This window comes from Pseudomonas brassicacearum (assembly GCF_003732265.1).
GTDB classification, from domain to species: Bacteria; Pseudomonadota; Gammaproteobacteria; order Pseudomonadales; family Pseudomonadaceae; genus Aquipseudomonas; species Aquipseudomonas brassicacearum_D.
The window spans coordinates 1-57,671 of the sequence record NZ_MOBK01000017.1 but is presented as its reverse complement, the minus strand read 5'-3'; the positions used below and the strand labels follow the sequence as shown (position 1 = coordinate 57,671).

General features: G+C 60.3%; 46 protein-coding genes. 20 read left to right on the top strand and 26 right to left on the bottom strand.

From position 1 onward, the window contains the following. Positions 1 to 32: 32 nt before the first annotated feature. The 10 genes from BK660_RS28865 to BK660_RS28820 form a co-directional block, all read right to left on the bottom strand. Entirely contained in the window at positions 33 to 2,114 is a 2,082-nt protein-coding gene (locus BK660_RS28865) for a putative bifunctional diguanylate cyclase/phosphodiesterase (protein ID WP_123436228.1), read from the bottom strand. A 323-nt stretch (positions 2,115 to 2,437) separates the two neighbouring features. Continuing rightward, positions 2,438 to 3,919: an efflux transporter outer membrane subunit gene (locus BK660_RS28860; RefSeq protein WP_123436227.1), complete on the bottom strand. Its 1,482-nt coding sequence runs from the start codon at positions 3,917 to 3,919 to the stop codon at positions 2,438 to 2,440. Then, entirely contained in the window at positions 3,916 to 7,023 is a 3,108-nt protein-coding gene (locus BK660_RS28855) for an efflux RND transporter permease subunit (protein WP_123436226.1), read from the bottom strand. Before BK660_RS28855 ends, BK660_RS28860 begins: the two co-directional genes overlap by 4 nt. After that, complete coding sequence (locus BK660_RS28850; RefSeq protein WP_123436225.1) at positions 7,020 to 10,124, bottom strand: MdtB/MuxB family multidrug efflux RND transporter permease subunit; 3,105 nt, start codon at positions 10,122 to 10,124, stop codon at positions 7,020 to 7,022. The genes BK660_RS28855 and BK660_RS28850 overlap by 4 nt, the downstream gene beginning before the upstream one ends. Further along, complete coding sequence (locus BK660_RS28845; RefSeq protein ID WP_123436224.1) at positions 10,121 to 11,437, bottom strand: MdtA/MuxA family multidrug efflux RND transporter periplasmic adaptor subunit; 1,317 nt, start codon at positions 11,435 to 11,437, stop codon at positions 10,121 to 10,123. Before BK660_RS28845 ends, BK660_RS28850 begins: the two co-directional genes overlap by 4 nt. Before the next feature lie 179 nt (positions 11,438 to 11,616). Continuing rightward, entirely contained in the window at positions 11,617 to 12,117 is a 501-nt protein-coding gene (tpx, locus tag BK660_RS28840; protein WP_008030203.1) for a thiol peroxidase, read from the bottom strand. A 152-nt stretch (positions 12,118 to 12,269) separates the two neighbouring features. Next, on the bottom strand, positions 12,270 to 12,713 hold the full coding sequence (locus tag BK660_RS28835; protein ID WP_123436223.1) for an SRPBCC family protein: 444 nt from the start codon (positions 12,711 to 12,713) through the stop codon (positions 12,270 to 12,272). Between the two features lie 66 nt (positions 12,714 to 12,779). Further along, positions 12,780 to 14,324 carry a bacteriocin immunity protein gene (locus tag BK660_RS28830; RefSeq protein ID WP_123436222.1) on the bottom strand — a complete coding sequence of 515 codons (1,545 nt, stop codon included), beginning with the start codon at positions 14,322 to 14,324 and terminating at the stop codon, positions 12,780 to 12,782. A gap of 98 nt (positions 14,325 to 14,422) precedes the next feature. Then, positions 14,423 to 14,698 carry a bacteriocin immunity protein gene (locus tag BK660_RS28825; protein WP_123436221.1) on the bottom strand — a complete coding sequence of 92 codons (276 nt, stop codon included), beginning with the start codon at positions 14,696 to 14,698 and terminating at the stop codon, positions 14,423 to 14,425. Continuing rightward, positions 14,688 to 17,294, bottom strand: a complete 2,607-nt coding sequence (locus BK660_RS28820; RefSeq protein WP_123436220.1) for an S-type pyocin domain-containing protein — start codon at positions 17,292 to 17,294, stop codon at positions 14,688 to 14,690. Before BK660_RS28820 ends, BK660_RS28825 begins: the two co-directional genes overlap by 11 nt. A 224-nt stretch (positions 17,295 to 17,518) precedes the next feature. Here BK660_RS28820 and BK660_RS28815 point away from each other — a divergent pair, with 224 nt between their 5' ends. Then, positions 17,519 to 17,944 (top strand): YciI family protein, encoded by a 426-nt coding sequence (locus BK660_RS28815; RefSeq protein ID WP_123436219.1) that lies wholly within the window; start codon positions 17,519 to 17,521, stop codon positions 17,942 to 17,944. Positions 17,945 to 18,125: 181 nt separating this feature from the next. Next, entirely contained in the window at positions 18,126 to 19,148 is a 1,023-nt protein-coding gene (locus BK660_RS28810; protein WP_123436218.1) for an HAD family hydrolase, read from the top strand. A gap of 135 nt (positions 19,149 to 19,283) precedes the next feature. On the opposite strand, the gene BK660_RS28805 is transcribed toward BK660_RS28810, so the two are convergent. Next, on the bottom strand, positions 19,284 to 19,955 hold the full coding sequence (locus BK660_RS28805) for a DUF3313 domain-containing protein (protein WP_123436217.1): 672 nt from the start codon (positions 19,953 to 19,955) through the stop codon (positions 19,284 to 19,286). Between the two features lie 215 nt (positions 19,956 to 20,170). Here BK660_RS28805 and BK660_RS28800 point away from each other — a divergent pair, with 215 nt between their 5' ends. Continuing rightward, the gene (locus tag BK660_RS28800) at positions 20,171 to 22,525 is read left to right on the top strand and encodes a tetratricopeptide repeat protein (protein WP_123436216.1); all 2,355 of its coding nucleotides are present in this window, start codon (positions 20,171 to 20,173) and stop codon (positions 22,523 to 22,525) included. 176 nt (positions 22,526 to 22,701) lie between these two features. Here the strand turns inward: BK660_RS28800 and BK660_RS28795 are convergent, their stop codons facing one another. The 3 genes from BK660_RS28795 to BK660_RS28785 all read right to left on the bottom strand — a co-directional run bounded on the left by BK660_RS28795 (position 22,702) and on the right by BK660_RS28785 (position 25,909). Beyond that, positions 22,702 to 23,670 carry a hypothetical protein gene (locus BK660_RS28795; protein WP_123436215.1) on the bottom strand — a complete coding sequence of 323 codons (969 nt, stop codon included), beginning with the start codon at positions 23,668 to 23,670 and terminating at the stop codon, positions 22,702 to 22,704. Between the two features lie 89 nt (positions 23,671 to 23,759). Then, positions 23,760 to 24,239: a DUF934 domain-containing protein gene (locus BK660_RS28790; RefSeq protein WP_123436214.1), complete on the bottom strand. Its 480-nt coding sequence runs from the start codon at positions 24,237 to 24,239 to the stop codon at positions 23,760 to 23,762. Continuing rightward, positions 24,236 to 25,909 carry a nitrite/sulfite reductase gene (locus tag BK660_RS28785; RefSeq protein ID WP_123436213.1) on the bottom strand — a complete coding sequence of 558 codons (1,674 nt, stop codon included), beginning with the start codon at positions 25,907 to 25,909 and terminating at the stop codon, positions 24,236 to 24,238. The genes BK660_RS28790 and BK660_RS28785 overlap by 4 nt, the downstream gene beginning before the upstream one ends. 240 nt (positions 25,910 to 26,149) lie before the next feature. Here BK660_RS28785 and ccoN point away from each other — a divergent pair, with 240 nt between their 5' ends. Both ccoN and BK660_RS28770 read left to right on the top strand, forming a co-directional pair. Beyond that, positions 26,150 to 27,577, top strand: a complete 1,428-nt coding sequence (ccoN, locus tag BK660_RS28775; RefSeq protein WP_123436212.1) for a cytochrome-c oxidase, cbb3-type subunit I — start codon at positions 26,150 to 26,152, stop codon at positions 27,575 to 27,577. Positions 27,578 to 27,592: 15 nt separating this feature from the next. Then, on the top strand, positions 27,593 to 27,814 hold the full coding sequence (locus BK660_RS28770; protein ID WP_123436211.1) for a cbb3-type cytochrome c oxidase subunit 3: 222 nt from the start codon (positions 27,593 to 27,595) through the stop codon (positions 27,812 to 27,814). Between the two features lie 119 nt (positions 27,815 to 27,933). Here the strand turns inward: BK660_RS28770 and BK660_RS28765 are convergent, their stop codons facing one another. After that, positions 27,934 to 28,443 carry a hypothetical protein gene (locus BK660_RS28765; RefSeq protein WP_123436210.1) on the bottom strand — a complete coding sequence of 170 codons (510 nt, stop codon included), beginning with the start codon at positions 28,441 to 28,443 and terminating at the stop codon, positions 27,934 to 27,936. A gap of 69 nt (positions 28,444 to 28,512) precedes the next feature. Continuing rightward, positions 28,513 to 29,283, bottom strand: coding sequence for a helix-turn-helix domain-containing protein (locus BK660_RS28760; protein ID WP_123436209.1), 771 nt, complete (start codon positions 29,281 to 29,283; stop codon positions 28,513 to 28,515). Between the two features lie 76 nt (positions 29,284 to 29,359). Here BK660_RS28760 and BK660_RS28755 point away from each other — a divergent pair, with 76 nt between their 5' ends. Further along, positions 29,360 to 30,052: an aspartate/glutamate racemase family protein gene (locus BK660_RS28755; protein ID WP_123436208.1), complete on the top strand. Its 693-nt coding sequence runs from the start codon at positions 29,360 to 29,362 to the stop codon at positions 30,050 to 30,052. 1 nt (position 30,053) lies between these two features. Here the strand turns inward: BK660_RS28755 and BK660_RS28750 are convergent, their stop codons facing one another. The 3 genes from BK660_RS28750 to BK660_RS28735 all read right to left on the bottom strand — a co-directional run bounded on the left by BK660_RS28750 (position 30,054) and on the right by BK660_RS28735 (position 32,212). Beyond that, positions 30,054 to 30,575: a GNAT family N-acetyltransferase gene (locus BK660_RS28750; RefSeq protein ID WP_123436207.1), complete on the bottom strand. Its 522-nt coding sequence runs from the start codon at positions 30,573 to 30,575 to the stop codon at positions 30,054 to 30,056. 189 nt (positions 30,576 to 30,764) lie between these two features. Beyond that, positions 30,765 to 31,685, bottom strand: coding sequence for a LysR family transcriptional regulator (locus BK660_RS28740; RefSeq protein ID WP_123436206.1), 921 nt, complete (start codon positions 31,683 to 31,685; stop codon positions 30,765 to 30,767). 86 nt (positions 31,686 to 31,771) lie between these two features. Then, the gene (locus tag BK660_RS28735; RefSeq protein WP_027923433.1) at positions 31,772 to 32,212 is read right to left on the bottom strand and encodes a carboxymuconolactone decarboxylase family protein; all 441 of its coding nucleotides are present in this window, start codon (positions 32,210 to 32,212) and stop codon (positions 31,772 to 31,774) included. Between the two features lie 206 nt (positions 32,213 to 32,418). Here BK660_RS28735 and pdxR point away from each other — a divergent pair, with 206 nt between their 5' ends. From pdxR to BK660_RS28715, 4 genes are all read left to right on the top strand, one after another. Continuing rightward, complete coding sequence (gene pdxR, locus BK660_RS28730) at positions 32,419 to 33,852, top strand: MocR-like pyridoxine biosynthesis transcription factor PdxR (protein ID WP_123436205.1); 1,434 nt, start codon at positions 32,419 to 32,421, stop codon at positions 33,850 to 33,852. 123 nt (positions 33,853 to 33,975) lie between these two features. After that, the gene (locus BK660_RS28725; protein ID WP_123436204.1) at positions 33,976 to 34,269 is read left to right on the top strand and encodes an antibiotic biosynthesis monooxygenase family protein; all 294 of its coding nucleotides are present in this window, start codon (positions 33,976 to 33,978) and stop codon (positions 34,267 to 34,269) included. Between the two features lie 266 nt (positions 34,270 to 34,535). Beyond that, complete coding sequence (locus tag BK660_RS28720; protein WP_123436203.1) at positions 34,536 to 34,949, top strand: cupin domain-containing protein; 414 nt, start codon at positions 34,536 to 34,538, stop codon at positions 34,947 to 34,949. A 229-nt stretch (positions 34,950 to 35,178) separates the two neighbouring features. After that, entirely contained in the window at positions 35,179 to 35,889 is a 711-nt protein-coding gene (locus tag BK660_RS28715; protein ID WP_123436202.1) for an ATPase, read from the top strand. A 161-nt stretch (positions 35,890 to 36,050) separates the two neighbouring features. On the opposite strand, the gene BK660_RS28710 is transcribed toward BK660_RS28715, so the two are convergent. Then, positions 36,051 to 40,952, bottom strand: coding sequence for an NAD-glutamate dehydrogenase (locus tag BK660_RS28710; protein ID WP_123436201.1), 4,902 nt, complete (start codon positions 40,950 to 40,952; stop codon positions 36,051 to 36,053). A 502-nt stretch (positions 40,953 to 41,454) separates the two neighbouring features. Here BK660_RS28710 and BK660_RS28705 point away from each other — a divergent pair. The 10 genes from BK660_RS28705 to BK660_RS28655 all read left to right on the top strand — a co-directional run bounded on the left by BK660_RS28705 (position 41,455) and on the right by BK660_RS28655 (position 54,729). Next, complete coding sequence (locus BK660_RS28705) at positions 41,455 to 41,808, top strand: hypothetical protein (RefSeq protein WP_123436200.1); 354 nt, start codon at positions 41,455 to 41,457, stop codon at positions 41,806 to 41,808. 301 nt (positions 41,809 to 42,109) lie between these two features. Next, the gene (locus tag BK660_RS28700) at positions 42,110 to 43,069 is read left to right on the top strand and encodes an AAA family ATPase (RefSeq protein WP_027923426.1); all 960 of its coding nucleotides are present in this window, start codon (positions 42,110 to 42,112) and stop codon (positions 43,067 to 43,069) included. 5 nt (positions 43,070 to 43,074) lie between these two features. Next, the gene (locus BK660_RS28695; protein WP_123436199.1) at positions 43,075 to 44,019 is read left to right on the top strand and encodes a DUF58 domain-containing protein; all 945 of its coding nucleotides are present in this window, start codon (positions 43,075 to 43,077) and stop codon (positions 44,017 to 44,019) included. Next, complete coding sequence (locus BK660_RS28690) at positions 44,016 to 44,510, top strand: DUF4381 domain-containing protein (protein ID WP_123436198.1); 495 nt, start codon at positions 44,016 to 44,018, stop codon at positions 44,508 to 44,510. Before BK660_RS28695 ends, BK660_RS28690 begins: the two co-directional genes overlap by 4 nt. Beyond that, the gene (locus BK660_RS28685) at positions 44,503 to 45,582 is read left to right on the top strand and encodes a vWA domain-containing protein (RefSeq protein ID WP_123436197.1); all 1,080 of its coding nucleotides are present in this window, start codon (positions 44,503 to 44,505) and stop codon (positions 45,580 to 45,582) included. The genes BK660_RS28690 and BK660_RS28685 overlap by 8 nt, the downstream gene beginning before the upstream one ends. Then, positions 45,579 to 47,318, top strand: a complete 1,740-nt coding sequence (locus BK660_RS28680) for a VWA domain-containing protein (protein WP_123436196.1) — start codon at positions 45,579 to 45,581, stop codon at positions 47,316 to 47,318. Before BK660_RS28685 ends, BK660_RS28680 begins: the two co-directional genes overlap by 4 nt. Then, a complete protein-coding gene (locus tag BK660_RS28675) occupies positions 47,315 to 48,955 on the top strand; it encodes a BatD family protein (RefSeq protein ID WP_123436195.1) in 1,641 nt (546 codons plus the stop codon). The genes BK660_RS28680 and BK660_RS28675 overlap by 4 nt, the downstream gene beginning before the upstream one ends. 298 nt (positions 48,956 to 49,253) lie before the next feature. Then, positions 49,254 to 50,498 carry an exonuclease SbcCD subunit D C-terminal domain-containing protein gene (locus tag BK660_RS28665; protein WP_123436193.1) on the top strand — a complete coding sequence of 415 codons (1,245 nt, stop codon included), beginning with the start codon at positions 49,254 to 49,256 and terminating at the stop codon, positions 50,496 to 50,498. Then, positions 50,495 to 54,136, top strand: coding sequence for an AAA family ATPase (locus BK660_RS28660; protein WP_123436192.1), 3,642 nt, complete (start codon positions 50,495 to 50,497; stop codon positions 54,134 to 54,136). Before BK660_RS28665 ends, BK660_RS28660 begins: the two co-directional genes overlap by 4 nt. Next, positions 54,133 to 54,729, top strand: coding sequence for a glutathione S-transferase (locus BK660_RS28655; RefSeq protein WP_123436191.1), 597 nt, complete (start codon positions 54,133 to 54,135; stop codon positions 54,727 to 54,729). Before BK660_RS28660 ends, BK660_RS28655 begins: the two co-directional genes overlap by 4 nt. A gap of 20 nt (positions 54,730 to 54,749) precedes the next feature. Here BK660_RS28655 and BK660_RS28650 read toward each other — a convergent pair whose 3' ends face one another. The 6 genes from BK660_RS28650 to BK660_RS28630 all read right to left on the bottom strand — a co-directional run bounded on the left by BK660_RS28650 (position 54,750) and on the right by BK660_RS28630 (position 57,462). Beyond that, positions 54,750 to 55,007 (bottom strand): hypothetical protein, encoded by a 258-nt coding sequence (locus BK660_RS28650; protein ID WP_123436190.1) that lies wholly within the window; start codon positions 55,005 to 55,007, stop codon positions 54,750 to 54,752. After that, positions 55,004 to 55,216, bottom strand: coding sequence for a hypothetical protein (locus BK660_RS28645; RefSeq protein ID WP_123436189.1), 213 nt, complete (start codon positions 55,214 to 55,216; stop codon positions 55,004 to 55,006). The genes BK660_RS28650 and BK660_RS28645 overlap by 4 nt, the downstream gene beginning before the upstream one ends. Before the next feature lie 115 nt (positions 55,217 to 55,331). Then, entirely contained in the window at positions 55,332 to 55,457 is a 126-nt protein-coding gene (locus BK660_RS33200) for a hypothetical protein (RefSeq protein ID WP_259698543.1), read from the bottom strand. Between the two features lie 210 nt (positions 55,458 to 55,667). Continuing rightward, on the bottom strand, positions 55,668 to 55,847 hold the full coding sequence (locus BK660_RS28640; RefSeq protein WP_059180948.1) for a hypothetical protein: 180 nt from the start codon (positions 55,845 to 55,847) through the stop codon (positions 55,668 to 55,670). A 156-nt stretch (positions 55,848 to 56,003) separates the two neighbouring features. After that, positions 56,004 to 57,179, bottom strand: a complete 1,176-nt coding sequence (locus BK660_RS28635; protein ID WP_123436188.1) for a lactonase family protein — start codon at positions 57,177 to 57,179, stop codon at positions 56,004 to 56,006. Continuing rightward, positions 57,166 to 57,462 carry a DUF5629 family protein gene (locus BK660_RS28630; protein ID WP_123436187.1) on the bottom strand — a complete coding sequence of 99 codons (297 nt, stop codon included), beginning with the start codon at positions 57,460 to 57,462 and terminating at the stop codon, positions 57,166 to 57,168. Before BK660_RS28630 ends, BK660_RS28635 begins: the two co-directional genes overlap by 14 nt. Between the last annotated feature and the right edge of the window lie 209 nt (positions 57,463 to 57,671).

The window sequence follows — 57,671 nt, the reverse complement described above, 5'->3', positions numbered from 1 at the left end:
ATACGACTACCGATTCCACACCCGTGAACATTTCAAGCCGTGATCAATTGCTCTGCGCGCAGGATGTCGACCATGAAGCGGTCCGCCGGCAACGGGTGTCCCAGCAGATAACCCTGCAACGAATCACACCCCAGCTTGGTCAGGAAGTCTTGCTGCACGCCGGTTTCGACCCCTTCAGCAACGATTCGCAAGCCCAGCGCCTGACCGAGTGCGACGATCGCCGAGACAATGGCGGCGTCGTCGCTGTCGTGTTCCAGGTCGCGGACGAAACCGCGGTCGATCTTCAACTCGTTGGCCGGAAGGCGCTTGAGGTACATCAGGCTCGAATAGCCCGTCCCGAAGTCATCGATGGACAGGTCGACGCCCATGGCCGAGAGTTCCTGCAACACCGTCATGCTCGCATCGGCATCGCTCATGGCGGTGGTTTCGGTGATTTCCAGGGTCAGGCTATTGGCCGGCAGCTGATGGGCGCTCAGGGCCTTGGCCACGCTTTGAACCAGCCCGGCATGGCAGAACTGCAACGCCGAGAGGTTCACCGCGATCCGCCAGTCGGTATAGCCCTGCACATACCATTCGCGCATCTGGCGGCAGGCTTCGTTGAGCACCCATTCGCCGATCGGAATGATCAGCCCGGTTTTTTCCGCCAGGTCGATAAACGTGTCCGGCAGAATCATGCCACGCGTCGGATGCTCCCACCGCAGCAGCGCTTCGGCGCCCACCGGCCGGCCATTGATCGCGTCGAACTTGGGCTGGTAATAGAGGCTGAACTGTTTCTGTTCAAGCGCAGTGCGCAGGTCCTGGAGCAGTTGCAACTGCTTGCGCGCGTTGCTGTTCATCGAGGCGTCGAAGAAGCTGTAGCCGTTTTTGCCGGCACCCTTGGCGTGATACATCGCGGCGTCAGCGTTCATCAGGAGGTCTTGGGCGGTCTGTCCATTGCCTGGGTACAGCGCGATGCCGACGCTGGCGGAAATCTGCAAGTCATGCTCAGCCACCCGGAACGAGCGAGCAATCAAACCGACCTGGCGCGCCGCCAGGCTCAACGCATCATCCGGCTCGGCAAGCCGCACCAGCAGCACAAATTCATCACCACCGATACGCGCCAATGTGTCCTGACTGCGCAAATCTTCACGTAGCCGCAGGCCGACTTCGCGCAACAACTGATCGCCCATGTGGTGGCCAAAGGCGTCATTGACCGGTTTGAAACCGTCCAGATCGATGAACATCAGCGCAAAACAGCCGCCCTGCTCCTTGACCTTGGACATCGCCTGTTCGATGCGATCGGCCAGCAATACGCGATTGGGCAAACCGGTCAGGGGGTCGTGCAAGGCCAGTTGCGTCAGTTCGCGGTTGGCCTCGGTCAGTGAGCGAGCGAGGTCCGCAGTCCGCGCTTCCAGACGTGCATCCAGCACCGATGTCAGCAAGGCGATGCTCAGCACCGCCAGCGTGGTGATCAGCACCAGATTATCCAGGCCCTTGCCATTCAAGCCGCTGACGGCCGCCCCACAGAAACTGCCGTCCGGGAAACGCGCTGCCGCCATGCCGGTGTAGTGCATGCCGACAATGGCGATGCCCATGATCACCGCCGCACCACCGCGAATCAGCCCGACATACGGCGTGTGCTGGCGCAGACGGAAGGCGATCCAGAGGGCTGCGCCCGAAGCACCAACGGCGATCAGCAGCGAGGTGCCAAACAGCGTCGGATCGTAATCGATGCCCGGTTGCATGCGCATGGCGGCCATGCCGGTGTAGTGCATCGCACTGATCCCGGCGCCCATCACCAGCGCGCCAAACGCCAGTTGCCAGGCCGGCAACTTCGGCTGACTGACAAGCCACAGGGCAAAGCCGCAAGAGAGGATGGCGGTCAGCAGCGACAGGAAGGTGATCGTGAGGTCGTAGCCCAGGTCAATCGGCAAATTGAACGCGAGCATGCCGATGAAGTGCATCGACCACACGCCAATGCCCATGGCAAAGGCACCGCCCGCCGTCCAGAAATGCACGGCCCGGCCTTTGGCCGTGGCGATCCGTCCGGTCAGGTCGAGCGCGGTATAGGACGCGAGAATCGCCACACAGAGCGAAATGATAACCAGGGTGGGTGAATAGCTACCGATCAGCATGGGACTTCTCGCGAGCGCCCGCCGTAGAGCGTTCTTACTCGGGGGGCAAATGCGGGCGATTGTACTGATTGCGGCAAAGAACGCACTGACAAAATAAGCAATTGGCCATCAACCCGATGAAACGCTTGTTTGATGTCAGGAAAGAAGCCTGTGCAACCTCCCCAAACGACAAACAACTGTGGCGAGGGGGCTTGCCCCCGTTCGGGCGCGAAGCACTCGTAAATACTGCCGGCTCGATTGAATTGAAGAATCTTGGGGGCCGCTTCGCAGCCCAACGGGGCGGTGCGGCGTTCCGACAGGCCCCCTCGCCACAAAGGATGGTGTTATTTGTTTTCGCTGACCTGCAACGCGCCGTCCCAACCGCCGCCCAGCGCGGCGATCAATTGCACACTGGCAATCAACCGGCTCTGCAACAGATCCAGCACGCTGCGTTCGTTGTTCAACGCCGTGGCCTGAACCACCACCACATCCAGATAAGCAATCAAACCGGCCTTGTACTGATTCTGGGTCAGGCGCAACGAGATACGCGCGGCCTCCAGTGCCTCCTGGCGCACGCCGGCTTCCTGCTCCAGCACCTTGAGCTGCACCAGGTAGTTTTCCACTTCGCGGAAACCGTCGAGCACGGTCTGGCGGTACTTGGCCACGGTCTCGTCATACGCCGCTTCACTGCGATCGACTTCTGCCGAGCGCTGGCCACCGTCAAACAAGGTCATCGCCAGTTGCGGCCCGACCGACCAGAAACGGTTGGGCACGCTGATCCAGTTGGAATAGGTGCTGCTGCTATAACCGCCGTTCAGGCTCAAGGTGAAATCCGGGTAATACGCGGCCTTGGCCACGCCGATATTGGCGTTGGCGGCCATCACCGAGCGCTCGGCAGAAGCAATGTCCGGACGGCGTTCCAGCAATTGCGAAGGCAGACCCACCGGCACCTCTGGCAAGGTCGGGATGGTGGTGGTTTCCGCCAGGCTGAACTCGGCGGGAGGCAGCCCGATCAACACGGCAATGGCGTTCTCGAACTGGGCACGCTGCCAGATCAGGTCAACCATGTCGGCCTGGGTGCTTTTGAGTTGGGTCTGCGCCTGCGCCACCGCGTCCCGGCCGGAAACGCCGGCGCGGTATTGGTTTTCAGTCATGGTCAGCGAACGCTGATAGGCCTCCACCGTGGCTTCCAGCAAGCGCTTCTGTTCGTCGATCACCCGCAATTGCAGGTAGTTTTGCACCAGCTCGGACTGCTGACTCAGGCGCATCGCGGCCAGATCGGCAAAGCTTGCCTGGGCATTGGCGGTATCGGCTTCCAGGCCTCGGCGCAGTTTGCCCCACACGTCCGCTTCCCAACTGACTCCGGCCTGGGCCGTGTAGGTGTCACGAATACCGCTGGAGGAACTGGTCAGGCTCGAATTACTGCTGCCTGTGCCCTGGCTGGAGCGGTTTTTGCCGACGGTCAAATCCACTGTCGGAAAAAACGCCCCGCGCGCACTGCGCACCAAGGCCTGGGCCTGACGGTATTGGGCCTCGGACTGGGCCACCGTCTGGTTGGAGCGGTTGAGTTGCTCGATCAGACCGTTGAGTTGCTGATCGCCATACAACTCCCACCAGGCACCGCGGGCCAGGGAGTCGCTCGGACTGGCCTGACGCCAGCCTGCCGCTTCCTTGTATTGCACCGGCGCAGCCGCCTGCGGGCGCTGATAGTCCGGGCCGACAGCACAAGCGCTGAGCATCGCCACGCACAACGCCAGGCTCAGCAGACGCGAGCCTCGGGCAGCGGCCAGCGGGACGGCCAGATTGATAAGCGAACGGTCAGTCATAGCGGAGTTTCCAGAGCAGCATCGGTACGCACCCCACGCCATTTATTGAAGCGATGGCGCAGTTTGTCGAGATAGAGGTAAACCACCGGGGTGGTGTAAAGGGTCAACACCTGGCTGAAGATCAGTCCGCCGATGATGGTCAGGCCCAGTGGCTGGCGCATTTCCGCACCTTCGGCCCGGCTCAGCAGCAGCGGCACGGCACCGAGGATCGCCGCCAGCGTGGTCATCAGGATCGGACGCAAACGTTGCAGACAGGCACTGCGAATCGACTCCAACGGCGCCAGGCCTTGATGGCGTTCGAGTTGCAGCGCGAGGTCGATCATCAGAATCGCGTTTTTCTTCACCACCCCGATCAGCAAAAACAGCCCCAGCAACGAGATCAGGCTGAACTCGCCGCCCAACGCATAGATCGAGAGCAACGCGCCGACCCCGGCCGACGGCAAGGTCGACAGAATGGTCAGCGGATGGATGTAGCTTTCATACAGCACACCCAACACCAGATAAACCGCCACCAACGCGCCGAGAATCATCCACGGCTGGCTCTTTTGGGTGGCGGCGAACGCATCGGCGGTGCCGGCCATTTTCGCGATCACGTCTTCAGGCAAACCGACCTTGGCAATCGCCCGCTCGATGGCAGCGGTGCCCTGCTCCACCGTCACGCCTTCGGCCATGTCAAATGACAGGCTTTCGGAGGCAAACTGGCCTTCATGGCTGACCCGATCGTCTTCCAGGCTGTTTTCGTAGTGGGCGATGGTCGACAACGGAATCCGCGCGCCATCGGCGGTGATCACCTGCACTTGCTTGAGCGTCACCGGGTCCTGGGCGTATTTCGGGTCGACTTCCATCACCACCTGATACTGGTTGAGACTGTCGTAAATCGTCGAAATCTGCCGCTGGCTGTAGGCGTTGTTCAGTACGGCCGTGACCATGCTCATGTCGACACCCAGGCGCTTGGCCTGATCGCGATCGACAATCAGCGTGACCTGCCGCGCACCGCGACCTTCGCGAGCGTCGATCGCCGTCAACTCCGGCAACGCCTTGAGTGCGGCGACGACTTTCGGGTACCACTCGCGCAATGCCCCCAGATCACCGCTTTGCAGGATGTAGGAGTACTGCGACGAGGTCTGTTCGCGGCCACCGCCAAATTGCAAGTCCTGGTCCGCCATCAACATCAGCTGTGCGCCGGGAACCTTGGGCATTTCCTTGCGCAGGCGTTCGATAACTTTCTGCGCCGAAATGCTGCGTTCCTTGATCGGTTTGAGTCGCACGATCATGACGGCATTGTTGGTGCCGTTCGTGCCGCCGATGAAGCCCGCGACGCTTTCCACCGCGTCGTCCTTGAGCACGGCACGGCGGAAGGTTTCCATCTTCGGTTGCATCACATTGAACGACAGGCCGTCGTCGCCGCGCACGAAACCAATCAGTTGACCGGTATCCTGTTGCGGCAGAAATGTTTTGGGAACAACCACATACAGCGCAACGTTCACGCCAATCGTCACGAACAGGCTGAGCAAGGTCAGTCGACGGTGACGCAGTACCCAATCAAGGCTGGTCGCGTATTTACCGACCATCCATTCGTTGGCGCGCTGGCTCCAGCGCTGCAAACGGTTTTCCTGACCCGGCGTGTGCGGCTTCAGCCAACGGGCACAGAGCATCGGGGTCAGGGTCAGCGAGACCACCAGCGACACCACGATCGACGCGGCCAGGGTGATGGAGAACTCGCGGAACAGACTTTCGATGATCCCGCCCATGAACAGGATCGACAGGAACACCGCCACCAGCGAGACGTTCATCGACAGCAAGGTAAACCCGACTTCCTGAGCACCGAGGTACGCAGCCTTCATCGGCGGCACGCCTTCGTCGATGTGCCGGGAGATGTTCTCCAGCACCACGATGGCATCGTCGACCACCAGCCCGGTGGCGAGGATCAGCGCCATCAGCGACAGGTTGTTCAGCGAGAATCCGTAGAGGTACATCACCGCGAAGGTGCCGACCAGCGACACCGGCACCGCCAGCGTCGGGATCAGCGACGCACGAAAATTACCGAGGAACAGGAACACCACCAGAATCACCAGCGTCACGGCGATCAACAGGGTCATTTCGGCTTCGTGCAGGGTCGCCTTGATCACCGGGGAGCGGTCCATCGCCAGGTTCAGCTTGACGCTGGCCGGCAGCACCGCCTGCAATGCCGGCAGCTGCGCCTTGATTTCTTTGACCGTCTCGATGATGTTGGCACCGGCCTGGCGGTTAATCACCAGCAGTACCGCCGCATCGTCGTTGAAGAAGCCGCTGTTGTAGCGGTCCTCGACGCCGTCGCTGACCTTCGCCACGTCCTTGAGGCGCAGGGCTGCGCCGCCGTTGTAGTGGATGATCAGCGACTCGTAATCCTTGGCTTTTTCCAGTTGATCGTTGGCCTGGACCTGCCACAACCGCTCGCCGTCTTCGACCGAGCCCTTGGGCCGGCGCACGTTGGCGTTGGCGATGGTGTTGCGCACATCGTCCAGGGCCACGCCGTACTGGTTGAGGGCTTGTGGCTCAAGCTCGATACGCACCGCCGGCAACGAACTGCCGCCGATCTGCACTTCGCCCACGCCCTGCACCTGCGACAGACTCTGGGACAGAATGGTCGAGGCCAAATCGTAGAGTTGGCCCTTTTCCAGCACATCCGACGTCAGCGACAGCACCATGATCGGCGCCTGGGACGGGTTGACCTTCTTGTAGGTCGGCATGCTGCGCATCCCGCTCGGTAGCAGGTTGCGCGAGGCGTTGATCGCCGCTTGCACTTCCCGCGCCGCGCCATTGATGTCGCGGTCGAGGTCAAACTGCAGGATCACCCGGGTCGAGCCCTGACTGGAACGGCTGCTCATGGTGTTGACCCCGGCGATGGTGCCGAAGGATCGCTCCAGCGGCGTGGCCACGGTCGAGGCCATGACCTCGGGGCTCGCGCCGGGCAGGCTGGCCTGCACCACGATCACCGGGAAATCCATCTGCGGCAACGGCGATACCGGCAACAGGCCGAAGCTCACGCCGCCCAGCAGCATGATCGCCAGGCTCAGCAACATGGTCGCGACCGGGCGCTTGATGAACGGTCCGGAGAGGTTCATGGCTGCTCTACCGCTTCCACGGCGTCAGACTTGTGGCCCCAGCGGCGGCCGAGACGGTCGAAATACAAGTAGATGACAGGCGTGGTGAACAAGGTCAGCACCTGGCTCACCAGCAACCCACCGACCATCACCAGACCCAGCGGCTGACGCAATTCCGCACCGGAACCGGTGGCCAGCATCAGCGGCACCGCACCAAACAACGCTGCCAGCGTGGTCATCAGAATCGGCCGGAAGCGCAGCAACGCGGCTTGATAGATCGCGGTTTCCGGGTCCATGCCCTGATTGCGCTCTGCGTCGAGGGCGAAGTCGATCATCATGATCGCGTTCTTTTTCACGATACCGATCAGCAAAATGATGCCGATGATCGCGATCATCCCCAGGTCATTGCCGCTCAGGATCAACGCCAGCAAGGCGCCAACCGCCGCAGACGGCAAGGTCGAAAGAATGGTAATCGGGTGGATGTAGCTCTCGTACAGCACGCCAAGCACGATGTACATGGTCACCACTGCCGCCAGAATCAGCAGCAAGGTGCTCGATAACGACGCCTGGAATGCCTCGGCCGCGCCCTGGAACTGGGTCTGCACGCCAATCGGCATGCCGATGTCTTTCTGCACCTGATCGATGATCTCGACCGCATGCCCCAGCGCCACACCCGGCGCCAGGTTGAACGACATCATCACCGCCGGGAACTGGCCGATGTGGGTGATAGCCAGTTGCGCCTGGCGCTCTTCGATGTGCGCCAGGCTCGACAGGCGAACCTGCCCGCCGTCCGTGGTTTTCACGTGAATCTGGTTCAGCGCATCCGGGCCGATCTTCTCCCCGGATTGCGATTGCAGGACCACGCGGTACTGGCTGGCCTGGGTGTAGATGGTCGAAATCTGTCGCTGACCGAAGGCATCGTAGAGTGCATCGGTAATGTTTGACACCGAGACCCCGACCCGTGAAGCGGCATCGCGGTCGATCACCAGATAAACCTGCAAACCCTTGTCCTGCAAATCGCTGGCAACGTCGGTCAGTTCCGGCCGATGGGACAATGCATCGACCAGACGGCCGCTCCACAGGGTGAGCAATTCCGAGTCCGGTGATGACATGCTGAATTGGTATTGCGTGCGACTGACACGGTCTTCGATGGTCAGGTCCTGCACCGGCTGCATGAACAGGCGGATGCCGACCAGCTTGTCCAGTTCCGGTTGCAGGCGGGCAATCACCTGGGTTGCGCTGAGGTCACGGTCGCCGTGGGACTTGAGGTTGATCAGCAGACGACCACTGTTGAGTGTCGAGTTGTCACCGTCGACGCCGATGTAGGACGACAGGCTTTCCACCGCCGGGTCGGCGAGGATCACCTTGGCCAGCTCCTGTTGGCGTTCGCTCATCGCCGCGAAGGAAATCGACTGCGGCGCCTCGGAAATGCCCTGGATCACCCCGGTGTCCTGCACCGGGAAGAAGCCTTTGGGCACGACCATGTAGAGGAACACGGTCAACGCCAGCGTGCCAATGGCTACCAGCAATGTCAGTGGCTGGTGCTTGAGCACCCACTGCAATTTGCGCCCGTAGGCCGCGATCATCCAGTCGATTGTCGCGCCGCTGGCCCGGTAGAAACGCCCCTGCTCTTCTTCCTTGGGTTCACGCTTGAGCAACCGCGCGCACATCATCGGCGTCAGGGTCAGGGACACCACCAGCGAAATCAGGATCGCCACCGCCAGCGTGATCGCAAACTCACGGAACAGGCGCCCTACCACATCGGCCATGAACAGCAGCGGGATCAACACCGCGATCAACGACAGGGTCAGGGAAATCAGGGTGAAGCCGATCTGCTTCGCGCCCTTGAGCGCGGCATTCAGGGGGCTGTCCCCTTCTTCGATAAACCTGGAAATGTTCTCCAGCATCACGATCGCATCGTCCACCACAAAACCGGTGGCGATGGTCAGGGCCATCAGGGTCAGGTTATTCACCGAGAACCCGGCGAGGTACATCACGCCGAACGTACCGATCAACGACAACGGCACGGCAATCGATGGAATGATCGTCGCACTGGCACGGCGCAGAAACAGGAAAGTGACCATCACCACCAAGGCAATGGCGATCAGCAACTCGTGTTGCACGTCTTTGACCGAGGCTCGAATGGTCTGGGTGCGGTCGGTCAGTACCGTAACGTCGAGGCCGGCCGGCAGGTTGTCGGTGATGCTCGGGAGCAACGCCTTGATCCGGTCGACCACCTCGATCACGTTGGCACCGGGCTGGCGCTGAATGTTCAGCAGCACGGCCTGGTTTTCATTGGCCCATGCCGCCAGGCGTTCGTTTTCCGCGCCGTCGACGATTTCCGCCACATCCTTGAGCCGCAACGGCGCGCCGTTGGCATAAGCCAGAATCAGGTTGGCGTAGTCCTTGGGTGACGTCAGTTGATCGTTGGCATCGAGCATCGACACCCGGGTCGGGCCGTCGAAGTTGCCCTTGGGCTGGTTGACGTTGGAAGCGCCGATCAGCGTGCGCACGTCCGACAGGTTCAAACCGTTGGCCGCGAGGGCCTCGGGATTGACCTTGATCCGCACCGCCTGACGCTGACCGCCGGCAATGCTGACCATGCCGACCCCGCTGATCTGGGCGATTTTCTGCGCCATGCGCGTGTCGACCAGGTCATTGAGCTTGGGCAACAACATGGTTTTGGAGGTAATGGCCAAGGTCAGCACCGGAGTGTCCGCCGGGTTGACCTTGTTGTACACCGGCGGTGCCGGCAGGTCCTTGGGCAGCAAATTGGTCGCGGCGTTGATCGCGGCTTGTACCTGTTGTTCGGCGACGTCCATGTTGATGTCGAGACTGAACCGCAAGGTCAGCACCGAGGCGCCGCCCGAACTGGTCGACGCCATCTGGGTCAGGCCGGGCATTTGCCCGAACTGACGCTCCAGTGGCGCAGTGACCGCACTGGTCATGACGTCCGGGCTGGCGCCGGGATAAAGCGTCATCACGCGGATCGTCGGGTAATCGACCTGGGGCAGCGCCGACACCGGCAGTAACCGATAGGCGATCAAACCGGCCAACACAATGGCCAGCATACTCAGGGTCGTGGCGACCGGACGAAGGATGAACAGCCGCGAGATGTTCATGCGCCGCCCTTTTTCGCCTTGTCGGCAGCGGCCGGCTCAGACACATCCGCCGCCGACTTGCCTTGCAGGTGCCCGGTCGGGGTCGTCGGCACGTCGTCGGGGTTATTGACCACTTCGACTTCGCTGCCTTCCTTCAAGCGGTCGGTGCCTTCCAGTACCACACGATCCCCGGGGGCCAGGCCTTCAGTGATCACCGTGTTCGTGCCATCGCTGGCGCCGACTTTCAACTGACGGATCGTGACCTTCTTGTCGCCGTCCAGCGCATAGGCGAAGGTGCCGTTGGTGCCGAACTGAATCGCCGCCGACGGTGCGAGCACTACTCCCTTGAGGGTGTCGGCGAGCAAGTGGACATTGACGAACTGATTAGGGAACAGGGTTTGATCGCGGTTTTCGTAGCGCGCCTTGAATTTAAGGGTACCGGTGGTGGTGTCGATCTGGTTGTCCAGGCTCTGCAAGACGCCGGTGGCCTGCAGTTTGGTGTCGCTGCGATCCCAGGCTTCGGCGGGCAGTTTGGCGCCGGTGCGGTAACGGGCCAATACCACGTCAAGGCTGTTTTCCGGCAAGGTGAAGGCGACGCTGATCGGTTGGGTCTGGGTGATGATCGCCAGCGCCGTGGTGTCGTTGGCGGCAACCAGGTTGCCGACGTCAAGTTGACGCAAACCGACACGCCCGGTAATCGGCGCGCGGATCCTGGTGAACTCGAGATTGAGCTTGGCGTCGTTGACCGCCGCCTGATTGGTCTTGACCGTGCCCAGGTACTGACCGACCAATGCTTCTGCAGTGTCCAGGGTTTGCTTGGCGATACTGTCTTCCTTGAACAGACCGCGATAACGCTCGACATCGACCTGGGCGTTTTTCAGTTGTGCCTGGTTCTGCAACAACGTGCCTTCGGCCTGGAGCAAGGCATTCTGGTACGGACGCGGGTCGATTTCAGCCAGTAAATCGCCAGCCTTGACCATTTGCCCTTCCTCGAACGCCACCTTCGTCAACTCGCCGCCCACACGGCTGCGCACGTTGATGGTGTTCAATGCGGTAACGGTGCCCAGCGCCTTGTAGTACAGCGGGAAGTCACCCTTGACCGCAGGCGCCACGCGCACAGGCACTGGACCGGTAGCCCCGCCAAAACCCGGGCGCATGCCTCCCGACCTGCCGGTATGACCGGCCACGGCTTTCTGCCCTGCACCCTCCTTGTTAGCAGCACCGGTGGGCCAGAATTTCCAGCACACGCCAGCGATGACCAACAGGACAAGCAGGCCGAACAGCCAGCGACGAGGACTACGGGAAGCGGAGGATTGCATTGAATGATCAACCATTGGGCGCGTGGGCTTCTTTTACATGAGGCTGAACGATAAGCACTGACGGCTATTAAGCAAAGCGGCTTTACCGGCAATTTACCTTCGGCTTACGTAACAGGATGTTTGGGCAAGACACTGAATCACAAATGAAAACGGCCTGGGCAGGGCCAGGCCGTTAACAATTGTAATGACGTCGCTTATTTCAGAACGGCGAGTGCTGCTTCGTAGTTCGGTTCTTCAGCGATTTCCTTGACCAGTTCGCTGTGCAGCACGTTGTCGTTTTCGTCCAGAACCACGACCGCGCGGGCGGTCAGGCCTTTGAGCGGACCGTCAGCGATGGCAACGCCGTAGTTCTCGATGAACTCGGCACCGCGCAGGGTCGACAGGTTCTGTACGTTTTCCAGGCCTTCGGCGCCGCAGAAGCGTGCCTGGGCGAACGGCAGGTCAGCGGAGATGCACAGCACAACGGTGTTGGCGACATCGTTGGCCTGGGCGTTGAACTTGCGAACCGAAGTAGCGCAGGTCGGGGTGTCGACGCTTGGGAAGATGTTCAGCACTTTGCGCTTGCCGGCGAAGCTCGCCAGGGTCACGTCGGACAGATTGCCGGCGACCAGGGAAAAGGCTGGCGCCTTGGAACCGGCTTGTGGCAGTTGGCCGTTGACTTGAACCGGGTTGCCTTTAAGAGTGACTTGAGCCATGAACGGAGTCCTTCTGAACGTTGATGTGGAGAATTTTGAAGAGGCCGAAGTTAACCACGAAATGGTCCGACGACCTATGCCCAGATACAAATTGTGAAGTGTTGCCCACGGAATTGGATACAACGCTCACACGCAACACAAAAACCGTCACATCAAGCCAGCAACCTCAACATGTTGCGATGCCGGGCTTCGAAGATTCGGCGCATGTAACCATTGACCAGCAACCACTCCAAGGCTGCGCCACCAATCGCCGCATAAGTGACACGGTCGGTGTACAGCGTACCGCCCTCCCCAGCCATCACTCGATGTTCATGACGAAAGGCAGCCATTGGCCCCTCGACCATTTCATCGATGAAATGATGGTCACCCACCTCACGGATCATCACGGTCCAGGTCACTGGAATGGCATTGAACATCCAGTGTCGAAAACGGAACTGGCGCCCGGCTTCGATGCGCAGGTTACTCAGGTCGATATCACTCAGCAGTGTGATTCGCTCCGGGAAAATCTTCGGGAAATTGAGGCCCTCCAGACAGAAGTCGAGTACAAACTCCGGTGTGCGGTTGGGGATCAGGGTAGTCCGTTCCAAAACAGGCATAGAGGGCAACATTCCTTTGTCTGGCCGAATGGCAGATTAGCAACAAGATCGTGAGCGAAGGTCGTGTCAGGGTGTGATTTCAGCAATCGCAATCACGGGATACTCGCGCTTATCCCTGAACATGACGTAGAGCGGGTCCAGCCCTGAATTGCTCGGGAAGACGACGACATAGTCATCGAACTGAACCGATTCAATATCGTTGATCACGTCGAGTACAGGCACGGGTGCCGACACGAGGAATCCCAACTTGCTTTCGGAGGCAGGTGCCAAGTCAGCAGGGGTTTCAAGTACGTCCGGCGACACCCAACTGACGGTAACCGGTACCGCTGCGTCCGTGGTGAAGCAAAAGGCATTCAGTTGATCATCCCAAATAGCCTCGCGTACCCGCACTTTCGTTCCATTGGTCGGCCTCAGGGCTATCTGTAACAGCGTCTGTATCTGTCTCAGTCCTCGAGACAGGGTGCCGTGCGGAACGGAGTAGCTACCGCTGTTCATTCTGAAGCGCATGTCGATTTCAGCTTTCGACTTCGCCAGACCTTGCCAGTCCTGCCCTTCTATGGGGTGAAGTTCGGCCAGGGGCACACTCAACCCATACATCTCGGTTTCGGCACGACTGACGAACTCAAACCGCAGGACGGCTGCGTACTGACCTGTAAGGGTCGCGGTTTCATTCGTTAGTTGCCACGTGAACTCTGCCATCGCCGAACGAATGGATTTTTGCAGGGCCACCCAATGGGTTTCCAGTGGCTGCGACAAGGCACCGTTGAGCAAAATACTGGGGCGCACCTTGGCAAAGGCAAGGTAAGCAACAAGCAGACCGGGCGCCTGGGTCGGGCCAACCCCCTCTTTATGGCGCTGATGGACAAGTCGAGCCTGTGCCAGGACCAGCAATGCTTCAGCCTGAACTTGCAAGCGCAGCAGACGCTGGTTGATCGCGATCAAATTCCCTGCGTACCGCTCATGGGTAGCGCTGATCTGTTGCGCGATACTTTGCCACTGTGCCTGATCTGACCGAGCGTCAGTCACATCGCGCAGGGCGGCGCTCTTGGTGAACTCGATGCTCGATTTCCAGTACCCATACTGATGCGCAGCCTTGCGCGCCTCGTACTCGGCCACTTCCAGCGCCCGGAGACTCGCCTCGCGTTCGATGGTATTCACTTCATTGACCTGCTGGTCATGCAGGTGCTTGATTCGTTGCTCAAGAAGGCCGAGAGCGGTTTCAATCACTTGCTCGGATACCGCCAGTTCCGCGACGATTCTTTGAACGCCTGCCAGGCTCAGGAGCGCTCGTTGCTGCGCCATCTGCGCGGGGCTTAGCGGCACGTACGTCATGGGCGCGGTAACTGCCGCACTCTGTCCCTTGAACGCAGGGACGCCATGTTGTTGCCACCATTGCTTGACGTAACCGACGACCCATTCAGGGGAGTTCGAGTTGTATTCATCTCTTGAGTAAAACAGCAGGTCAGCACCCTCAGGATGGCCGACGATTCGGTCAAAGTGGTTGATCAGTTGATCGTGACCTCGCTTGGGCATATCAACGGCCCAAATCCTGTTTACCAAGGTTTGAAATTCCGGTTCGGTGTAATCCTTGAGCGCTGCTTTAAGTTCCATCCTTGGTTTCCTTATGTCTGTGACACTTAACAACTGTCGGGCAATGGCATCTGCTCATGGATCATGAGCAGATGATTTCTACGCATTGAGGGATCGCATCACTCGGGTTTAAAGCCGGGTTTGTTGTTGAGTGCGCGCCATTCTTTGACTTCTTTGAGGATGGCTTCGGGGCTGTCCTCCCGGCCTTCTTTTGGGTAGAAGATGACGTCTGAGCGGTCTGGGTGTTCGGTGACCATTTCAAAATGATCAACGAGCCTATCCAGATACTCCTCCAGCGCCCGTCCTTTCAAACCACTTGTCTGGTGGAAAAGCTCCCTCAAAAACAACAAGAACTCTGCCTCTGTGTAGTCCGTTAGCCTCTCTTTAAAAATCATTAGCATTTCTCCCTTTGTGTAATTGAATATGGCGTTTAGGCGTCATCACAGAGAGGTTATCCAAGCCGTAAACATCGCCCCCTTTTGAAACTTCAACGTCATGATGCAGTTCAAAAGCTTTACGGCCCCCCACTTGATCCACAGCAGCAGAGAAAGGGGCGGACCCATTCCGCATTCGGCCTAAATTCACTCCAACGAACTGCCGACTCAATTCAGCGTCTGCCGCAACAGCCCTCCAAAACGCCCGCCTGAACCCATGAAAATTACTGAATGCCTTTCCTCGCAATTGATCCGCAATATGGGAAGGGATAGGCGCACCCACTCCCCTCGCGTCCCCCCCAAGCCAGACCGCTGAGGCATCAGCCCCCAAACCTGTAGCAACCCCTGGATCATCCCGCCGATCAAGAAACAGAACATCCGACGAAGGCAGTTCCATATCCGCCGGATACCCAGGGATATTGGCACCGATCAGCCCTTCGTCGACAGCCGGAAACGTCTCGTTTTGGGGTAGGACCGGGATGGTTGGAGTGCCGGGATAAACCACCGGAACAGTCGGTATGAAGGGTGAAGTTGTAGGACCGAGGCTTTCCGCCCCTGGCGGCACGAGCGGTGTCCATGTGCCAACACCCACAGGTCGAATCGGCCAAGGTAGAACCGCAGGCGTGATACCCGGCCGCCCTTGGGTGCTTTGCGGCGTGGTAATGCTGATTCTGTCGAGGTTGTAGGGGTTCTCACCCAGCTCAACGAGTTCCTGGTATCGCAGTTCGAATTCGCGCCTTTCCCCAACCCAGGTACTTTTCGGCGCATAGGGCGCGAAGCCTTGTTCGATGCGTTTTTTATTCACCTCATCAAATTCGGCTACCAGCGCCGGCGACTCGCCAACCGTTCGCCACAGCGCTTCATCAAAGGCCCCGAACGAGTTGAATTCCCGGCCTCGGAACTGGTCGCCAATCTGTACCGGAATAGCCGCCCCGTTCGCCCGGCCAGTGGTTTTCCACCAGTCAGCACCGGCCGGCTCGCCGATACCGGTGACGACACCAGACCCCATGACGGGTAAGCCGAATGTGAAGTAAGTCGGCGCAAGGCCCGGCACGCAGACAATGCAATCCTGAATACGTAAATCGAGACCTTCCGGGATGTCCTGAACCTGCGGCGTTATCACCGCCAACCCGGCTTGACTTGTCGTAGCCGCCAGAGCGGGCACTTCCGGCGTGAATTGCAGGTGCCTGATGGGTGATCCGGGGATTTCGGCGCTATAGATCCCCGTCAGCGGATCGAATACCGCGTTGACGACCGGTACATGGGCGTCAATCTCGCCTCCTGTGCTCACGGCAATGATCGCGGTGCCCTCCAGCACCGTTTCGGCCTTGAACCGATAGGGCACTTCAACCGACCCGCCCGCCTCTGCGAGTGATTGCAGTGCACGACTGTCAGAAAGTCCCAGTGCTTGCGCCGGCACACCAACCGAATGAAACAGGCGCCTGCGTTGCTCGGGAGTCAACTCGCCATCGCCCAACGTCGGCGAGTAGACCATTGCGGTGACAAACACCGGGCCTGTCCTGACTGCAATGCGAGCAAAATCGACAAGGTGACTGCCTGCGACCTTGAATGCGGCTTCAATTCCCGCGGCTACGTCCGGAGCAACGAGCACTCCCGCGCGGGTCAAAAACATTCCACCGGCGGCGGTTGCCGCCACAGGCACGGTCAGCGTGTTGGCCAGCCTGCCCCGTTCAACCCGCCGGTCTTCATCAGTCCGCTGCTTGAACCGCACTCGCGCATCACGCTGCTCGGCGTACTGCCGATTTCGCTCCCACAGGGCTTCCCGTTCACGCCAGACAACAGTCTGCTCGGCATGATGTCTGGCCAACGCATGGGATTTGTCCGTAAGCGTGTTTATCTGCGCTGACAGAAGCCGGGCTTCGTGGGCCGCGTTGTAGGCGTTTTCCCAGATTTGGTGCCCTTCATTCAGGGCTTGGCCAAACTCGCCCAGTCGTGCCAGGTAATCGCTGGAGGTGCGTGTGGTTGGATCCTGTCCATCGAAGGCACGGGCAACTGCATTCTTTGCATTGAGTTGTGCAGTCTTACGGGCGATGAGCCCGTCGATTTGGCTTTTTTCCCTGGTAATGGTGTAAAGCTGCCAACGCTCGCTCCGGTCGATGTCGGGTGGTCTCCGCGCACCAGAGATTTCATGCTCAAGGGCTTGCGTCAGTTGTGCGGTCTTGGCCGCAAAGCTGCGGTCAACGTCGGCTCTGATCGCGTCATAGCGCTGCGCCAAACCGCCAAGAAACTGATTCAGGGCATGGACGCGAGCTTGTTCTTGAGCCTGCGCTGCGGCTGCCTGGGCCTGTGCGGCCTCTGCTTGTGCTTGGGCTTGAACTTGGGTTTGCGCGTCAGCATCAACACGCTTTTTTTCCTGTGCCTGACGATGAGCTTCCAGCGCTCGCTTACGCGCCTTGCGCTTTTTCTTGCTAGTGCTACCGAACCCACCTGAAACCCCGCCGCCAATCCCCCCACCGGAACCACCACTTGACGCTGGCGGCCCCGACCTGATGACGACACTCCCTGACGATCCATCGTTATGTATTTGCTGTGCCATACAGTCACTCCTTGTCTGTAGGGCACAGCATGTCGATGGCGCAGTGGTGGGGTGCGGTACATAGCTATCGCGCTGGATTTACTTCGAATGCGATCTCAGCTGTCGACTGCTCCGGAGATGCGGCTGTGTGAAGGTGGGTAGCGTTTTTTTTAGCGACGCTGTCGATTCATGATTCGGTCATTCGACTACAGATGAATCCCCCCACCCCCACCGGAGATAACACCATGCGATTCATGATCATCATCAAAGCCAGCCAGGATTCCGAAGCCGGCGTGATGCCCACCGAAGAACTGCTGACCGCCATGGGCAACTACAACGAAGAACTGGTCAAAGCCGGCATCATGCTCGAAGGCGAAGGCCTGCACCCCAGCAGCAAAGGCGCACGCGTGTGCTTTTCGGGTGACAAACGCACCGTCATCGACGGCCCGTTCGCCGAAACCAAGGAGCTGATCGCCGGATACTGGATCTGGCAGGTGCAGTCGAAACAAGAGGCTATCGACTGGGTCAAGCGATGCCCGAACCCGATGCCGGGCACCGACGCAGAGATCGAGATTCGTCAGATATTCGAGGCTGAGGATTTTGGTGCCGAGTTCACCCCGGAACTGCGCGAGCAAGAAGAACGGATTCGTGCGCAGGCGAAAAAACGCTGAGCCTCCCCTAGACTGCAAGACCTGCTTCGCGCCCGTTTCGGTCGCGCACCAAACAAAGATCAGGCACTGCAGCAACTTAAGGATTCCTTGGCTACGCTGCATAGTCAGGCCGAACATCGGCAGGCCTCGCATGCTTGGGCATTACGACCGGTAAACCCTGCTCACCAAAAAAGGATTTCCCATGACGAACCCGAGATCGATCCGCCACCGCTTCGGGCTGACACTGCTCTTCGCGCTAGCCCTGCCGTTGCTCGCGCAAGCAGCCGAACCACTGCCCTCGTGGAACGACGGCCCGTCGAAGAAGCACATCATCGAGTTCGTCCAGGCCGTCACCGACCAATCCAGCAAGGACTTCGTCAAACCCGAAGACCGCGTCGCGGTGTTCGACAATGACGGTACCTTGTGGAGCGAGCAGCCAATGTACTTCGAGTTTTTGTTTGCGCTCGAAGAAGTCAAGCGCACCGCGCCACAACACCCGGAATGGAAAACCACCCAGCCGTTCCAGGCCGTTCTGGAAAACGATCACAAGGCGCTGGCCGCCTCCGGCATGGGCGGCATCATGAAAATCTTCGGGGCGACCCACACCGGGATGACCACCGAAGCCTTCGATGACTACGCCAAGACCTGGCTGAGCCAGGCCAAGCACCCGAAAACCGGCAAGTTGTTCACCGAGATGGTGTTCCAGCCGATGCTGGAAATGCTCGACTACCTGCGCGAACAGAACTTCAAGACTTACATCGTCTCCGGCGGTGACACGGCGTTCATGCGCGCCTTTGCCGAGAAGGTCTACGGCATCCCGCCGGAACAGGTAATCGGCACCACATTTGTCACGGCGTACCAATACAAGGACGGCAAGGCCTCGATCCTGCGCACGCCGAAACTGGCCCACAACGATGACGGCCCGGGCAAACCGGAAAGCATCGACGCGGTCATCGGCAAGCGGCCGATCCTCGCCTTCGGCAACTCCGACGGCGACTTGCAGATGCTGCAATGGACCGCCGCAGGACCTGGCAAGCGATTCATGGGGCTGGTACACCACACCGACGCCAAACGCGAATGGGCCTACGACCGCCAGTCCGACATCGGACGGCTGGACAAGGCCCTCGACGAAGCAAAAACACGTGACTGGACGGTCGTGGACATGGCTGCCGAATGGCGCCGGATCTATCCCTATGACGCCGCCGCACCCGAGCAAGGGAAGTAAAGGAGCGTAACGCTAGACCGCAACAAACGGCTATTCCATCGCTCCCACATCGGATTTTGGTTTACACAGATCCCGTGTGGGAGCAGCGGTGCGACGATTCGACTTGCTCGCGAAGAGGCCATCCGCCTCAGCGCATTATTTGGATTTGAGCGTCTTATACGACTGATTCAAATCCGACGCCCAGCCATCCATCACGCCTTTGACATCATCCGCCTTCATCACCTGCGCATCATTTTCCAGCGGCTTGCCGGTGCCCTTGCGCACGACCTGCGCGATGACTTTATTGCTGCCACCATCGATAAACGCCGCTTCGGTGGCCAGGTCGGTTTCCTGATCACGAATACCGCTGGCAGTGCTTACCGCCGCGGCGACCAGCGCGATCGGGATCACTTCGTAAGGCTTCAAACCTTCGGTCTTGCTGCTGACAGCGGTAATGGCGGCACGCACCACCATCACGCCAGGGCCTGGGCCGGCGGCCAATGGCAGCGACTTGGCCATTTCACGCTTCAGCGCCTGGTCGTAATAACCGGTGATCCCGCTCAGCGTGGCCTGGGGGATTTTCACTGTAGGCTGGGGTGCCGGGTAGAGCTGGGTCGGTTCGATATAGACGCTGGTGAACTTGCTGACATCCAGCGAAGGATCGACCCAGCGCATCACGGTTGCGCCGGACGGCGACTTGGCTTCCTGGAGCTGGCTGTAATCCTTGAGGAAGCCGGAATAGTGCTCCGGTTCGACGACCTTGCTCGCACACCCCGTCACCGCGATTGTGGCGATGCACAACGTGCTCATCATTAACGCAAACTTCATGCTTGAACTCCTGTTTTGAAGGGCGAACACCCTAGTGCAAAGGCGGTTGGAGTTATAGGTATTTCGCGATAAAAAACTTAAAAAAAACATAAATTTCATCTAATGCTGAGGACTCTCTCGCAACCGTCATTTGACAGAAGCCCGGCATACGTCAAAGCTGCATTCAGCTTGATCGCGGGCCTCAAGGCAAACGCACCTGGACTACGGAAGTCGCAATGCCGACACATAAAAACAAAGCCAAAAACCCCAACTCTGATGCGCCACCGAACCTGATTAATCGCTACCTCTTTCCCGTGACCATCGGTGCACTGCTGTTGGCGGTCATCGGCATTGGCTGGTTTCTGTTCAGCAGCACGCCAGCCCCGTTGAAGCCCGTACCTGTCACTGCCCCTGTTGCGCAACCGGCCAAACCGCAACCGGTCGCGATGGCGCCGGCAAAGATGGTCGACGAGCAACAATGCCAGGGCTGCCACAGCGAGCAGGTCAAGGACTGGAAAGGTTCCCATCACCAATTGGCGATGCAGGCGGCCAATGCCGAGACAATGCTGGGCGACTTCAATAACGTCACCTTCAAGGCGGAAAACGAAACCACCGTTTTCTCACGCAAGGACGACGGCTTCTGGGTCAACACGCCGGGAATCGATGGCAAGAACGCCGACTACAAAGTGGCCTATACCTTTGGCATCGCGCCGTTGCAGCAATACCTGATCGAAGTGGGCGAAGGTCGCTTGCAACCCTTGGGCGTGGCCTGGGATACCGAGAAAAACCGCTGGTTCCACCTCTATCCGGGACAGGGCGTGAACTTCAAGAACCCGTTGCACTGGAGCAAACCGAGCCAGAACGCCAACTTCATGTGCGTCGAGTGCCACACCACGGGCTACAAACGTAATTTCGATGCCGCGAAAAACACCTTCGACAGCCAATGGAACAGCCTCGGCGTCGGCTGCCAGGCGTGCCACGGCCCGGCCTCCAATCATCTGGAATGGACGGCGAAAAAGGGTGATTTGATTCACGCCGGGTTTGCCGTCGTCCTCAAGGACAAGAACGCGACGGTCGAGATCGAAACCTGCGCCCGCTGCCATTCGCGCCGCGCACCGCTGAGCGATGGCTACACCGTCGGCAAACGCCTGATGGATGAGTACCTGCCGAGCCCCCTGACCCGCGAGTTGTATGCGCTGGACGGCAAGATCAAGGACGAGGTGTTTGAACACGGCTCGTTTGCCCAAAGCAAAATGTTCGACAAAGGCGTGCGCTGCAGCAATTGCCACAACCCGCACAGCACTGAACTCAAGGCGCCGGGCAACGGCGTTTGCCTGCAATGCCACAACACCGCGGGCAAAACGCCGGTGGAAGGCGTCGACGGCAAAGGCCTGCAGGCAAAAAACTACGATTCCATCGAGCACACCCGCCACACCATGGGTCAGCCAGGCTCGCAGTGCGTGGATTGCCATATGCCCGGCAAGTTCTACATGGGCAATGACTTCCGGCATGACCACAGCTTCAGCATCCCCAACCCGGAGCGGGCGAAAAAACTCGGCACCCCGGACGCCTGCCTTACCTGTCACCAGGGCAAGGACGGCGACAAAGTCACCGAGCAATTCAAACTGTGGAACAGCGCACCAACCGCACAGGCGCCGCGTTACGACGAAAGCCTGTGGTTGATTCGCAACGGTCAGCCCGGCGCGGCTCAAGCCTTGTATGAGCAGCTGCAACGCAGCAACTTGCCGGCGATTCAGCGGGCCACCCTGCTCGCCGAGTTGCCGCTGTACCCGAGTGAACAGGCGTTGAAACTAGCGACCAAGGACCTGAGCAACCCGGCGCCACAGGTACGTGAAAGTGCGGTGCGCGCCATCAGCGCGTTCCTGCCGCCACCTGAGCGGGCGCCGCTGTTGACGCCGTTGCTGACAGACCCGGTGCTGGCGGTTCGCATTGCCGCAGCCCGGGACCTGCTGGGTGCCGCCCGGAGCGGTTTGGGCGCTGCCCAGACGAAGTGGAATGCGGCGATTGCCGAGTATGAAGCGGCCCAGAAGAGCCTGCTGGAACGGGCCGAAGCCAACCTCAACCTGGCGATGCTCTATCAGGCCAGCGGCCGTAATGACGAGGTCGAGCCGTATTTGCGCACGGCGCTCAAGCGCGATCCGGACTTCTACCCGGCGCTGGTGACGCTTGCGCAATGGCTCGAAGGCAATGGTCGTAGCCAGGAGGCGCAGACGCTGCTGGCCCAAGGGCTAAAAGACCACCCGGACGCCGCGCTGCTGCAGCATACCCAGGGCTTGTCGCTGGTGCGTGCCGGCAAATCGGACCAGGCCATGTCGGCGCTGCGTAAAGCCGCACAACTGGAACCGCAGAACGCGCAATACGGCTACGTGCTGGCCGTGGCGTTGCATGACAGCGGCAAGGTTGAAGAGGCTTGCGAAGTGCTGGAGCGCCTGCTGAAAGTACAACCGGCCAACCGCAATGCGCGGCTGACGTTGATCCAGTACTACCTGGGCAACGGGCAGGAACCGAAAGCGCAGGTGCTGTTGCAGGGCTGGAAGAAAATGAACATGGGTGATCCGGCGTTGAAGTAGCCCTCGATACGCTACGCCTGTAGCAGCTGTCGAGCCTGCGAGGCTGCGTTCGGCGACGAAGTCGTCGTAAACCCGGCGGACGCGGTTTTCCTGTAAACCGCATCGTCTGATTTCACGACGACTTCGTCGCCGAACGCAGCCTCGCAGGCTCGGCAGCTGCTACATCGACCGTCGGATTACCAGGATGAACCACTCTTCAACGCCAACTCCCGCCGACTGTTGGCTCGCATCGCCTTGATCAGCGACACCGTGCCCACCAGCAAAATCACCCCGGCAAACAGAAAGTCGATTTTGTACAGCTGGAAGTCATTCAACGGCCCCACCAGCAACACCCGAATCGCCCCGATGCTGACCAGCGTCGCCAGAAAGTCGATGCCCGGTTCATCGCGATAAAACACATGCAGCAACGGCAGGCCGATCACCAGCAGCAGCATCAAGACGATCATCTTGAACGAGCCCTTGCGCTCGACACTGAACGCACACTCATTGGCCGCATAAGGCTTGTAGTCTTCCTCACGCGCCAGCGAGTTTTTCTCGTTGATGTATTCCGCGCGGTTGTACTTCTGGATCGGCGTGAAGGTGTTCGACATCTCCATGCTGGTGGTGATGTGCTTGAACTTGAGGTCGATGCGATCGTTACCCTTGAGGTAATACAGCACCGGTTTGTAGCCGTAGCGGTAAGTGTCGAACGGGAAGTCCGCCGCCCGCCCCTGTACGCCGATGGGGCGGGGTTCGAGTTCGGCATAGGCGCTTTTGTTCAGCGATGACAGGTTTCGCGTCAGTGGCTGGATCCTGACCTGTTCAAGGAAAATCGGCGTGACGCCGTACGACCATTGCAAGGGTTCCAGACGCAGGCGCAGCTCGTTGCGCGCCAGGTCGTAGCGGTTGAACGTGCGTTCGGAAACCACTATCGCGCCGCTGAGCATGAACTCACCGCGCAGGTTGTTGCTGATACGCAAGGTCAGTTGATCCTTGCCCAGCGCCGCACCGTCACTGGCCGGTGGCGTGCCGCACCAGGCCGTGCTGTCGAAGGCGCCACCCAACAGCCCGTCGCGGTTGTCCTTGAACACATAAACGTAACTGGCCCACAGGGCCAGCATCAGCACTAGCGATATCAGCCCTAAAATCTTTTTGCCCGCACTCACACCAGACTCCTTTCTTCACTTGCTCCCTGACAAGCCGCGGACTTTACCAAAATGCCATCATTGCCCCAAGCTAAAACACACGCCTGAATTCAGCGTCGTCTGAACAACGGTCGCGGTTCTATCGCCGAACGACCGTACAACACGCTCATCCCCGCCAACCCCTTCAATGCATCCTCGGCCGATTTGTCTTCGCGCACCGCAAAGCTGTCGAAGCCGCATTGGCGCATGTGGCTGAGTTGGTCGCGCAGCACATCACCGACCGCGCGCAGTTCGCCGGTCCAGCCCAGGCGAGTGCGCAGCAGGTACGCCTGGCTGTAGCCACGGCCGTCACGAAAGCTCGGAAAATCCAGGGCAATCAACGGCAGTATTGGCAACCACGGCTTGAGGCTTTCCACTTCATCGTCGGGCCCCAGCCACACCGCATGCCCAAAGGGATTTTTCAGCCAGCGGCTCAACGGCAAAATCAGCGAACCTGCAGGCAACTCGTCTTCCGGGCTTCTGACCAGAAGCCACGGATCGTCAGCCACAATCCGCGCCACACCCTCCTCCAGTCGCAGCAAGTTGTTCATGCCGGCTCCTCCAGCACTTTCGGATACACCTGCTCCTTGAACGGCTCCAGTCCAATGCGTTGCAAGGTATCGACGAACAGTTCTTCGCTCTCGCGGTAGCTGACAAAGGTGTGAACGATGCGCTCGATGACCTCGGGCACTTCAGCGGCACTGAAGGACGGGCCGATGACTTTGCCCAGTGCGCTGTTCTTGCCCTGACTGCCGCCGAGGGTGATCTGGTACCACTCGCTGCCGTTTTTATCGACGCCCAGAATGCCGATGTTGCCGATGTGGTGGTGGCCGCAGGCATTCATGCAGCCCGAGATGTTGAGGCTGATGTCGCCCAGGTCGTGGAGGTAATCGAGATCCTCGAAACGCGCTTGAATGGCATGGGTGATCGGGATCGATTTGGCGTTGGCCAGCGCACAGAAGTCGCCACCGGGGCAGGCAATGATGTCGGTGAGCAGACCGATGTTGGCGCAGCCCAGCCCCTGCTCGTTCGCCAGGCACCACAGCGCATAGAGATCAGCCTTGGGCACGTCCGGCAGCACAATATTCTGTTCATGGGCGATGCGAATCTCGCCGAAACCAAACCGCTCGGACCACTCGGCCACCGCAGTCATTTGCGCGTCCGTCACGTCACCCGGTGGCGAGGCGATGCCGGGTTTGGTCGACAACACCGCACTGGTATAACCCGCCACCTTGTGCGGCTGAACGTTGCGCGCGACCCAACGGGCGAAGGCCGGGTTGTCCGCCATGCGCGTACCAAACGCGAGGTCGACGTCGGGCAGTGAGCGGTAATCGGGCGGCACGAAGGCACTGGCGACCCGCTCATATTCAGCCTCGGTCAACTGCGCCGGGCCGTCCATGAGGTGCTGCCACTCCTCCTCCACTTCCTTGGCAAAGGTTTCGATCCCCAAGGCTTTGACCAGGATCTTAATCCGCGCCTTGTACTTGTTGTCCCGTCGACCGTAGCGGTTATAGACCCGCAGCACTGCTTCGACGTAAGACAGCAAATGCTGCCACGGCAACCCCTCGCGAATCTGCAGGCCGAGGATCGGCGTGCGCCCCAGACCGCCACCGACGATCACCCGCAACAGCATCTGCCCGTCGTCATCGCGATAAAGGTACAGGCCGATGTCATGCATCATGATCGCTGCCCGGTCCTGCTCCGCCGAGCAGATGGCGATCTTGAACTTGCGGGGCAGGTACAGGAATTCCGGGTTGATGGTCGACCACTGCCGCAAGATCTCGGCGAATGGGCGCGGGTCCAGCAGTTCGTCCTCCGCGACGCCGGCAAACGCTTCGGTGGTGATGTTGCGCACACAGTTGCCGGACGTCTGGATCGCGTGCATTTCGACCTCGGCCAGGCGTTCGAGGATGTCTGGCACCTGGGCCAGTTCGATCCAGTTGAACTGCATGTTCTGCCGCGTGGTGAAGTGGCCGTAGCCGCGATCGTAATCGCGAGCGATGCTCGCCAGCGTGCGCAGTTGCGCGGCGCTCAACGTGCCATACGGAATCGCCACGCGCAGCATGTAGGCGTGTTTTTGCAGGTAGAGGCCGTTCTGCAAACGCAACGGCAGAAACTCCTCTTCGCTCAACTCGCCGGCCAGGAAGCGTTCGACCTGATCGCGAAACTGCGCAACCCGCTCGAAGACCAGGGCCCGGTCATAGTCATCGTACTGATACATGTGGCTACCTCATCAGGATGGATCGGGCTCTGCGGCCGATACCGTTTGTGAGGGGGACTATGGACCTGCGGCGCAGCGCGTTACAGATTCACCTGAACGCTAAAAAACCATATCAGATTGCGGCGGATGACCGCAGGGCTGCCTAGAATCTGATCCGCATAAATGAAGTTGTCCTGAGTCTGTTTTGTTTCCGACGGGGTTTCTACAGTGCAAGCCTTTGCAACCGTGGAAGCATTGACCATGAGCACAGCACCAATCGGACAGGCCTATAACTACAAGGTCGTCCGCCAATTCATCGTGGCAACCATTGTCTGGGGTGTCGTGGGGATGGCGATGGGGGTGTGGATCGCCTCGCAACTGGTATGGCCCGAGATGAACCTCGACCTGCCGTGGACCACCTTTGGCCGCTTACGACCTTTGCACACCAGCCTAGTGATCTTCGGCTTTGCCGGCAGCGCGCAGTTCGCCGCCAGTTACTACGCGGTACAGCGCACCTGCCAGGTGCGGCTGTACTCCGACACCCTCGCCGCGTTCACGTTCTGGGGCTGGCAATCGGTGATCGTGATCATGCTGGTCACCCTACCGCTGGGCTACACCACCACCAAGGAATACGCCGAGATCGAATTCAGCGGCGCTGTGTGGATGACCGTGGTCTGGGTCGCTTACGCCATCGTGTTCTTCACCACCGTGGTGCAGCGCAAGACCAAACACATTTACGTCGGCAACTGGTTCTTCGGCGCGTTCATCGTGGTGATCGCGATGTTGCACGTGGTCAACCACCTGTCGATTCCGGTGGACTGGTTCAAATCCTATCCGGTGTATTCCGGGGCGACCGACGCCATGGTCCAGTGGTGGTATGGCCATAACGCGGTGGGCTTTTTCCTGACCACCGGGTTCCTCGGGATGATGTACTACTTCGTGCCGAAACAGGTCGGGCGGCCGGTGTATTCCTATCGCCTGTCCATCGTGCATTTCTGGGCGCTGATTACCCTGTACATCTGGGCCGGCCCGCACCATTTGCACTACACCGCGTTGCCGGACTGGGCGCAGTCTTTGGGCATGGCGATGTCGCTGATCCTGCTGGCGCCGAGCTGGGGCGGGATGATCAACGGCATGATGACGCTCTCGGGCGCCTGGCATAAGTTGCGCACCGACCCGATCCTGCGGTTTCTGGTGTTGTCCCTGGCCTTCTACGGCATGTCGACCTTCGAGGGGCCGATGATGGCGATCAAGACCGTCAACGCCCTCTCCCACTACACCGACTGGACCATCGGCCACGTCCACGCCGGGGCACTCGGTTGGGTGGCGATGATTACGTTCGGCGCGGTCTACCACATGGTGCCGAAAGTCTTTGGCCGTGAGCAGATGCACAGCATCGGCCTGATCAACGCGCACTTCTGGCTGGCGACCATCGGCACCGTGCTCTACATCGCCTCGATGTGGGTCAACGGCATCACCCAAGGCCTGATGTGGCGCGCGGTCAACGACGACGGCACGTTGACGTATTCGTTCGTCGAAGCCTTGCAGGCCAGCCATCCGGGGTATGTGGTGCGCTTTACCGGCGGGGTGTTCTTCCTCAGCGGCATGCTGCTGATGGCCTACAACACCTGGCGAACCGTGCGCGTTGCCGACGTGGCGATGGCAGAACGTGAAGCGCAGATTGCCTGAGGCAAGGAGCCTGGAATGTTTGAGGTGTTATTGAACGTGATGGCGGTGCTGGGGCTTTGGCTCGGGGTTGAGTATTGCCTGAGGCGGGAGACGACGCAGAGCCTGGAGGATGCCAGTCTGATTCCGTTTGCGGATGATCCCGAGGTGGCGCGACGGGTGGAATTGGCCACCGGAAAGAAGGTGAAGGCAGTCGCACCAGAAGTGACAAAGCCCGGCTGGGGCAACCTCAAAATCTGACCCACCACCTAACCAATGTGGGAGCGGGCTTGCTCGCGAATGCGGTGTGTCAGTCACCCTTGATGTTGAATGACACACCGCATTCGCGAGCAAGCCCGCTCCCACAAGGGGGGATTGGGTTAATCAGGGAGGACTTGGCCGCGATCACGCGGGATCAGGCTCTGCAACTGCTGCGCCAGAAAATTCGCATCGAACGCAAACGTGTCCGGGTCTTTCAAACCATTGGTCTTACGCCACTGCCAACTGGTCGACGGCGGCAGGCACACCAGCGAAACGCTGCCATAGCGAGCCGCCGTCAGCCCCATCACCGCCAGGGAAATCTGACCGCCAACGCCCATCACGTCCGGCACAAACTCCACCGGTTTTCCGGCAATCACAATGGACAGTTTCTCGGTCTTGAATGGCGACGTCTCCACCGGCACGCTCGGCCCCGAGGCCACATACGCCTCGCGGCTCACCTCCAGCAGGTTCGGCGCCTGGACCGGTTCCAGCCACTGCTGGATCTGATCGAACAGCTCACCGATACGCGTTGCCCACAGCGCCGATTGCGACTCGAACGTCTGCTTTTTGTGCGCTTCGCTGTCTGCGTAGTGGCGAAGCATTTCGCCCAATTGTTGTACGTCGTCCATTGCGGTGTTCCTTTGTTGGAGCGGTGCTGCGGACATTGAGCATGGCAGATGCCGGCCGCCGATGTACGACTAAAAGCGCGAGCGGTATTGGCTGGGGGTCATGGCCAGGTGTTTGCGAAAAACGCTGCCCATGTGCGACTGATGGGCGAAACCGGTGTCCAGGGCGATTCTGGCCAAGGGCAGGTCCGTGTGTTCGATCATCCGTCGGGCGGCTTGCAGGCGCACCTCAACCAGATATGCATGCGGTGTCAGGCCCATGACCCGGGTGAAGTCGCGCAAAAATCGCAGCTCATTGTGCCCATAAGTGGCGGCCAACTGGTCCAGCGTCAGCGGCTCATGGAACTGTTCGGCGATCTGGTCCAGCACCGGGGTGAACGCTTTGGCATCCGATCTGCTTTGAGTCGTCACAGGCGCTTGGTCAATCAGGCCCAGGACGGCTTGTTCAAGCGCCATCAGATCGGGTTGCGGGGTGAGCAACAGGCGTCGGATCTCGCGTGCCAACGTCAGCGCTTGTCGATCACCGGCTGACTGAACTCGCTGGCTGACGTCTGGTAGCATCTCACCAGCAAACGGCTCATCGAGACGCAGCAACAGGTACTCACCACCGCCCGCCGATTCGGAAAACACCTCGACGCCCACCGGCGTGAACGCCAGCACACCGGGCAAGGTATCGAAGTCCACCCGCCGGTCTGAATCAATGGCGTGCACGCCTTGCTGGCGTTCAAGCGTCACGCCCAGGGTCAACGACTGCGCCGGATCGCGAACGCTGTAGGCCGCACGGGGCAACAGTTGCAGGCAAACCCTGCCGCCCAGCAAGGGCTGGCTCAGCACACCGGGCATGTGAAATTTCCTGATAGATGACCTTCAAGATCCACGGGATACTCTCGCAAGTTAGCCATTTCACAGGGAGCACCGCATGCGCACCATCGGCCTTATTGGCGGTATGAGCTGGGAGTCCAGCGCCGAATACTATCGCCTCATCAATCAACAGGTTCGTGACCGTCTCGGGCCGTTGCGTTCGGCGCAGTTGCTAATGTACAGCGTCGACTTCGGGCCTGTCGAACAGGCCCAGCATGCCGGGCGCTGGGACGATGCGGCGTCGATTCTGGTGGATGCGGCGCGGCGGCTCGAGGCCGGCGGCGCCGAGTGTGTGGTGCTGTGTACCAACACCATGCACAAGGTGGCCGGGCAGATTCAGGCCGCGATCACTGTTCCGTTCCTGCACATCGCCGACCCGGCCGGTCAGGCGGCGGTGGATGCCGGTGCGCTGAAAGTCGGGTTACTCGGGACCGCGTTCACCATGGAGCAGGATTTTCTCAAGGATCGCCTGAGCGCGATGGGTTTGACCGTGCTGGTACCGGAAGCCGAGGAACGCAACGCCGTACACCGGATCATCTACGACGAGTTGTGCGTCGGGGTGATCAGCGAGACATCGCGCAAGGTCTATCAGCAGGTGATCGAATCGCTGACCCGGCGCGGCGCCCAAGCGATCATCCTCGGTTGCACGGAAATCGGCATGCTGATCAAACCCGAGCACAGCGCCCTGCCCCTGCTCGACACCACCGGACTGCATGCGCAGGCGGCGGTGGCGTTCGCACTGGGCGACTGAGTCAATCGGTGTTTAGCGTGCGGCGCAGACGCGCCATGCTCAAGGTGTCGACCAGTCGGCCGTCACGCACGGCGTAGTCGCGGAACAGGCCTTCGGTCTCGAAACCGAACTTTCGGTACAGACCGATGGCCGCTTCGTTGTCGGCGTACACCGAAAGCTCGACCCGTTGCAGGTTCATCCAGTTATCGGCGATGTCCAGCACCGCCGCCAACAGCGTCGAACCCACGCCTTTGCCCTGCCATGCCACCGCGACGCCCATGCCGAAACTGCCGGCATGGCCGCGGCGGATCCGCGAGAACTGTTCCAGGCCAATGTGGCCGATGACCGTGCCCTGATGCAGCGCGACCAGCTTCACCAGCCGTTCGTTATCCGATCCCAGGCGTTGGCGCCAGATCTCGGTGGATTGAAACGGCATTTGCAGGACCTGACGGGTAATGGCCGGGTCGTTGTAGAGCGCGGTGACGCCCTCGATGTGGGATTCGCTGAAACGTTCGAGGGTGATGACCGGTTTGGTGGCGGGCATGGGTGATTCATCCTTGATGCACATATGGCCGCCAACTCTACAACGCTTTCTCCCAGCATGGCGACATTCCCTGTGGGAGCGGCGGTGCGACGATTCGACTTGCTCGCGAAGGCGGTGTGTCAGTCGCCATTGATGTTTAATGACACACCGCCTTCGCGAGCAAGCCCGCTCCCACATTTTTGACCGTGGTCAGTTCTCGAACCACTCCCGGCGCTCGTTGAAGGTGTTGTGGATCAGCTCGACGATCATCTGCACATCCGCCTGCCCTTTCGTGTCGGCATTCACCGCCATCCACACCTGACGCTGCATCGGCTGCTCGAACAGTTCAGGCAACGCAATCAACCCCCGATCAAACTGGCTGATGTAGCGCGGCAACAGTCCGATGCAGGCACTGCAGCGGATCATCTCCAGCATCAGTTCATAGGAATGCAACTGCACCACGCCGGCCTGACGCTGATCCACCACGCTGTTCCACGGCCGAAAACTCTCGACCTGACGGTCATGCTGCCATTGCACGAGCATGAAGTCGGCCAGGTCATCGAGGCTGTCCGGCCGCGCCGCGACCCGCGAATAGCGTTTCGCGATATGCGGCAGATACTCCAGACGCGCCAGACGCTGGGGCTCGCTGACCGCAAAACTCGGCCCCGGCAACGGCGAATCCGTGCCAGCCAGCCACAGCACCACATCGGCGCTGATCGCCTGCAGACTCAGCTCACTATCGAGAGTGATGATGTCCAGGCGTACGCTGGCGTTGCGGCGCAACAAGGCGACCAGATCACGGCCGAGAATGTCATGCAGGATCGACTCGGCCACCGCCAGGCGAATCAGCGGTTGTTCGATCACCGGTGCATCACGCTCATGGGCCAGCGCGATCAGCTGCGCCTGAAGCGCCAAGCCTTCACGACTCAGGGCCAGGCCATTGTCCTGGTGATTGAACAGCGAACACTGCAATTGCGACTCAAGCTGCGCCAGGTGTTTGCGCAACTGCGTGGACTTGATATTGAGGCTGCGAGCCGCCTGCATGAAGCACCCGCAGCGGGCGCTCACCCGGAAGGACTGCGCCAGCACCGGGTCGATGCCGGCAGCATAGGTGGATTCCATCAATGACATCTGTGACTCCCTGTCGATCGATCCTTGAAAACCTCATCCTGCGCAGCGTTTATGAACCTGATGTGACACCGGCGCGGATAATCGATTCAGCCGCCGGGGGTTTGTCGAAAACTCACCGCCAGGCGATTCCAGCTGTTGATGGTGGTCACGGCAATCGTCAAATCGACCAGTTCGGCTTCGCTGAATTGCTCCCTCGCCAGAGCGAACACGTCGTCTGGCACGTGGCTTTCAGACAGCAGCGTCACCGCTTCGGTCCAGGCCAGCGCCGCTCGTTCCCGAGGGTTGAAAAAGCCGCTGTCGCGCCACACGACGATTGAGTACAAGCGTCGATCGGTCTCGCCCAGGCGCCGTGCGTCCACCGAGTGCATGTCGGTGCAGAAGGCGCAGCCGTTGAGCTGCGAGGCGCGGATCTTGATCAGGTGCAGCAGCGCGGGTTCGATACTGAGGTTGCTGGTCAAGGCTTCCATGGCAATCATCGCTTTCATCGCTTTGGGCGACGCGCTGTAGTAATCCAGGCGGGAACTCATGGGGCGACCTCGTGACGCGATGATGTGTATTTCACGGTAGTCGCCGAGGCCGCGGCGCGACAGATCCAATTCTGCGAAATAACCGTGGACCAATCGGCACCAAACCAATCCCGGGTTTTTCACCCACGCAACTTCTGCACGGCCGCGCATGCGGGTAATCTGGCGCGACGCACACGCGCCTCAACCGCTGCAGGAGCCCCGCCGGTATGGAACTTCATGTTGTCATCAACGGCCGCAAGGACCTGACGGGCCAGTTGTACAACCAGTTGCGCAGCGCCATCGAATCCGGGCGCCTCGCCGCCGGGACCCAGCTGCCGCCCAGCCGCTTGCTGGCCGAACAGCTGGGGATTTCGCGCAAGACCATTTCCGATACCTACGCGCAGTTGACCTACGAAAACTTCCTCACCGGAGTGATTGGCAAAGGCACTTACGTGAATGCGCGGCCCTCGAAAATCGCCCGCAAACAAAGCCATTCCGAGCTGGCGAGTTTTGAGGTCATCGAATCCTGGCGCCAGCTGCCAGTGTTCCTGCGGCATCCGACGCTGGAAGGCTCGTTGCGTTATGACTTCATTGGCGGCGCCACCAGCAAGGGCCAGTTCCCGCAGGATGACTGGCGTCGCTGCACCTCCCATGCCTTGCGCCAGATTGCCGGTTCCAAGGGCTTCTACAGCCTGCCCGAGGGCCTGCCGGCGCTGCGCAACGCCATCGCCCGGCACATCGCGTTCTCGCGCGGGGTCAATTGCCAGGACGAAGACGTGGTGGTGTGCAACGGCGCGCAACAGGCGCTGGACCTGATTTCCCGGGTGATCACGCGGCCCGGCAGCATCGTCGCCATGGAAGACCCCGGTTACCCGCCGGCACGCCTGTTGTTTGGCTCGCACGGTGCCACGGTGCTCGGTGTACCGGTGGACGCAGAAGGCATTCAGGTGGACAAAATCCCCCTCGGCACGCGGCTGATCTACGTCACACCGTCCCATCAGTTCCCTCTCGGCCTGCCGATGAGCCAGGAACGCCGGGTGGCCCTGCTGGAACGCGCTTATGAACTGGGCGCGATCATCATCGAGGACGATTACGACAGCGAATTTCGCTACGAGGGCCGCCCCACCGATTCGCTGCAAAGCATGGATGAGCGCGGGATCGTCGCGTACGTCGGGACCTTCTCGAAAACCTTGCTGCCGGAGTTGCGGCTGGGCTATGCGATTTTGCCGCCGGCGATTCTCGAAGCGGTGATCCGCGCCAAGCAACTCACCGACCTGCACACCTCCACAATGCCGCAGTGGGCGCTGGCCAAATTCATCGCCGAAGGCTGCCTGCTCAAGCATATTCGCCGCTGCCACACGATCTATGCCGGGCGTCGCGAACGCATCCTGGCGCGCATGGCGGGCGACCTGTCGCCGTGGTTCGAGCCCGTGCCCACCACGGCCGGGTTCCACATGGTGGTGATGTGCAAAGTGCCTATCGATCTGGCCTTGTTGATCGAATTGGCGAAAAAGGTCGAAGTCGGTCTCTATTCCATCGAGGCCTTTTACTTCCAGCAAGCGCCTCAACCCGGGCTTTTGCTGGGTTTTGGCGCCATTGACACGCTGGACATCGACACCGCCCTGGACCGTCTGCGCGACATTTTGCAGCAGGTAGCCTGACAGATTGGTCTGCGGCTTTACCGGGCGATTGGCTATTGGCGGTCCGGGGTTGCAGGCCTATCCTGCATAAGCGTTATCCCTCAATGAGCAGGATTCGTCCGGCCTGATTCAGGAGTGTGAGCAATGTCCAACGAAGTGATCAATACCGTACAGGTGCAGGCCGCCGCAGGCCGCTCGGATGAACTGGGCAAGCAACTGCAAAAGATTGTCGAAACCCTGCGCGAACTACCGGGCTGCGACTCCTATATGGTCGACCGCTGCCCCGAGGACACCAACCGCTGGACCGTCAGTGCGCGCTGGCAATCGGAAGCGGCCATGCATTCCCATTTCAACTGCCCCGAAGTCCAGGGCTTCATCGGCCTGATTGACAACCAACTGGCGAATGCCGTGGATTTCAACAGCTTCCCGATCCGCTGAACACCTGATAGCAGCTGTTCTTGTGGCGAGGGGGCTTGCCCCCGTTCGAGCGCGAAGCGGTCGCAAAAACAGGCGGCTCGGTGTATTTAATCCAATGGGGGCCACTTCGTGCCCCAACGGGGGCAAGCCCCCTCGCCACAAGGACAGTTGCGACAACCATTGCGGGGCTGGATTGGTCCCCTCACCTTCCCGAATATTGGCTGTTTGATTGGCCCACCCTGCGGACTATCGTTGTTGCTGACGATAACCACCGCAGGTAATGAACCATGAAAGCTTTGCGTTTCCTTGCTGCCCCGCTCGCTGTCCTCGCCCTGACCACTTCAGTCACCGCGCTTGCCCACGAAGGCCCTTCAGAGAAGGTCACGGTGCTGCAGGACGAATTGCTGAAAAACGTCCCCGGCAAAAAAGCCATGATGATCGAAGTCGACTACAAGCCTGGCCAATCCTCGATTGCCCATAAGCATGAAGGCACAGCCATGGCGTACGTCATTTCCGGCGCGATCACTTCCCAGGTAAAGGGTGAAAAAGCGATCACCTACAAGGCCGGCCAATACTGGTACGAGCCTGCAGGATCGGAACATTTGGTCTCGAAGAACGCCAGCGCAACAAAGCCTGCCAAACTGCTGGTGTTCATGGTGTTGTCTCCTGATGAGAAAGTGTTGATCCCATTGGAAAACTGATGGCTGAACGTACAGCCATAAATAAAAGGGCCCGAACTTCGATTTCGGGCCTTTTTATTTCTCGACGCAATCAACCAACCCTGTTTAAACCAAATAAAACTATTGGTCTGCCAACAAGTCTGTTTATTGGTTGTTTAATTCAGCGAAGACAGGTTTAGTCTGGAATCACCGCCGGAACATACCGGCACTCAATCTTTCCGACTTCAAGTTGTTTCACGGGAGTAACACCATGAAACTTGCGCTTGTCAGTACCTTGACGATGACGATGGTCTTAGCAGGCTGCTCGATCCCCACCGCGCCAAGTGCAGTCTCTTCGCTGGATGGCATCTTTACCGCGCCTGTTGGCCGCAGCAATGCCACGAGCATTCCTAATGGCCATAACGTCTCGCTGGGCATCGTCTACAGCCGCAACACCCAGACCAATCGCGCCTACCTCCAGGACTACCAGGCCAACGCGGGCACCGGTTTCGGCCAGAGTTTGCTGGTACAACCGATTCATGACGCCTTCGTCGCCACCTCCAAACCAGACCTGGCCGTGGACTGGGTAAAGGCCTCGTTGCAGCGCCAATTCGGCTCGGTCACGGTGTACCCGGACATGCAAAGCCTCAAGGCGGCGAAACCGGACGTGGTCGCGATTGTCGATAGCCGCAGCCAGTTGATGACCTCGCGCAGTTCGGATTTGGCGGCGGATGTCAGCGCAGACTTTTACGACTCTAACCTTAACTATATTGGCACTGCCCAAGGGCATGATGCGAAAGCGCTTACGCCTCTTTGGGCGGACTTCAAGCCTAGTTCAGAGATAGTGACGGATATTAACGAGCAACAGAATGTGCAAGTTAGGGCATTGCAGAAGTTTGACCAGTCACTCAGTAATTTATTGACCAGTCCGACAGATAAAGTGTCGATGCTGGAGAATAATTCGGGCCGGGAGTTGTATTGAGGCTAATGACCCCTTCGCGAGCAAGCCCGCTCCCACATTTGAAATGCGTTCCAATGTGGGAGCGGGCTTGCTCGCGAAGAGGCCTGAACAAACAACCCATAACCATCAGGCAAAAAAAACCCCGCATGTCTCCATGCGGGGTTTTTTCATTCAGCGCCCTATCAGGCCGCCGGCTCCAGCTCTTCGCTGACGGCTGAAGTGGTGGTCACCACCGCTTGCCCGCTCAATGCCAGGTCCAGCAACTCACGGTTGGCCACCGCGTACATGGCGTAGTCCGTGCCGCTGGCGGCACGGATTTCCACCAGCATCGCGCGCCAGCGTTCGATCATGCCTTCGTGCGCTTCCATCCACAGCGCCAGGCGTGTTTCCACGTCCTGAGTGCCGTCGCCCTGTTGCAGGACGGAGATGGTGATCGCACGTTGCTGCCAGTCGACATCATCACGGAACGCTTCACGGGCCAGGGCTTGCCAGTTGTTTTCAACCGGCAGCGCGCTGATTTGTTGCAGGTACCAGGTAATGTCCAGCGCGCTGCCGACGGCGAAGTAAGCCTTCGCGACGTCTGCTGCGTTCTGGCCGGTCACGTCCGACGCTTCGATGATTGGCAGCAAGGTGTACAGGTGAGTGGTGCCTGCAACCATGCGCGCCAGCAACTCAGGTACGCCAGCAGCGACGTAAGCCTGATAGCGGGTCTGCCAGACTTCGCGGGTCGGGCCTTCCAGCAGTTCGTCGAGCTTGAGGCCCAGCGCTGCCAGATGTGGACCGAAGTGCGCGACGTCACGAGCGGCATTCTGCTCGTTGCGACGGCTGCGCAGGAACCAGCGCGTGGCGCGGCGGCCCAAACGCATCAGCTCGTCCATCAGCTCCAGTTGCACGTCGGCGGATACCTGGTAATCCAGGGCTTCGATCTGACGGAACCAGTGCGGGAGATGGAAAATGTCACGCACGATCACGTAAGCGCCCGCCACGTTCGCCGGGCTCATGCCGGTCGACTCTTTGAGTCGTTGAACGAAGGTGATGCCCATGTGGTTGACCAGGTCGTTGGCGATCTGGGTGCTGACGATTTCGCGCTTCAGACGGTGACGGCGCATGGCTTCGGAGAACTTGCTCACCAGCGACGGCGGGAAAGCGGTTTCCATGTCGCGGGTCAGGTAGTCGTCGTCCGGCACCAAGGAATTGAGCAGCGCTTCCTTGAGGTCGATCTTGCTGTACGAGATCAGTACCGACAGCTCGGCGCGGGTCAGGCCATGGCCCTCTGCAACGCGCTCGTTGATCGCTTCTTCGTTCGGCAGGAACTCGATGGCGCGATCCAGCTTGCCGCGGCCTTCCAGATCATTCATCAGACGCTTGTATTCAGCGATGCGCGGCAAGGCACGACGCGCAGCCAGGGACAAAGCCTGAGTCTGCTTGTAGTTGTTGCCCAGCACCAGGCTGCCGACTTCGTCGGTCATGCTCGCCAGCAACTCGTTACGTTGCTTGTCGGTCATGTCGCCCGCTTGAACCACTTCGTTCAGCAGGATCTTGATGTTGACTTCGTGGTCGGAGCAGTCGACGCCACCGGCGTTGTCGATGAAGTCGGTGTTGGAACCGCCGCCATTGAGACCGAATTCGACACGACCCAGTTGGGTCATCCCGAGGTTACCGCCCTCGCCCACGACTTTGCAGCGCAGTTCGTTGCCGTTCACGCGCAGTGCATCGTTGGCCTTGTCGCCGACATCGGCGTGGCTTTCGCTGCTGGCCTTGACGTAGGTGCCGATACCGCCGTTCCACAACAGGTCTACCGGTGCCTTGAGCAAGGCATTGAGCAGTTCGGTCGGGGTCAGCTTGTCGGCCTGAATGTCGAAGCGCTCTTTCATCTGCGGGGAAATCGCGATGCTTTTCGCGCTACGGGAGAAGATCCCGCCGCCTTCGGACATGATGCTGGTGTCGTAATCCGACCAGGCCGAACGCGGCAGGTCGAACAGGCGCTGACGCTCGGCGAAACTGTTCGCCGGCTCCGGGTTCGGGTCGATGAAGATGTGCAGGTGGTTGAACGCGGCCACCAGTTGCAGGGTTTCGGACATCAACAGGCCGTTACCGAATACGTCGCCGGCCATGTCGCCGACACCGACCACGGTGATGCTGTCTTTCTGGACATTGATGCCGCGTTCGCGGAAGTGACGCTGAACGCCAACCCACGCGCCCTTGGCGGTGATGCCCATTTTCTTGTGGTCGTAACCGGCGGAACCACCGGAAGCGAACGCGTCACCCAGCCAGAAACCGTAGTCGATGGCGATGCCGTTGGCGATGTCGGAGAAGGTCGCAGTGCCCTTGTCCGCAGCGACCACCAGGTACGGGTCATCGTCGTCATGACGCACGACGTTGGCCGGCGGAACCAGCGCGCCGTCTTTCAGGTTGTCGGTGATGTCCAACAGGCCCGAAATGAAGATGCGGTAGCAGGCGATGCCTTCGGCCGCGATCTCGTCACGGTTGCCGCCCAGTGGCAGGCGACGCGGCAGGAAGCCGCCCTTCGCGCCCACAGGCACGATGACCGAGTTCTTCACTTGCTGGGCTTTTACCAGGCCCAGGACTTCGGTGCGGTAGTCTTCTTCACGGTCGGACCAGCGCAGACCGCCACGAGCGACGTTGCCGAAACGCAGGTGCACGCCTTCGACGCGAGGCGAGTAAACGAAGATTTCGAACTTCGGTACCGGCTTCGGCAGCTCTGGAATCTGGTGCGGGTTGAACTTGAAGCTGAAGTACGACTTGTTCTTGCCGTTGGCATCAGTCTGATAGAAGTTGGTGCGCAGGGTGGCCTTGATCAGGTCCAGGTAGCGACGCAGGATGCGGTCTTCGTTCAGCACCTGGACTTCGTCCAGCGCGGCGATGATCGCGTGTTCCAGGCGTTGCTGCTTGTCTTCCAGATCGTCGCCGGACAGCTTGCGCGCCAGGTAGAAACGGGTCTTGAACAACCGGGTCAACTCGCGAGCGATGTCGGTGTGGTTGTTCAGGGTGCTGGCGATGTAGCCCAGGTCGAAGCCCAGACGGATCTGCTTCATATAGCGAGCGTAAGCACGCAGCAGCGCCACGTCGCGCCACGGCAGGCCAGCGGTCAGCACCAGGCGGTTGAACGCATCGTTCTCGGCATCGCCACGCACGATGTGGACGAAGGCGTCCTGCAGCGTGTCGTTGAGTTGCTGGATGTCGAGTTCCAGGCCTTCGGCAGCGGTGAACGCGAAATCGTGAATCCAGAACTCGCGGCCATTGGTGTGGCGCAGGCGATACGGGAATTCACCCAGCACGCGCAGACCGAGGTTTTCCAGGATCGGCAACACGTCGGACAGCGCCAGCGGCGTATCGGCGTGATACAGCTTGCAGTGCAGCATGCGCTGGCCGGACACCTGACCCAGCGGCTGATAGAAGCTCATCACCAGTGGGTTTTTTTCGTTCAGGCTCAGCAGGTGCTGCATGTCGACCACAGCCGAGTGCGCGGCAAAACGCTCGCGGTAACCGGCCGGGAAGCCTTTCGGGAAGTCGGCCAGCACGTTGGTGCCATGGGCTTCGCCGAAGCTTTCAACCACCAGGCTGGCGTAGTCGTCCTGCCAGCTGCGGCAGGCTTGCACCACTTCTTTTTCCAGCAGAACCGGGTCGATGTCGAGGCGGTTCTTGGGGTCGACGCGCAGGATCAGTTGCACGCGGGCCAGCACGGATTCGGAGAAGAACGTCCAGAATTCGCAATCCGAGGCTTTCAGGCGATCCATCAGCACTTGCTGGATCTTCTGGCGCACTTCGGTGGAGTAGATGTCGCGTGGCACGTAGGCCAGGCAGTAGCAGAAACGGCCGTACGGGTCTTTGCGCAGGAACACGCGAATCTTGTTGCGCTCCTGGATCTGCACGATCGACATCACGGTGCTGAACAGTTCGTCGACCGGGGTCTGGAACAGGTCATCGCGCGGCAGCACTTCAACCACCTGCGCCAGTTCCTTGCCCAGGTGAGCCTTGGCCTGGAAGCCGGAACGGCGTTCGATTTCTTCGACCTTGCGGCGGATGTACGGGATGACCCGCACGCTCTCGCCATACACCGACGAGGTGTACAGGCCCATGAAACGGCATTCCTTGATCACGTTGCCGGCGGCATCGATTTCACGGATCGACACGTAATCCGGGTAAGCCGGACGGTGTACACGGCTTGGGTGCGCAGCCTTGGCGAACGACAGCAGGGTCGGTTCGCGCAGGTAGTTCACGGCGTAGTCTTCGATGCGCAGGTCATCGTAGGTCAGGCCGGTACGCAGCAGTTTGGTCAGGCCGAGGAAGGAATCCTGGTCGTAGACGATGTGGCCGCCGTCGGCTTCATCGCGTACCACGAACTCTTCGTAGCCGAGGAACGTGAAGTGGTTGCCCACCAGCCATTCCAGGAAGCTTTTGATTTCGCCTTTTTCTTCAGGGTCGACCGCGTACTGGCTGTTGTCCAGGCCGGTGAGGATTTCCTGGACCTTGGCTTTCATCGGTTCGAAATCGGCGACGGCAACGCGGACTTCACCGAGCACCTGCTCCAGCTCTTTGCTCAGCACATTGAGCTCGGCGGTGTTGGCGCAACGGTCGATTTCCAGGTACATCAGCGATTCTTGAAGAATGCCTTCGCCCTGGGTGCCTTTCGGCAGGATTTCCAGCAACTCGCCCTTGCTGCCGCGACGCACGCTCAGCACAGTGGTTTGCAGGGTATGAATGCTGTAGCCGCGACGGTTCAGCTCGGTACGCACCGAGTCCACCAGGAATGGCAGGTCGTGGTGCAGCACTTCGACCGCGGTGTGGGTCGACTGCCAGCCGTGGCGTTCGTAATCAGGGTTGTAGACGCGAACCTGCGGTTGCGCGTGATCGAAGCGCTCAAGCAGGCGCCACGCAGAAAGGGTGCAGCCGGCGAGGTCGGACAACCGACGCTGGGTCAGCTCGTCCAGGGAAATGATGCCGAAGAATTGTTCAGCGAACAGCGCCACTTGTGGCAGTGCCTGTTCACTGATGTGCTGTGCCAGTGCCGCTTGCAGTTGGTGCTGGAAGTCGGCTTTGCTGGCTGCGGTGAAGAACGCCATCTGTGGTACTCCGCTTGGGCTTGTTATTGATGGAAGCGTCGCGTGCAAAACCCCTTTCGGGGCGATCCGTCACCCTGTTCCTGATTCTCGGGCAGAGGAAACAGGGGACAGGTGGGTGAAGCTGGACGAGACACTCAGGTCACATTCACCTTCCATGAATGGGCATCTGCAAAAACGACTGGGCTGCGTACAGCGCAATGTCTTTACAGGTGCTCATCCGTTGCGCAGCTTAACGAGTGCGGCGAGGCCCGTGCTTGCGGTGCTGCGACATATTCGGTCATCGGTACGCAACTGGCGGCACACGCTTCGAACAACACTAGCAGTCGTGGGCAAAAACGGGCGTTTTATCCCCGGTTTTCCGGCACCGGCGTACCAGAAATGACCAGTAACACTCCAAGTGTCCACGCCCCTCCTCTGACACTCAGCCGAGCAGAAATTCCGTCGGGCTGGCAGAATTGCGTTTTGTGCGTCTTCACCACGCTCGTCGAGCCAGGAATTTCCCATGCAAATGACCACCGCCCACTTGATTGTGAACCCTTGCGATGACGAGGAAGACAACATGGCCATGCTCTGCTGCCACAGCGACGCGGGCGACATGTTCCTGATGACCCGCTATCCGGACGAGGACGAACTGGAAATTACCCTCGATGGCGAGCCTTCGACCCTGGACGGTGTGAAAGTCACCCTCAGCCCGACCCGCCTGCTGATCGAAATCGCCGCGGCGGATGCGGATGCTTTGAATGGGGATGATTCTCTGGAAATCATTCACAACACGGATGCGGGGGATTTGGCTGAGGTTGAGCAAACGCTGAAAAATATTCTCGAGGGGACTGGGACTTATATAAGCCAGCTCTGAATATCAGTGCCCCGACAGACGCCTTCGCGAGCAAGTCGAATCGTCGCACCGCCGCTCCCACATTCGACCGCATTCTCATGACAGAACTCGGTTGAATGTGGGAGCGGGCTTGCTCGCGAAGGGGCCCGAAAGAACGGCACTACTTTCCAACCGAGACAAATTTCAGACAATTCCACCCACCATTTCCCGCACTTTGCACAAAATGCCGTTAGTCGCCGCCCCCCGCGATGGATTAAAGTAACGCCCCCAGCCCAAGCGTTATTCGAACGACTTCGGCCACCTTCTCCAGGAACAGTCATCGATGGAACATCGTGAAGCGCTGCTCGCGCTGCGAACCTTTCTTTCAACGCAGATTCTCGGCCAGGAAAAACTCATCGAGCGCTTGCTCATCGCTTTGCTTGCCGACGGCCACATGCTGGTCGAGGGCGCCCCTGGCCTGGCCAAGACCAAGGCCATCAAAGAGCTTGCCGAAGGCATCGAAGCACAGTTCCACCGTATCCAGTTCACCCCCGACCTGTTGCCGGCCGACATTACCGGCACGGAAATCTATCGTCCGGAAACCGGCAGCTTTGTCTTCCAGCAAGGCCCGATCTTCCACAACCTGGTCCTGGCGGACGAAATCAACCGCGCCCCGGCCAAGGTTCAGTCGGCGCTGCTTGAAGCCATGGCCGAGCGCCAAGTCAGCGTCGGGCGCAGCACCTATGAGCTGTCACCGCTGTTTCTGGTGATGGCCACGCAAAACCCGATCGAGCAGGAAGGCACCTACCCGCTGCCCGAAGCCCAGCTCGACCGTTTCCTGATGCACGTCAAAATCGGTTTCCCGGACGCCGCGGTGGAACGCAAGATCCTCCAGCAAGCCCGTGGCGAAGCCCTGAACGGCGAAACCAAGCCGGAACGCCGGGTCAGCCAGCAGGCGATCTTTGCCGCTCGCAAGGAAATCCTCGGTTTGTACATGGCCGACGCCGTGGAGGAATACCTGGTGCAACTGGTCATGGCCACGCGTAACCCGGGCAAGTTCGACCCGGAAATGGCCGACTGGATTGCCTACGGCGCCAGCCCTCGCGGCTCTATCGCGCTGGACCGTTGCGCCCGGGCCCACGCCTGGCTGGCCGGCCGCGACTTCGTCAGCCCGGAAGACATTCAGGCCGTGCTGTTTGACGTGCTGCGCCATCGCATCATTCTGTCCTTTGAAGCCGAAGCGGCTGGCATCGACCAGGACCGGGTGGTCCAGCGAATTCTCGACGTCGTAGCCGTCGCTTGACCCCGATGAACACCCTGCTGCCGCCCGAGCCGGGCATCCGTGTCAGCCTCGCCGAGCTGATCGACATGCGCCATCGCGTGCGTGAAGTGCAGTTGTTTTCCACGCCGAGCCAGCGCAGCCCGCTGATCGGCCTGCATCACTCAAAATTTCGCGGGCGCGGGGTGGATTTCGACCAGGTGCGGGTCTATCAGGCCGGCGACGATGTGCGCACCATCGACTGGCGCGTGACCGCGCGCACCCAGGAACCCCACACCAAACTGTTCCATGAAGAACGCGAGCGGCCGATTTTCATCATGGTCGAGCAAAGTTGCCGGTTGTTTTTCGGCTCGGGCCTGATGTTCAAATCGGTGCTCGCCGCCCAGGCCGCCAGCCTGATCGGCTGGGCCGCACTGGGTCATAACGACCGGGTGGGCGGGTTGGTGTTCGGTGACAACGAGCATTACGAAATCAAGCCGCGACGCAGCAAACAGAGCCTGCTGCAATTGCTCAACCGGCTGGTGCGGGTCAATCAATCGCTGCACACCGAAACCGAGCAGAACCGCGATTCCCTCAACATGGCCCTGCGTCGGGCGCGGGAAGTGTTGCGCCCCGGCAGCCTGGTGATCGTGATCTGCGACGAGCGCGCCTTGACCGAAGGTTCGGAACAACAGCTGAGCCTGCTGTCGCGCCATTGCGACCTGTTGCTGCTGCCCCTCTCCGATCCGCTGGATCACGCCCTGCCCGCCGCCGGTTTGCTGCGCTTCGCCGAACGCGGTGCGCAACTGGAACTCGACACCCTGAATTTCGACCTGCGCCAGACCTATCGCGCCCAGGCTGAAGCGCGCATTGCCCGCTGGGAATTGCTCGCCCAGAAGCTGCGCGTGTTGCTGATGCCGTTGAGCACCCAGAGTGAGATGGTCGAGCAACTGCGCGAGTTTCTGAACCCACAGAAACCGGGGAAAGGTCGATGAGCAGCCTCGATCAACTGCAGCCGCTGATTACCCCGCCGCCCATCGAATTTTGGCCCCCCGCGCCGGGCTGGTGGCTGCTCCTTTTGTTGCTGCCGCTGATCGGCTTTGGCCTGTGGCGGATGCGCCACTTGGTGGTGCGCAAACGTCCCATCGTTCGCGCCGAACAACCGCTGGACCCGGTGCGTCTCGCTGCGCTGGCCGAACTGGCGCAAATGCCCAAACCCTACGACGGCGCACCGGCGGGCGCGTGGTTGCAACAGCTCAATGGCTTGCTCAAGCGCCTGTGCCGCAACCACTACCCCTACAGCCAGAGCCACACCCTCAACGGGCGCAAATGGCTGGCGTTTCTCGACAACCGCTGCCCGGCGGCCGGCCTGACGCGCTGGATGGTGCTGGTGGAAGGCGCCTACAAACCCGAATGCAAACTCGACGACAAGGCCATCGCCGGCCTGACCCAGGCCGTCGACACCTGGATTCGCAAACATGTTTGAGTTCGCCTGGCCGTGGATCTTTGCCTTGCTGCCCTTGCCGTGGCTGATGCGCGTCTTGCTGCCAGTGGCCGACAGCGGCGAGCCGGCCCTCAAAGTCAGCTTCCTCAATGACCTCGAAGGCCTGGCCCGCCGCCGCGCCCGGGCGAACCTGCCGGCGTGGCGGCAGCAGGCACCGTTCATGCTGCTGTGGTTGTTGCTGCTGATCGCCGCCGCGCGCCCGCAATGGCTCGGTGAACCGCTGCCGATCGCCGCCAGTGGCCGCGACTTGCTGGTGGCGGTGGATGTGTCCGGCTCGATGGATTTCCCCGACATGCAGTGGCAGGACGAGGACGTCAGCCGCTTGAGCCTGGTGCAGCATTTGCTCGGTGATTTCCTCGAAAGCCGCGATGGCGACCGGGTCGGCCTGATCCTGTTCGGCAGCCAGGCCTATCTGCAAGCGCCGTTGACCTTCGACCGGCATACCGTGCGCGTGTGGCTCGACGAAGCTCGGATCGGCATCGCCGGCAAGAACACCGCCATCGGCGATGCCATCGGCCTGGCCCTTAAACGCCTGCGTATGCGTCCGGCCCAGAGCCGCGTGTTGATCCTGGTGACTGACGGTGCCAACAACGGCGGCGAAATCGACCCGTTGACCGCCGCGCGACTGGCGGCCAGCGAAGGGGTCAAAATCTACCCCATCGGCATTGGCGCCAACCCGGAAGAAAGCGGCACGCTGGGCTTTTTGGGCGTAAACCCGAGCCTGGACCTCGACGAGCCGGCCCTGAAAGCCATCGCCGAGGCCACGGGCGGTCAGTACTTCCGCGCCCATGACGGCAACGAACTGCAGATCATCAAGGACACCCTCGACAAACTCGAACCCGTGACGCAACAACCGACCCAGGCCCGCCCGGCGCAGGCGTTGTACCACTGGCCGCTGGCGATGGCCCTGCTGCTGAGCATGCTGTTGGTGGTGCGCGAACGCTGGCCGGATAACCTGTTGCAACGCCTGTTTACCAAGGATCTGTTCTTGCAATCGCCCCTGCCTGACTGGCGCCAGCGCCTCAAACGCCTGCGCGTGCGGAGACGCCGATGAGCGCGCTCTGGCCTTTCTGGTTCCGTCCTTGGTGGCTATTGCTGTTGCCGGTGCTCGGCTGGTTGCTGTGGCAACTCTGGCACCGGCAAAAACGCGCCGGGCGCTGGCAGATGATTCTGCCGCCGGCCTTTCACGCCGCACTGCTCAGTGGCGGCAACGGCCGCGACAGCAAACTGCCGTGGGTCGTGCTTGGCCTGGCCTGGGTGTTGACCGTGCTGGCGCTGCTCGGCCCGAGTTGGCAACGGGTCGAACAAAACAGTCAGAAACCCGCCGACCCGCTGGTGGTGGTGCTTGAACTGACCCCGGAAATGCTCGCCACCGACGTGGTGCCGAACCGGCTGGAGCAGGCGCGCCGCAAGCTGCTCGACCTGCTTGAGGTGCGCAGCGACGCTCAGACCGCCATCGTCGTCTACGCCGGCAGCGCCCACACCTTGGTGCCGCTGTCGGATGACCTGTCGACCAGCCGCAACCTGCTCGATGCGCTGAAACCGTCACTGATGCCCGAGGCCGGCCATCGCGCCGATCTCGCGGTGAACAAGGCCCTGGCCTTGCTGAGTCAGGGAGCTTTGGGCGATGGCCGGATCCTGCTGATCGGTTCGACCCTGACCGAACTGGAACGCGAAGGCATCCATAACGCACTGGACGGCCACTCAACCGAATTCTTGATGCTGGGCATCGGCACCGCCGAGGGCGCGCCGGTGGCTCAGGAGGACGGTAGCTTCCTCAAGGACAACGAGGGCGCGATTCTGGTGCCGCGCCTGGACAACTCGAGCCTCAAAGCTTTTGCCCATGACCTCGGCGGACGCTATCGCCAGGCGCAACTGGACGAGGCGGACTTACGTGCGCTGGGCCTGCTGGATGGCCCGCGCGCATTGCGCAATGACGGGCAAATGTTGCGCCTCGACACCTGGGCCGACCAAGGTTACTGGCTGTTGCTGCCGCTGTTGTTGCTGGCGGCCTGTGCCGGGCGGCGTGGCTGGTTGTTCTGCCTGCCGTTGCTGTTGGCGATGCCGCAACCGAGTTATGCCTTCGACTTCGAAGACTTGTGGTTGCGCCCCGACCAACGGGGCCTGCATTTGCTCAGGCAAGACCACCCGGCCAGGGCTGCGCAGTATTTCCAGGACCCGCAATGGCAAGGCGTGGCGCTGTACGAGGCCGGCGACTACAGTGGCGCCGCCCAGCGGTTTGCCCAGGGCAGTGACGCCCACGCCCACTACAATCGAGGCAATGCCCTGGCCAAAAGCGGTGAGCTGGAAGCCGCGCTGGATGCGTACGAACAGGCGCTGGAACTGCAACCGGATTTGCGCCCGGCCCTGACCAACAAGGCGCTGGTGGAGAGTCTGCTCAAACAGAAAAACACCCCGCCGCCGGTTGAGCCCGAGACCTCCGACGACAACAAGGCACCGTCCACCGATCAAGAATCGCAGCCCGGCGCGGCCACGCAACCGACGAGCGAAGGTGAACCGCAAACCGACGTCCAACAAACCACACCAGACGCCGAACAACCGGCCACCTCGCCGCCGAAACCGGGCGCCAATGAAGTGCCGGGCAGCGAGTTGGGTGACGAGCAAAGCACCCGGCCGCCGCCGCGCCCGACCAGCGACACGATCGAAGGCGAACAACTTCAGGCGCTGGAGCAATGGTTGCGCAAGATCCCGGATGATCCGGGTGAATTGCTCCGGCGCAAATTCTGGTACGAACAGCAACAACATCAGGATCAGGGAAAAACTCGATGACCCGCTTCACCCTCTTCATGCTTGCCCTGCTGTGCTGTGCCGTTCAGGCCCAGGCAGAGGGGCTGGTTGCCAGCGTTGATCGCAGTCGCCTGAACTCCGGCGAGACGGTCGAGCTGACCCTTGAATCCAGCGACGTTACCCAGTTCGGCAAGCCGGACCTGAACCCGCTGGAGCCGCTGTTCGAAGTGCGCGGCACTCGACAGGTCAACCAGTTGAACACCCTCAGTGGCGACAACCGCGCGACCACGCGCTGGATCATTACCCTGCTGCCCAAGGAGAACGGCAGTGTGACCATTCCGCCGTTGCAACTGGGCGAGGCGCAGAGCCAGTCGATCACGTTGCAAGTGGTGGAGAGTGAAACCCAGGACACCGCGACCAAGCTGGCCCCGGTGTTCATCGACGCCAGCCTCGACCAGAGCAGCGTGTACGTGCAGGCCCAGGCGATCCTGACCCTGCGCATCTACCATTCGGTGTCGCTGTACGACGACAGCAGCCTGACCCCGTTGCAGGTTCCCGATGCGCGCATCGAACAACTGGGCGAGTCGCGCACCTACGAAAAAGTCATCAACGGCCTGCGCCATGGCGTGATCGAAATGCGCTACGCGATTTACCCGCAACACAGCGGCGAATTGGCGATTCCGGCGCAGATCTTCAGCGCCACGCTGGTCGACACCCAACCCGTGCAGGACGCCGCCGCCCAGGTGCCGAAATCCGGCAAGCTGATGCGCGTCAGCTCCACGCAAATGTTGCTGACGGTCAAGGCGAAACCCATCACTTACCCTGCCGATCTGCCTTGGTTGCCGGCCCGCAGCGTGACCCTGAGCGAAAGCTGGAACCCGGAACCGGACCACACCCAGGTCGGCGACTCGCTGACCCGCAGCCTGATCCTCAAGGTTGAGGGCCTGGCCAGTTCGCAACTGCCGCCGCTGCCGGCCACTGACGTCAACGGCTTGCGGCGCTATCCGGATCAGCCGGTGCTGGGCAACCAGAACAGCGAACGTGGCCTGATCGGCAGTCGTGAAGACCGTGAAGCCCTGGTGCCTGCGCGCAGCGGTGCAATCGAATTGCCGGCGGTGGACGTGGTCTGGTGGAACACCTTCGAAGATCATCTGGAACGCAGCAGCCTGCCGGCGCGTACCCTGCAAGTCGCGAACAATCCGAGCATGCAGGTCGATACGCCGGCCGGGATGCCTCAGGTCGATTCCGCCGCTGACAGCGAAACCCTGTGGCGCTGGAAACTCAGCACGCTGATCCTGGCCTGCACCACCCTGCTCGGCTTCGGCCTCTGGTGGCGCGCGCGCTGGCAACCGGCGATCCTGCGTGCGACGCAGACCGGCCCGAGCCCGCGCACCGTCCTCGACGACCTCAAGCGCGCCTGCCTGGCGAACGACTCACACGCCACCCGCCAGGCGCTCGACGCCTGGGCGCGGCAACAACCGGAAACCCTGGCTGACATGGCCGCCCGTTTCGTGCCTTTGTCCGATGCGCTGGACGGCTTGAACGGCGCGCTCTACAGCGAAACCGGCCAGCACTGGCAAGGCGAAGAACTGTGGCGCGCGATCAAGGCAATCCCGATTGCCGAACGGGTTCAGGACCCGGTCGGCGACAGCGGGCTCCCTCCTCTATACCCCAAGTAATCGAGCTTTTGTGGCGAGGGGGCTTGCCCCCGTTGGGTCGCGAAGCGGCCCCAGCAATTCCACAGACATACCGCATCGCCTGGTTTTACGACTGCTGCGCAGCCGAACGGGGGCAAGCCCCCTCGCCACAGGCAAGCCCCCTCGCCACAGGTCAGCAGGTCAGCAGGTCAGCAGGTCAGTAGGTACGCGGTTTGATCACATCCATCGCGCGCCACGCTTTTTTTGCCAGTAAACTCCCTCCCCTTTAGCCGCCCTCATTTCCCGCGCGGCCATCACCTTATTTGCAACGGAGTCCGCCTTGCGTCTGTTCCACACCTCCGACTGGCACCTTGGGCAGAACCTGCACGGCCAGGAACGCGATTTCGAGCACGCCTGTTTTCTCGAGTGGCTGTTGCGCCAACTGAAGCTGGACCAGCCTGATGTGCTGCTGATCGCCGGCGATATCTTCGACACCGTCAACCCGCCGGTCAAAGCCCAGGAACGCCTCTACGACTTCATCGTCAGCGCCCACGAGCAGCAGCCATTGCTGACCATCGTGATGATCGCCGGCAACCACGATTCCGGCTCACGGATCGAACTGCCCGCGCCATTGATGCGCCGCTTGCGCACCCATGCCCTCGGCCGCGTGCTGTGGCTGGATGACGGGCAACTGGATGCCGAACGCCTGTTGCTGCCGTTACCGGATGCCAGCGGCAAAATTGCCGCCTGGTGCCTGGCGCTGCCGTTCCTGCGCCCGGCCGAAGTCACCGGCGCGCAGTTGGGTGATAACTATTTGCGCGGGATTGGCCAGGTTCACGAATGGCTGATCGAGGCGGCCAACGCCAAGCGCGCGTCCGGCCAAGCGCTGATCGCCATCAGCCACGCGCACATGGCCGGCGGTTCGGTGTCTGAAGATTCCGAGCGCAGCCTGATCATCGGCAACGCCGAAGCCTTGCCCGCCAGCCTGTTCGGACCCAGCATCAGTTACGTCGCCCTCGGTCACTTGCACAAGCCGCAAAAGGTTAACGGTGAAGAGCGCATCCGCTACAGCGGCTCGCCGATTCCATTATCGTTCTCCGAGATCGGTTATCAGCATCAGATTCTCGACGTCACCCTCGACGGCGAAACCCTGGTCAGCGTCGAGCCCAAGCTGATTCCACGAGCAGTGAACCTGCAACGCATCGGCCCGGCGCCGCTGGCAGAGATCCTCCTGCAACTGGCGGACCTGCCCAACATCGATTTGCTGGCCGACATCCAGCGCCAACCGTGGCTGGAAGTCCGCGTTCGCCTCGACGAGCCACAACCCGACCTGCGTCATCAGGTAGAAACCGCCCTGCAGGGCAAAGCCGTGCGCCTGGTACGTATCGCTGCCGAATACGCCGGCAACGGCAGCCGTGACAGCGTCGACGACGGCACCACGCTGGTCGAACTGGACCAGCTCACACCTCAGGAGTTGTTCAGTCGCGCCTGGCAGGACAGCTACGGCAGTGAAGTCGATGAGCAAACGCTGAAGGACTTTGCCGAGTTGCTGCAGGACGTACAGATGGAGAGCGAACAACCATGAAAATTCTCGCGATCCGCCTGAAGAACCTCGCCTCCCTGGCCGGCCCCTTTGAGATCGACTTCACCGCTGAACCCTTGGCCAGCGCCGGTTTGTTCGCGATCACCGGCCCGACCGGTGCCGGTAAAAGTACCTTGCTCGATGCCTTGTGCCTGGCGCTGTTTGGCGCCGTGCCGCGCCTGAGCAATGCGCAAGTCTCCGCGAAAGCGCCGGACGCCGATGGCGAAATCAGCACCGGCGACCCGCGCACGTTGCTGCGTCGCGGCACCGGTGAAGGCTATGCCGAAGTGGATTTCGTCGGCATCGACGGCCGTCGTTACCGCGCGCGCTGGGAAGCCAATCGCGCCCGGGAAAAGGCCGGCGGCAAGTTGCAAGCCAGTCGCCAGAGCTTGCGCGACATCGATCAGGATCAACTGCTGGCGAGCCAGAAAGTCGAATTCAAAACCCAGCTCGAATCCGTATTGGGCCTGAACTTCGAACAGTTCACCCGCGCCGTGTTGCTCGCCCAGAGCGAGTTCAGTGCTTTCCTCAAGGCCAACGACAACGAACGCAGCGAACTGCTGGAAAAGCTCACCGACACTGCGCTGTACACCCAACTCGGTCGCCGCGCGTTCGACAAGACCAAAGAGGCGCGTGAAGCGCACAAACTGTTTCAGGACCAGGCCACCGGCGTGACCCCGCTGGCGCCCGAAGCCCGCGCCGAACTGGATGAGCGCTTCAGTGAAGCGCAGCAACAATTGAAGACGCAGCAGGCACAGCTTAAGCAGCTTGAGCTGCAACATACCTGGCTCAAAGATCTGCGCCAGTTGCAGGACGAACAACTGAGCGCCACGGAGCAACTGACCGGTGCGCAACAGCACTGGGAAAGTCAGGTCGGCGAACGCCTGAAACTGACGCGCCTGGAGCAGTTAGCCCCGCAACGGCACCAGTTCGCGCGCAAAACCGAACTCACCGCCCAGCTCACACCGCTGACCGCGCAGATTCAGCTGCACACACAACAGCAACAGGAACTCACCGAGCGCCAGACGCAACTCGAACAGAGCCTGAGCAGCACCCACTCCGCGCTGACCGAGGCACAACAGCAGCACACCCATAGTGCGCCGTTGCTGCGCCAGGCCTTTGAAGCGCAAAGCACCCTCGCCCGCCTGGTCAAGGACACGAGCCTCAGCGCCGATCTCAAGCAGCAAGCCGAACTGGCCTGCACTCAGGGTCAGAACACGATTCAAGGTTTGCTGGACCAGCAGAAACTCGTCGCCGAACGCCTGCAACGCATCGCCGGCGAGCTTGAACAAAGCGCTGCTCTTGCGCCACTCAGCGAGGCGTGGAATGCCTATCGCGATCGCCTGCAGCAGCTGATGTTGATCGGCAATCGCTTGAACAAGGGCCAGGCCGAAATGGCCGCCCTGGAGCTCAGCGCCACGCGCGCAGCGCAAGCATTCGCCGCGCAAAAGCAGCAACTGGAAGTGCTCTACAAAGAGGCCGGCGCCGAGCCCGAAGCCGTGGCTGAACAGATCCAGCTGCTCGGCAATCTGTTGCAGGACAACCGCAAGCAACTCCGAGCCTTCGAAGAGCTGACACGACTGTGGACCCAGCAGCGAGAGCTGGACACCCGCGGCGCGGAGCTTCAACAACGGCAGTTGAGCGCCCAGCAAGAACGGGATCGGCTGACCCAGGACGGGGTAAAGACCAAGAACGAGCTGACCGTCGCCGAACAGACCCTGACCGTCACCCGCGAACTGCTGGAGCGTCAGCGTCTGGCCCGCAGCGCCAGCGTCGAAGAGTTGCGTGAGCAGTTGCAGGACGATCAACCGTGTCCGGTTTGCGGCAGCCCCGACCATCCTTATCATCAGCCGGAAGCGTTGCTGCAAAGCCTCGGCCGCCATGATGAAAGCGAGCAGGCCAACGCGCAGAAAGCCGTCGACCAGTTGAAGGAAAAACTCACTGACTTGCGCGGCGAAGTCGGTGGCTTGATCGCTCAGCAGAAAGAGCTGCTACAGCAGCAAGAGCAGCTCGCCACTCAGCAACAAGCCCTGACGCCAAGCCTCGATGCGCATCCGTTGTCGACGCAATTGCTGGCTCAGGACACGAACAAACGCGATGCCTGGCTGGCGCAGCAAAACACTCAGTTGAACCAGAGCATCACCCAGGACGAACAACGACAAACCGCTCTGCTCACCTTGCAACAGGACGCCGCGCGCCTCCAGCATCAACTGCGCAGCGCCGAAACGGCGAGCCAGCAAGCGGCGCAGCACTTGAGCACTCAGCAACGCGAGTTGAGCAGCGATCGCCAGCGTCTGGATGAAGAACTGACCGCGTTCAGCACCCTGCTCCCGGGCGAGACGCTGGAGGCATTGCGCAACGAACCCGCCGCGACGTTCATGCAACTCGACCGCCAGATTGCCCAGCGTCTGGAGCAACTCGACCAGCAACGCGACGAACTCGGCGAACAGCTGCAACGCCAGCAGACGTTGGAGAAAGAACAGGACCGCCAGCAGACACGCCTTCAGCAACTGGAAGTCGCCAAGCAGCAGTTCGATACCCTCGCCGAGCAACAGCAAGCCTGTCAGCAAACCCTGACGCAATTGTTGGGCGAGCACGCCAGTGCCGAGCAATGGCAGCAGCAACTCGATCACGCCGTTGAACAGGCACGCACCGCAGAGTCGACCGCCAATCAGGAGCTGCAAACCGTGCGCACGCGCCTGGTGCAACTCGCCGCCGAACTCAAGGCATTGCACGAGCGCTCGTTGGCACTGGAAGCCGAAGACCGCGAGTTGAGCAGCAAGATCGCCGATTGGCGCGCGCAGCATCCGGAGCTGGATGACCGTGGTCTGGAAGTGCTGCTGAGCGTCGACGACCAACAGGTCAGCGAACTGCGCCAGCAATTGCAGCGAAGCGAAAAAGCCATCGAACAGGCCAAGGTCCTGTTGCAGGAGCGCGACAAGCGCCTGCTCAATCATCAAGCGCAGCACAATGGCAACCTCGATGCCGAACAATTGGCCAGCGCGCTCGCCGAACTGCAAAACCTGTTTGCCGCCAGCGAACACCGCTGCGCCGAACTGCGCGCCGAACAGGCCGAGGATCAGCGTCGGCAAAACGCCAATCAGGCGTTGGCGCAGCAGATTGCCGATGCCTACACCGAGTATCAGCGCTGGGCGCGTTTGAGTGCCCTGATCGGCTCGGCCACCGGCGATACCTTCCGCAAGATCGCCCAGGCCTACAACCTCGACCTGCTGGTGCATCACGCCAACGTGCAGTTGCGCCAACTAGTGCGCCGTTATCGGTTGAAACGCGGCGGCAGCATGCTCGGGTTGTTGGTGATGGACACCGAGATGGGCGATGAGCTGCGCTCGGTGCACTCGTTGTCGGGTGGCGAGACGTTCCTGGTGTCGCTGGCGTTGGCCCTGGGCCTGGCGTCGATGGCCTCGAGCACGTTGAAAATCGAATCGCTGTTCATCGACGAAGGCTTCGGCAGCCTCGATCCGGAATCCCTGCAACTGGCCATGGACGCGCTCGATGGCTTGCAGGCTCAGGGCCGTAAAGTCGCGGTGATTTCCCATGTGCAGGAAATGCATGAGCGGATTCCGGTGCAAATTCAGGTTCATCGCCAGGGCAACGGCCTGAGTACGCTGGAGGTGAAATGAATACGCTGTATTCGTTCCGCCGCTGCCCGTACGCCATGCGTGCGCGCATGGCCCTGCGCTATTCAGGGGTCGTGGTGAATATTGTCGAGGTCAGCCTCAAGGCCAAACCCGCCGAGATGCTCGCGCTGTCGAGCAAAGGCACGGTGCCGGTGTTGAGCGCTGATGGCCGGGTCATTGATGAAAGCCTGGCGATCATGCGCTGGGCTTTGGCGCAAAATGATCCGCAGGATTGGTTGCTCAAGGATGATCCCGCCGGACAGGCGCAAATCGCCGCCCTGATAGAAGCGAATGATCAGGTGTTCAAGGTGCACTTGAATCACTACAAGTACGCCGAACGTTATCCCGAGCGGCCGATGGAAGTTTATCGGGCGCATGGTGAGGTGTTTTTGCGTCAGCTTGATGAGTTGCTACAGGGGCGCGATTACTTGCTGGCCGAACATCCAAGTCTGGCGGATGTAGCGTTGATGCCGTTCGTAAGGCAGTTCGCCCATGTCGATCGCGAGTGGTTTGCGCAGACGCCTCATGTGCGGTTGCAGGACTGGTTGCAGCGGTTTCTGGAGTCAGACTTGTTTACCGGCGTGATGAAAAAATAAGAGCCCCCGTAACCTGTGGCTCAGGCAAACACTTCACACATCTGCAACACCGAGCAATCCACCTGGAATGGCCCGAAGAAATCGACCTGGCGCTTGATCGGTGGATTGCCCGCCAACAGCCCCATCGCCTTCTGCGTTTCAATGTTGCGTGCAAGATTGTGATTGGCTTCTATCGACCGGGCCACGGAGCCCGCCGAGCCCTGCCCAATACCCAGCAACGAAGTGCCGTTGGTGAAGAATGCCAGAAAGGCGATCACCCAGAGTTTGCGCCCTTTCATGCCCCGACCACTCCCGCCAGTTCTGCGTGATCGACCACGACGTCTTGAGCGCGGTGTTCGAACTGGATGGCGGGATAAGCGACCTGAATCGGTGCGTCCACGGTGTGTTGCGATTGAGCCGAAAGGCTGACCACCAGCACCATTGCGACGTAAAGACCGATGGCCAGGTAGGCGCCGTGTTTGGCAGAAGTGAGGATTGAGCTGGCCATGGTGTTCTCCGTGGGCTTGTTTCGATGCCCACAGAATCAATCAAAAAAGCTGTGGTAACCACTCAGGGTTATCCATAGTGACCATCAGCTTGGTTGATCATTAAGCCAGTCTATTTCAGTCTTTGATAAAACTCATCATGCGCTCGCGGGCCGCGTCCGGCTCGTCTGAAACGGGCTGTGCGTCCGAAAGTATGGGGGTGGAATACAGAAAAAGAAGAACCACTGCCAGACGCATCGCCATGCTGTCGATCCTTGTTATTAGAAAAGGAGTCAAAAACTCAGCGACAAATCTAGACTCATGGCCATGTGATATCAAGTCAGGAATTTATGGCAATGTGATGCTGTCGTAAACGCGTTATGCAGGAGCGACATCACTCAGGTTTCTCAAAGCTGTTCAGCCTGATCGACGCAAGTGACTTCGCTCCTGCATAAAAGGTGCAGGGCTGGAATTTCAGGCTTGGGTTTTGTGATCCAGAGCGGCGTAGAAGTTGGCGCTCTGTTGCAGGTATTTCTGGGTGTAACTCTGGGCGTGGGATTTTTTCTCGCTGATTTCAACGTTGGCGCTGGCTGGCAGAGCAACGGTGGCGGAGATGGCGGAAGCGGCGATTACAGAGAAGAGATTGAAGTTCATGGCGGTATTCCTCGGATTCAGTTGGCTTGCTTGCCCGGTGGGGCCGTGAAGCAAACTTAACCTTCGAGGGTCCGCGTCTTGAAATGCTTTGTAGCATTAGCAGATATCAGCATCATTAATAGAAGGTTGCAGGCCCCTTGAACCGGGGCCTGCGGCCTATTGACGCAGCATGAACTTGAGGTCGCTCGGCGCGTCCATCGGCAGCTTCTGCACGGTTTTACCCAGCAAACCGGTCTTGTCATCGCGTTCGACGACGACAATCTGGTTGCTTTTCTGGTTGGCAATCAACACGAATTGGCCACTGGGGTCGAGGCTGAATTCGCGCGGATGGTCGCCTTCCACGGAGCGCCGTTGCAGTTCCTTGAGGTGACCCGTCGCAGGGTCGATGGCAAATACCAGCAGCTGATTGGCGGTGCCACGGTTGCTGACGTAGAGGAATTTGCCATCCGCGGAGGCATGCAGCGCCGCCGCTGCCTTGTCAGACGTGGGCTGGCCCGCCGCGAGGTCAACCATCTGCGTTTGCTCCAGGGTGCCATCCTTGTAATCGAACACGGCCACCTGCGCACTCATTTCCATGGTCAGCCAGGCATGTTTGCCATCGGCGCTGAACAGCAGATGACGCGGCCCGCTGCCCGGTGGCAACTGCACCGATGCCGGTTTGGCCGGCGTCAATGGCAGGTCCGGGTTGGCCTTGGGGTCGAAGCGATAGACAAAAATCTTGTCAGCGCCCAGGTCATTGGAGAACACGTAGCGCCCGTCTGGCGAGGAAATCGTCGAGTGCACGTGAGCCGACATCTGCCGCTCTGGGTTGACCCGACTCGACGGATGACTGCTCATCTGCACCACGGAGCTGAGTTTTCCGTCAGCGCCCACCGGTAACACTGCGAGTGTGCCGCCCGGGTCTTCAACCACCGAATAGTTGCTGACGAACAGATGACTGCCATCGCCGCTGAGGCTGGAATGAGTCGGCTCATTGCCAAGGCTCTGCACCTGATTGATCAGGCTCAGCGCATGGTTTTTTGGATCAATGGCATAACTGCTGACGCGCCCGACCGGATCTTTCTGCCCCGGGCCGTTTTCGTTGACCACGAACAGCCGATGCTGATCCTTGGACAGAGTCAGCCAGGACGGATTTTCACTCTTGATCACTTGCAGTGGCGTGGGGTTGATCTGCCCGGTCGAACTGTCGAAGTTCAGGCGATAAATCCCCTGGCTCTGACCTGCCGTGTAGGAACCCACCAGCAACTGATAGTCCTCGGCCGAGGCGGCCTGGGTGCCCATCGCGCCGATACTGCCGGCCATCAATAGAGGCCAGATCTTATGCATCCTCATTCCCGTCGTCCTCGTCGTCACCGCCGCCGAATGCTTCCGTACACACCAGACGATGCTCACCGGAACTGCCGGTGATCAGCCAGCTTTGCAGGTCTGGATCGAAGGTCGCGGCCTCAACTTCGGCCGGGGTGAACTCCCAGTGCTTGGACACACGACCGTCGATGCATTCGATGTGCAAGTTGTCGTCTTCATCGAGAGAGAATTCGAATGCGTGCAACCCGTCGATTTCCACCATGTCGCAGTGTTCGAGGGTGTTGAGCAAGGTGTCGGCTTGGGCAGTCATGGCAATCAATCTTTGAATGGGAAAGACGCAATGATAGCTCAATGTGCTCGCGGCCCGATGCCGAGCACAAAACTTCGACACAACCCCAAACTACTGTGGGAGCGGGCTTGCTCGCGAAAGCGGAGTATCAGTAGGCATATTTTTCGCTGATACACCGCCTTCGCGAGCAAGCCCGCTTGTATGTTTAGACTTGAAGGGGTGGGTGGGAC

Excerpts from the sequence above, each read along its gene's own strand:
- BK660_RS28865 (WP_123436228.1), bottom strand. The coding sequence starts at position 2,114 with ATGCTGATCGGTAGCTATTCACCCACCCTGGTTATCATTTCGCTCTGT.
- BK660_RS28860 (WP_123436227.1), bottom strand. The coding sequence starts at position 3,919 with ATGACTGACCGTTCGCTTATCAATCTGGCCGTCCCGCTGGCCGCTGCC.
- BK660_RS28855 (WP_123436226.1), bottom strand. The coding sequence starts at position 7,023 with ATGAACCTCTCCGGACCGTTCATCAAGCGCCCGGTCGCGACCATGTTG.
- BK660_RS28850 (WP_123436225.1), bottom strand. The coding sequence starts at position 10,124 with ATGAACATCTCGCGGCTGTTCATCCTTCGTCCGGTCGCCACGACCCTG.
- BK660_RS28845 (WP_123436224.1), bottom strand. The coding sequence starts at position 11,437 with ATGGTTGATCATTCAATGCAATCCTCCGCTTCCCGTAGTCCTCGTCGC.
- tpx (WP_008030203.1), bottom strand. The coding sequence starts at position 12,117 with ATGGCTCAAGTCACTCTTAAAGGCAACCCGGTTCAAGTCAACGGCCAA.
- BK660_RS28835 (WP_123436223.1), bottom strand. The coding sequence starts at position 12,713 with ATGCCTGTTTTGGAACGGACTACCCTGATCCCCAACCGCACACCGGAG.
- BK660_RS28830 (WP_123436222.1), bottom strand. The coding sequence starts at position 14,324 with ATGGAACTTAAAGCAGCGCTCAAGGATTACACCGAACCGGAATTTCAA.
- BK660_RS28825 (WP_123436221.1), bottom strand. The coding sequence starts at position 14,698 with ATGATTTTTAAAGAGAGGCTAACGGACTACACAGAGGCAGAGTTCTTG.
- BK660_RS28820 (WP_123436220.1), bottom strand. The coding sequence starts at position 17,294 with ATGGCACAGCAAATACATAACGATGGATCGTCAGGGAGTGTCGTCATC.
- BK660_RS28815 (WP_123436219.1), top strand. The coding sequence starts at position 17,519 with ATGCGATTCATGATCATCATCAAAGCCAGCCAGGATTCCGAAGCCGGC.
- BK660_RS28810 (WP_123436218.1), top strand. The coding sequence starts at position 18,126 with ATGACGAACCCGAGATCGATCCGCCACCGCTTCGGGCTGACACTGCTC.
- BK660_RS28805 (WP_123436217.1), bottom strand. The coding sequence starts at position 19,955 with ATGAAGTTTGCGTTAATGATGAGCACGTTGTGCATCGCCACAATCGCG.
- BK660_RS28800 (WP_123436216.1), top strand. The coding sequence starts at position 20,171 with ATGCCGACACATAAAAACAAAGCCAAAAACCCCAACTCTGATGCGCCA.
- BK660_RS28790 (WP_123436214.1), bottom strand. The coding sequence starts at position 24,239 with ATGAACAACTTGCTGCGACTGGAGGAGGGTGTGGCGCGGATTGTGGCT.
- BK660_RS28785 (WP_123436213.1), bottom strand. The coding sequence starts at position 25,909 with ATGTATCAGTACGATGACTATGACCGGGCCCTGGTCTTCGAGCGGGTT.
- ccoN (WP_123436212.1), top strand. The coding sequence starts at position 26,150 with ATGAGCACAGCACCAATCGGACAGGCCTATAACTACAAGGTCGTCCGC.
- BK660_RS28770 (WP_123436211.1), top strand. The coding sequence starts at position 27,593 with ATGTTTGAGGTGTTATTGAACGTGATGGCGGTGCTGGGGCTTTGGCTC.
- BK660_RS28765 (WP_123436210.1), bottom strand. The coding sequence starts at position 28,443 with ATGGACGACGTACAACAATTGGGCGAAATGCTTCGCCACTACGCAGAC.
- BK660_RS28760 (WP_123436209.1), bottom strand. The coding sequence starts at position 29,283 with ATGCCCGGTGTGCTGAGCCAGCCCTTGCTGGGCGGCAGGGTTTGCCTG.
- BK660_RS28755 (WP_123436208.1), top strand. The coding sequence starts at position 29,360 with ATGCGCACCATCGGCCTTATTGGCGGTATGAGCTGGGAGTCCAGCGCC.
- BK660_RS28750 (WP_123436207.1), bottom strand. The coding sequence starts at position 30,575 with ATGCCCGCCACCAAACCGGTCATCACCCTCGAACGTTTCAGCGAATCC.
- BK660_RS28740 (WP_123436206.1), bottom strand. The coding sequence starts at position 31,685 with ATGTCATTGATGGAATCCACCTATGCTGCCGGCATCGACCCGGTGCTG.
- BK660_RS28735 (WP_027923433.1), bottom strand. The coding sequence starts at position 32,212 with ATGAGTTCCCGCCTGGATTACTACAGCGCGTCGCCCAAAGCGATGAAA.
- pdxR (WP_123436205.1), top strand. The coding sequence starts at position 32,419 with ATGGAACTTCATGTTGTCATCAACGGCCGCAAGGACCTGACGGGCCAG.
- BK660_RS28725 (WP_123436204.1), top strand. The coding sequence starts at position 33,976 with ATGTCCAACGAAGTGATCAATACCGTACAGGTGCAGGCCGCCGCAGGC.
- BK660_RS28720 (WP_123436203.1), top strand. The coding sequence starts at position 34,536 with ATGAAAGCTTTGCGTTTCCTTGCTGCCCCGCTCGCTGTCCTCGCCCTG.
- BK660_RS28715 (WP_123436202.1), top strand. The coding sequence starts at position 35,179 with ATGAAACTTGCGCTTGTCAGTACCTTGACGATGACGATGGTCTTAGCA.
- BK660_RS28710 (WP_123436201.1), bottom strand. The coding sequence starts at position 40,952 with ATGGCGTTCTTCACCGCAGCCAGCAAAGCCGACTTCCAGCACCAACTG.
- BK660_RS28705 (WP_123436200.1), top strand. The coding sequence starts at position 41,455 with ATGCAAATGACCACCGCCCACTTGATTGTGAACCCTTGCGATGACGAG.
- BK660_RS28700 (WP_027923426.1), top strand. The coding sequence starts at position 42,110 with ATGGAACATCGTGAAGCGCTGCTCGCGCTGCGAACCTTTCTTTCAACG.
- BK660_RS28695 (WP_123436199.1), top strand. The coding sequence starts at position 43,075 with ATGAACACCCTGCTGCCGCCCGAGCCGGGCATCCGTGTCAGCCTCGCC.
- BK660_RS28690 (WP_123436198.1), top strand. The coding sequence starts at position 44,016 with ATGAGCAGCCTCGATCAACTGCAGCCGCTGATTACCCCGCCGCCCATC.
- BK660_RS28685 (WP_123436197.1), top strand. The coding sequence starts at position 44,503 with ATGTTTGAGTTCGCCTGGCCGTGGATCTTTGCCTTGCTGCCCTTGCCG.
- BK660_RS28680 (WP_123436196.1), top strand. The coding sequence starts at position 45,579 with ATGAGCGCGCTCTGGCCTTTCTGGTTCCGTCCTTGGTGGCTATTGCTG.
- BK660_RS28675 (WP_123436195.1), top strand. The coding sequence starts at position 47,315 with ATGACCCGCTTCACCCTCTTCATGCTTGCCCTGCTGTGCTGTGCCGTT.
- BK660_RS28660 (WP_123436192.1), top strand. The coding sequence starts at position 50,495 with ATGAAAATTCTCGCGATCCGCCTGAAGAACCTCGCCTCCCTGGCCGGC.
- BK660_RS28655 (WP_123436191.1), top strand. The coding sequence starts at position 54,133 with ATGAATACGCTGTATTCGTTCCGCCGCTGCCCGTACGCCATGCGTGCG.
- BK660_RS28650 (WP_123436190.1), bottom strand. The coding sequence starts at position 55,007 with ATGAAAGGGCGCAAACTCTGGGTGATCGCCTTTCTGGCATTCTTCACC.
- BK660_RS28645 (WP_123436189.1), bottom strand. The coding sequence starts at position 55,216 with ATGGCCAGCTCAATCCTCACTTCTGCCAAACACGGCGCCTACCTGGCC.
- BK660_RS33200 (WP_259698543.1), bottom strand. The coding sequence starts at position 55,457 with ATGGCGATGCGTCTGGCAGTGGTTCTTCTTTTTCTGTATTCCACCCCC.
- BK660_RS28640 (WP_059180948.1), bottom strand. The coding sequence starts at position 55,847 with ATGAACTTCAATCTCTTCTCTGTAATCGCCGCTTCCGCCATCTCCGCC.
- BK660_RS28635 (WP_123436188.1), bottom strand. The coding sequence starts at position 57,179 with ATGAGGATGCATAAGATCTGGCCTCTATTGATGGCCGGCAGTATCGGC.
- BK660_RS28630 (WP_123436187.1), bottom strand. The coding sequence starts at position 57,462 with ATGACTGCCCAAGCCGACACCTTGCTCAACACCCTCGAACACTGCGAC.